A 57,671-nucleotide genomic window follows, 5' to 3' on the forward strand; every position below is an offset into this window, starting at 1 on the left:
AAGATTATGTATAAATTATACTAACACTAAAAAGCTAAATCGTAAAACCTAAAACTTTTTAGTAGAATAATCTTAATAGTTGTGCAACAGCCACTCAAGACAAAAGACTCTAGGCCCCCGCGGCTATGAGCGGCTAAAAGCCCAGTTTAACCGCATTTATGCGATTTTTAAAGTAGCTAAACCTGTCTTGAAATCAGTGTGACAACTAAAACATGCAATATTCCACCAACAAACTAGTGTAATATTAAAAAACACATAAATTAATTAGCTTTGCACAAATTTTAAATATGAAAATCAATAAAATATTTAGCCTTTGGGTATTACTATTTGTCATTGGGTTAAACTCACCTGTTTTTTCACAGGTAAATCCACAGAATTTAAGTAATGTCAAAGTAGATGAATTGAGTGATGATCAGATTCGGGCATTTATAACTCAGGCAGAATCAACAGGAATGGGTGATGCACAATTAGAGCAAATTGCACAAGCCCGCGGAATGCATCCGGAGGAAATACAAAAACTTCGACTGCGGGTTAATAAGCTAAAAACCCAGGCCAAAACCCAGACTGCTGGTGCTGCCCCTGAAAAAAGCAGTAACAACGAAAGGCAGTTGAATTATGAGCCTGAAAATTTGAATAAGGAAGTTGGGTCTGTACAGCGTTCAAAAATATTTGGTGCTGAACTGTTCAAAAACTCAAACCTGACCTTTGAGCCAAACCTAAACATGGCCACACCTCAGAATTATGTTATCGGAACAAATGATGAGATCTTAATAACAATATTTGGAAATTCTGAAGCTAATTATAATCTAAAAGTCAATCCTGAAGGTAATATTAATATAGAATATGTAGGAGTGATCCAGGTTGCCGGATTAACTGTTGAAGCTGCAACTTCGAGGATCAGATCCAGAATGAGTAAAGTTTACCCCGGATTGGCCGCTGGTAATACCAAATTAAACATTGCCATTGGAAATATCCGTAGTATTAAGGTAATACTTACAGGAGAGGTTCAAAAACCGGGCAGTTATACCCTACCATCATTGGCTACAGTTTTTAATGCTTTATACTCTTCCGGTGGTCCGACTGAAAACGGTTCATTCAGGGCTGTCGAATTAATTCGTGGAGGAAAGATTATTGCAACCCTCGACATTTATGATTTCCTGCTTAAGGGTGAAATAAGTACAAATGTACGTTTGCAGGATCAGGATATTATCCGGATACCGGTGTATAAGTCACGAATTGAAATTTCTGGTGAAGTTAAGCGGCCTGGTATCTTTGAATTATTGAAAGGAGAATCATTTAATGACCTTTTGAATTTTTCAGGTGATTTTACTGAGTCTGCATTTAAAGCCCGCGTTAAGGTTTTAAAGAACACAGAAACAGAACGTAAAATTACGGATATAAGTTCATCTCAGTTTTCAAATTATGAACCAGCAAGTGGCGATAAGTATTTTGTTGACAAGGTTTTGGATCGCTTTTTAAACCGGGTAACTATACAAGGTGCGGTTTTTCGTCCCGGAGAATATGAGCTTGAACGCGGACTTAGTCTTACTCAATTACTAACAAAAGCTGAAGGATTAAAAGAAGACGCTTTTATGCAGCGCGGATACATCACCCGCTTACTTCCGGATAATCAAACTCAGTTAATATCATTCGATCTGGCTGCAATAGTAAGTGGAAAAATTCCAGACATTCAACTTTTTAGAGAAGATATCATCAATATATCTTCCCTCTTCGATCTGAAAGAAGAGTTTAGTATTTCTATTGAAGGAGGTGTAAGAATGCCTGGCACTTTTCCTTTTTTGGAGAACGTAACTTTAGAGGAACTTGTTATGAAGGCAGGGGGGTTTTCTGAAGGTGCAAATAGTAAACGTATAGAAATTTCTCGGAGAGTGAGGAGTAGTGATGTTTTATCAGCCTCCGCCTCTATTGCAGAAGTTTTTCAGTTAAGTGTAGACAAGGATCTTAAATTTACTGGAGAACCATTTTTATTGCAGCCATTTGATTTAGTTTTTGTTCGTAATAACGCTGGTTACGAAGTTCAAAAACAAGTAAAAATTCAAGGAGAAGTAGTATATCCCGGGACATATACAATATTGAGAAAGGATGAAAGAATTTCAGATTTGGTAAAAAGAGCAGGTGGTTTAACAGCTTTAGCCTTTGCACCTGCCGCCTCGTTGAAGCGACCAAAAAATTCTGATTCAGACAATGTAAAAAAAGAGTCTTTAAGAAGACTTCAGTCTTCAATTGCTGATTCTCTTGATATTGATAACCAGATAGAAAGTGCTTTAAACAATGAAACAGTTGGAATTAGACTCGCTAAAATATTAGAATCACCTGGCTCGACTATTGACTTGGTTTTGAAAGAAGGAGATGTTGTAAATATTCCTACTCAGCTTCAAACTGTGGGTGTTATCGGTGAAGTGCTTTCTCCTGTTACAATAGTATATGAAAAAGGCAGGAACTTTAAAAACTATATTTCTCAATCTGGAGGATTTTCAGATAAATCATTGAAGCGTAAATCTTATATTATCTATGCTAATGGTTCTGTAAAAAGTACACGAAAAATCATATTTTTTAATAATTACCCTCGTGTTGAGCCGGGTTCAGAAATATTTGTACCTATGAAAGCTGAAAAGCGGCCTATTTCTGCTACGGAAATTGTAGGTATTTCCAGCGGTCTAGCTTCTCTTGCAATTATCATCCTAAATTTGGTGAAGTAGTTATGGCACATATTAATGAAGGTGGTTTTGTTGAAACGACAACTCTCAGCAACAATTTATACTCTGATGATAGTAGTGAAATGTCTTTTAAGGAGATAGTCTTTAAAATGGTTGGCTGGGTAAAATATTTGTGGACTAAATGGCTGATTATACTAATAGTAGGACTAATTGGGGGTGGAATCGGCTTCTATAAGGCTTTTGTTTTTAAACCTGTTTATATTGCTGAATATAGTTTCGTTTTGGAAGACGAAAAATCTGGAGGTTTAGGCGGTGCTTTTGGATTGGCCAGTCAGTTTGGTATTGATATTGGTGGTGGAGGTGGCGGTGCTTTTTCAGGTGATAATTTACTCGAATTGATGAGATCACGATCAATGGTTCAGAAAGCTTTGCTGAAGACAGTTAGCATCAGCGGTAAACAACAAGCTTTGGTTGATTATTACATAGATTATAAAGATTTGCGTGAAGTGTGGAAGGAAAAAGCAGGTTTAAATGAAATGCTCAAATTTCCTTTGAAATCAGACCCAAAGACTTTTACAAGGATTCAGGATAGTCTTTTAATGTCTGTACATAATGATATTGTACAAAATTTTCTTTCAGTAGCCAAGATTGACAGGAAATTGAGTATAATCAAAGTTGAAGTAAAATCCCAAAATGAAAATTTTTCTAAACATTTTGCAGAAGCTTTGGTTGATGAGGTTTCAAGATTTTATATAGAAACAAAAACATTAAAGTCAAGTCGGAATGTACAAATTTTGCAGCATAAAGTTGATTCTGTGCGTCAAAGATTGAATTCTGCAATTAGTGGAGTTGCTTTATCCAATGATATGAATCCTAATGCAAACCCTTCCAGAATGATTCTTAGGGCTCCATCTCAGCAAAAACAAATAGATGTACAGGCTAATACTGCAATACTGACACAATTGGTTACTAATCTTGAAATTTCTAAATTAACTTTGAGTAAAGAAACTCCGCTTATTCAAGTAATTGACCGGCCCACTTTTCCACTGAAAAAGGAACGCATGGGTAAATTGAAATCTTTAATTACAGGGGGAATTTTGGGCGGATTCTTCATTGTAGCATTAATTGTTGGAAGAAAAATTTTGTGGGATTTGTTGAAGTAACTTTTTGATACTTCAATTGTACGTTCTAATACTATCATTTAAATCATTTGTTTTTTTATACTTTACAATTGAACTTTTGTACATCAGTATTGATTGGAGTTTACACCAAAATATTAATAACTAGGAAATTAGCAATTCAAACTTCATATGGATTTAAATAATAAGAAAATCTTAATTACTGGTGCCGATGGTTTTATTGGAAGTCATTTGGTTGAATTATTATTGGAACAGGGAGCCTCTGTAAAAGCATTTGTATACTACAATTCATTTAATAGTTGGGGATGGTTGGACACACTTACCAATGAACAAAAAAGCAAAATAGAAATTTTTAGTGGTGATATCAGAGACCCAAATGGTGTTAGAACAGCAATGAAGGATTGTCAGGTTGTCTTTCATTTAGCAGCCCTAATTGCAATACCGTTTAGTTACCATTCTCCTGATTCCTATATTGATACAAATGTTAAGGGAACTCTTAATATCATACAGGCAGCAAAGGATTTTAATGTTGAGCGTTTAATTGTAACCTCAACTTCAGAAGTTTATGGCACTGCTAGGTATGTTCCAATTGATGAAAACCATCCTAAACAGCCTCAATCTCCCTACTCAGCCTCCAAAATTGGAGCTGATAGTATAGCCGAATCTTTTTATAGGAGTTTTAATCTGCCCTTAACGATAGTTAGGCCGTTTAATACTTATGGTCCAAGACAATCAGCACGTGCTGTAATACCCACTATCATAACACAATTGTTAAATGGAATTCAACAGATTAAATTAGGAGATATTACCCCTACAAGAGATCTATTATATGTCAGAGATACTGCTAACGGCTTTCTTGAGATCGCAAAATCTGATAAGTTAATAGGCCATGAATGTAATATTGCTACTCAAAGTGAGATTTCTGTGGGAGATTTGGCTTTAGAGTTAATTAATCAGATTAACCCAAATGCAAGAATAATTATGGACGAGCAGCGACTTAGACCTGAAAAGTCAGAAGTGTTCAGGTTATTTGGATCTAATTCAAAAATAATGGATTATACAAATTGGAAACAAGAGTTTAGCCTTGCAGATGGGATTGCTCATACAATTAGCTGGTTCAAAAAGCCAGAAAATCTTGTCAAATATAAAGCAGATATATATAACATATAGAGATGTATAAAGCAGATTTTCAGCTTGTTGTTGACTTTGTTAGGTCTTTATATGCATCTGATAATTTTATTCCACTTCATGTTCCTGTGTTCAAAGGAAACGAAAGGAAGTATGTTCTTGACACAATTGATTCAACGTTTGTATCATCTGTTGGAGCTTATGTAAATAAGTTTGAGAATTTGATGTGCGAAATTACAGGTGCTAAATATGCAGTAGCAATTGTCAGTGGAACGAATGCTTTACATTTATCATTGATATTGGCGGGTGTTGAACAGGAGGATGAAGTTATAACCCAAAGCTTGACCTTTATCGCTACCTGTAATGCAATATCATATTTAAAGGCAAGACCTGTTTTTGTGGATATAGACCGGGATACTCTTGGTTTGTCGCCGGATGCTCTTGAACAATTTCTTTCAAGTAGTACTGAGGTTAGAAATGATGGATTCTGTTACAATAAGATTTCAGGAAGAAGAATTAAAGCTTGTGTTCCAATGCACACTTTTGGATTCCCCTGCAGAATTGATAAGATAGTTGAAGTTTGTAAGCGTTATAATATTTTTCTTGTTGAAGACGCTGCTGAATCAATAGGTAGTTATTACAAAGAGAAGCATACCGGAACATATGGCTCAATCGGAGTTTTTAGTTTTAATGGGAATAAGACTGTGACCTGTGGAGGCGGAGGTGCTATTATTACCAATGATAATGAAATAGCTAAAAAAGCAAAACATTTAAGTACCCAAGCAAAAGTTTCGCACAGATGGGATTTCTATCATGATGAGGTTGGGTATAACTACAGAATGCCAAATATAAATGCTGCGCTGGCATGTGCACAATTGGAGCAATTGGATTTATTTATTGAGAGTAAGAGAGATATTGCTTCCTTGTATTCATCGTTCTTTGATCATACTAATATTGAGTATATTAAAGAGCCTGATAATACAAAAGCTAATTATTGGCTAAATGCAATTCTATTAAAGGATAGATTTGAGAGAGATTTATTCCTTGAGTTTACTAACGATCAAGGAGTAATGACCCGGCCATCATGGGAATTAATGCATCATTTACCTATGTATAAAGATTCGCAGCATGGTGACCTTACTGTAAGTGAGTGGATAGCTGAAAGGTTGGTTAATATTCCAAGTAGTGTTAAATTATGATTGGCAATAATGTTATTATTGGCTATTCTGGGCACTCTTACGTGATTCTTGAAATTTTACTGAATAGTGGAGTCATGGTTGATTTTTATTGTGACCGTGTTAAAAAGCAGAATAATCCATACAATCTTAACTTCCTTGGTAATGAAGAGAATTCGGATGTACTCCAGAAAATATTGCATTCAAAAGTATATCTTGGTATTGGTAATAATAACCAAAGAGAGAAAGTTTGTTTGCATCTTTTAAATCATAAGATTTATGTTGCCTCAGCAATTCATAATTCCTCAATTGTTGCATCTACCGTCATAATCAATGAAGGTACAGTTATTATGCCTGGTGCAGTAGTTCAGGCTATGACATTACTTGGTAAAGGTGTAATATGTAATACTGCTGCTGTAATAGAGCACGAATGTAAAATTGGTGATTTTTGTCACATTGCACCGGGAGCAGTTTTGGCAGGAAATGTCAGTTTGGGAGAAAGGGCATTTGTTGGTGCAAATTCAGTAATTAAGGAAGGCGTTAGTGTAGGTAATGATGTAATTATTGGAGCAGGATCGGTCGTGATCAGAGACATTCCAGATAATTCGGTGGTAGCTGGAAATCCATCAAAAAGTATTAGATAATGTCAAAAGTAATCATAATTGCAGAGGCGGGTGTAAATCATAATGGTGATTTTGAATTGGCAAAAGAATTGGTTAAAGCTGCTGCTGCTGCAGGTGCTGATTTTGTAAAATTTCAGACATTTAAGGCGAGTAAACTGGTGACTAAGAGTGCTCAGCAGGCAGATTATCAAAAAAAGAACATTAAAGACTCTGATAATTCTCAGTTTAAGATGCTTAAGAAACTTGAAATGCCTGAATCCTGGCATTACCAACTAAAAGAATACGCGTATGAATTGGGAATAGGTTTTCTTTCAACAGGTTTTGATGAAGAAAGTATCGATTTTCTGGACCAACTTCAAATTTCCTTGTTTAAAATTCCTTCAGGAGAAATTACTAACAAGCCCTATTTGGTTCATATAGCGTCCAAGAAAAAACCCGTCATAATATCTACAGGAATGGCTGATATCACAGATATAAGGGCTGCGATTAATGTTCTTTTAGATGAAGGCGTTTCTTTAAAAAATATAACTGTGCTTCATTGTAATACAGAGTATCCAACGCCAATGGTTGATGTTAATTTGCTTGCAATGAATGCAATTGCGTCAGAATTAGGAGTTGCCATTGGTTATTCTGACCACACTTTAGGTATTGAAGTTCCTATTGCGGCAGTTGCTTTAGGTGCTAAAGTTATTGAAAAGCACTTTACCTTAGACAGAACAATGAATGGTCCTGACCATGTAGCATCACTTGAACCTAAGGAACTTTATGACATGGTGAGGGCTATAAGGAATATTGAGCTGGCTATTCAAGGCTCTGGAATTAAAGAGCCAAGCGAGTCTGAATATAAGAATATTGTAATTGCAAGGAAGAGTATTCATATAAAAGTGCCACTTAAGGCCGGACATACTATAAAATCTGAGGATCTTGAAATGAAAAGACCAGGTGATGGGATCTCTCCAATGAAGATTGACGAAGTTATTGGAAGAAAAGTTCGAATTGATCTTCAGGTTGAACATAAATTAATTCTAACAGATCTTATTTAGTGAAAGTTTCTGTACTTACAAGTTCAAGAGCTGATTACAGTATTTATCTGCCTTTGTTAAAAGCACTTAGAAGAGATCCATACTTTGACCTTAATATTATTGCTTTTGGCACTCATCTCTCGTCAAACTATGGCAAGACAATTGACCAGATAACTAAGGACGGATTTACTGTGAGCAAACAAGTGGAATCAATGCCATCCGGGGATCATTCTGTAGATATTTCAGAAGCAATGGGCAAAACTCTTGTCAATTTTAGCAAAATTTGGGAGAATGATGATTCAGATTTGGTTTTTGCCTTAGGTGATCGTTTCGAGATGTTTGCTGCCTGCGCATCAAGTGTGCCTTTTATGAAGAGAATAGCTCATATTCATGGAGGCGAGATAACACTTGGTGCAATTGATGATACTTTCAGAAATTGCATCAGCCATATGTCTACATTCCATTTTGCAACAACAGATTTTTACCGTGATCGTCTGCGTGCTTTGATGGGTACTGATAGACATATTTATAATGTAGGTGCCCTAAGTATTGATAATTTGAGATCATTGGAATTAATGAGTCTTAGTGCATTTAAGAAAAAATTTAAAATTGATCTTGAAATTCCTTCTGTTTTGATCACGTTTCATCCTGAAACCGTCAACTATGAGATGAATGAGTTTTATATTAAAGAATTAATCCAAGCATTAAATGAGGTAAAGAATTATCAGTTTATCTTTACAATGCCTAACGCTGATACAATGGGTTCCGTAATCAGAATGCATATACATGAATTTTTGAAACAAAATTCTAATGTGATTGCTGTTGAGTCTTTTGGAACAATTGGCTATCTAACCTGTATGAAATATTGTTCATTTATGCTAGGTAATACATCTAGTGGGTTTGTTGAAGCTAGTTATTTCCCTAAATATGTAATTAACTTAGGTAAGAGGCAGGAAGGCAGGATTATTTCAGAGAATATCCAAAACTGTGAAATTAGAAAAGATGATATTCTTCATCATATTCATACATATACTCAGTTTAAAATGCCTTCTGTGATCAGCTTGTATGGTAACGGAGATACAGCAAACAAAATAGTATCAATTATTAAATCTGAAAACATTGAATAATTATAGCGAACATTTGATTTTACTGAATAATACAATTCAATCGGCCTTAATCCAGTTAAATAGTCTTGGAAAAGATGCCATTCTGATGGTAGTTGATGAGGAAAGCAAATTAGTAGGTTCTATTACAGATGGGGATGTTCGAAGAGGGTTAATTAAGGGAATCACTATTGATCAGCAGATAAGTAATATAATACAGCCTCATCCAAGATTTATCAGAAAAGAAGAATATGATATCAGGAAGATTATCGAATTCAGAGATAATAACTACAGAGTTATACCTGTTCTAGATAAAAGTGATAAGGTTATCAGGATCATAAACTTTGGGGAAATGTACTCATATTTACCTTTGGATGCAGTTATAATGGCTGGAGGTTTAGGTAAGCGTTTGCTTCCTTTAACTGCAACAATTCCAAAGCCCTTGTTAAAAGTAGGTGATAAACCTATCATTGATCATAATATCAGTAGGCTAATTATGTTTGGAGTGGATAATGTGTGGATATCAGTCAAATACTTAGGAGAACAAATCTCAGATTATTTTGGGAATGGAGATAAGTGGAAAGTAAAGATTGATTATATCTGGGAAGATCAGCCACTCGGAACTATTGGTGCAGTATCAAAAATAAAAGATTTTAAACATGATTATGTGCTTGTCAGCAATTCAGATTTGTTAACAAATTTGGATTATGAGCAGTTCTTTCTTGATTTTCTGAATCAAGATGCTGATATGTCAGTCCTGACCATTCCATATCATGTTAATGTTCCATATGCCGTCCTTGAAGTCAATAATAAGATAGTTTCAAGCTTTAAGGAAAAGCCTTTGTATACTTATTACTCAAATGGAGGAATTTATTTGATAAAGAGAAGTATTCTAGGACTTATCCCTGAAAACTCACATTTTGACGCAACAGATTTGCTTGAAAAGTTAATAAATGAGGGGTATAAAGTCACTTCATTTCCACTTTCCGGATATTGGCTCGATATTGGAAGTCCAGAAGATTTTTCAAAAGCACAGGTTGATATAAATAATATTAAATTCTAGTGAATATACTAATTACAATTTGCGGCCGCGGTGGATCCAAGGGAATACCTGGTAAAAATGTTAAGCTTATAGGAGGAAAACCTTTGATCACTTATACCATTGATATCGCAAATAAATTTGCCGCAATTCATAAGGCTAAAATTGCCTTATCTACTGATGATGCTCAAATTAAACTGACTGCTGAAAAGTTAGGCCTGTTTACGGAATATACAAGACCGGATATACTGGCAAGTGATGTTGCAGGCAAAATTGACACTATCGCAGATATTCTAAAGTACGAAGAACAATGCAATAGCCTCATTTATGATTTTATCCTGGATTTAGATATTACTTCCCCCATGAGAACTCTATCTAACCTGGAGCAATCCTTTGAAATATTAAGGCAAAATGAACAAGCACAGACTTTATTTTCAGTGAATCCGGCAGCTAGAAATCCATATTTCAATATGGTTGAAGAAGGTTCTAACGGTTTTTATACGCTGGTAAAAAAGGCTGCGAATGGTTCTGTAATGTCAAGACAGGCAGCTCCAAAAGTTTATGAACTAAATGCTTCATTTTATTGGTACAGGCGATCTTTTTTTTACACTGGGGCAAAATCTCCAATAACAGATCGGTCATTGATTTATGAGATGGATCATTTATGTTTCGACCTGGATCATATGAACGATTTTGAATATTTAGAATTTTTATTATTAAATAATAAAGTAGTTCTTTAATAGTGAATATTTTAATTATAGGTTTAGGTTCGATTGCTGGTAAGCATATTCATGTTTTAAAAGAGTTAATTGGCTCCGATCTTAGTTTTTTTGCACTTCGTTCTGATGTTAATCAAACCGAAATGCCTGGCGTGAAGAATATTTATAGTATTGATGAATTAAATGAGAAAATTGATTTTGCTATCATTTCAAATCCAACCTATAGTCATTTCGAAACAATAAATATGATGATTGAGTACTCAATTCCATTATTTATCGAAAAACCTATAGTAAGTAAAATTGAAGATGCTGAAATCTTATTGAAGCCTTTAAACGATAGTAATATTTTTACATATGTCGGATGTAACCTTCGATTTCATCCTTGTATTAAATATTTAAAAAATTACTTGTCATTTGAAAGGGTTAAAACAATAAATGAAGTGAATGTTTATTCTGGATCCTATCTCCCAGATTGGAGACCCGGTAAAGATTACAGAACGATCTATAGTGCAAGCAAAGATCTGGGAGGAGGTGTTCATCTTGACCTTTTCCATGAGTTTGATTATATAGTTTGGCTTCTAGGTCAACCAGATCAGGTCAGATCTACCCGCAAAAGTTGTTCAACTCTTAAAATTGATGCGGTAGATTATGCTAATTATTGCCTCGGATATCCCGGTTTCTCAGTGAGTATTATTTTAAACTACTATAGGAGAAAATCTAAAAGAACAATTGAAATTGTTTTCGAGAACGAAACATGGACAGTTGATCTAATCAACAATACCATTAAAGATGATCAGAATTCAATAATTTTCGAAGCAGAAGATTTTGTCATGATGAATAGCTATTATGATCAGATGAAATATTTCATTGACCATCTTACTAAAAAACAAACACCAATGAATACATTTGCAGAGTCTGCTCAGATACTTAAAATTTGCTTTGATAATGAATAATAGATTAGCCAATAAAGTAATAATAATTACCGGTGGGAGTGGTTTACTTGGCAGTTGTATCATTGAAAGAGCAAAAAAAGAAGGTGCTATCTGCATTAATTTTGATATAAATCAGGAAACCACTGATGATCTTTCAAAAGTTTATTGTGATGTCACTGATCAAGGTTCAGTAGACGCTGCAATTGAATTGGTTTATTATACTTTTGGTCGTATCGATGGACTTGTTAATAATGCCTATCCCAGAACAAAGGATTGGGGCGTGCATTTCAGAGATATCAAATTTGATTCCTGGGAAAAGAATGTCAGTTGGCAGCTGAACAGCTATTTTTATATGTCACAGAAGGCGATTTCAAAAATGGAAATCAATGGATACGGGTCTATTGTTAACATTGCATCAATTTATGGGTTAGTTGGTCCTGATTTTAGTGTTTACGATAATACAAATATGACCATGCCAGCCGCCTACTCTGCTATTAAAGGTGGATTAATTAATTTGACTCGATATTTGGCGTCCTATTTTGGTCCCCAGCAAATACGAGTGAATGCAGTATCTCCTGGTGGTATTTTTGATCAACAAGTTGATTCTTTTGTGCAACAATATTCTAATAAAGTGCCACTTAGAAGAATGGGTACTCCTGAAGATATATCCCCCTCTGTTACATTTTTGCTTTCAGAGGATTCAAAATATATAACAGGGCAAAATATAGTTGTTGATGGGGGTTGGACAAGTATTTAGAATTTTTACAAAAACATATTGTTTAAAATGGATAACAAGAAAATATTTTGGTGCCAAAATTGTTTGAATATGTCAACAAGGCCAAGAATCAGCTTCGATGAGAGAGGCTGGTGTAATGCCTGTCAGTGGATGGAAGAAAAAAAAGTCCTGAATTGGGATCCAAGGCAAAAGGAACTTGAAGAGTTATTGCAAAAAAATAAATCTAAAACAGGAAATTTTGATTGTATTGTTCCTGTGAGTGGAGGAAAGGATGGCTCCTATGTAGCTTATATGCTAAAACATAAATATGGAATGACTCCACTTGCAGTAACTGTTCGTCCTGCCTTGTCCTTAGAGATAGGAGATAAGAATTTGCATCAGTTTGTTCATTCAGGATATGATCATATTCATCTAACTCCAAATATGAAAGTGATGGACAGATTAAACAAATATGGTTTCATTGAAAAGGGTTTTCCATATTATGGCTGGCTGATAGCAATCATGACCGCAGTAATCAAGACTGCAGAAAACTTCAAAATCCCATTGCTGTTTTACGGAGAGGACGGAGAGATCGAATATGGTGGATCAACAGAAAGTAAGAACAAACCTTTATATGATATAAATTATATGAAGAGAGTATACCTGGAAGGTGGGCATGAAAAAGTATTTGACAGAATAAAGCAGGATGATGATATAAGTGATGCAGATCTTTCATTTTTTAAATTCCCGACAGAAGCAGAAATCTTTGAAGGTGGACTTTCATTTACTCACTGGTCTTATTTTGAACCTTGGGATTCTTATAGGAATTACATCATTGCTAAAGAGCATTGCGGTTTGACTGAAAAGGAAGAAGGAAATTTAGATACATTTACTAATTTCTCACAAAATGATCAGGCGTTGTATGCATTGCATGCTTATATGATGTATTTAAAGTTCGGATTTGGTAGAGCAACTCAGGATGCAGGAATTGAGATTAGAAGAGGTTCAATGACCAGAGATCAGGCTCTTAACCTGGTTAAAATGTACGATAACTCCTACCCTCTTGATCTGATCGATACTTACCTTGAATATTATCAAATGACAAAGGAAGAGTTTGATTCAGTTTTGGATAAATATGCCAATAAGGACCTTTTTGAAAAAGTTGAGGGCATATGGCAACCTAAATTTACTCCTGGAGTGGATTTCAATATATGAAGATAGTCATAGTAGATTATGGTATGGGTAATATCAAATCTATAACCAGTACTTTGCTGTTTATAGGTGTGGATGAAGTTGTATTATCATCAGACTATGAGAAACTTAGAAGTGCAGATAAACTAATATTGCCAGGTGTCGGCTCATTTGGAAAAGCAATGGCGCAGATCAAGAGCAAACAATTAGATGTCTATTTAAAGGATCTTGTTGTTGAGAATAAAAAGCCATTACTAGGAATTTGTCTGGGAATGCAGCTGTTGGGGATGTCAAGTACTGAAGATGGCGAAAATCAAGGTCTTGGTTTTATTAATGGAAGTGTTATCAAATTTGATAATTCAAACTTAAAGGTCCCTCACGTTGGCTTTAATCAATTAAAAGTTAACAGGGAGGGTAAATTGTATGATGGCTTGGCTGACGATCCTGATTTTTATTTTACGCACAGTTACAAAATGATTAGTTCCGCTTCTATTAAACAGAGTATGTGTGATTATGGCGGTGAATTTATTTCTGGATTTGAGGTTGGAAATATTGCTGGTGTTCAATTCCATCCAGAACTTAGTCAGAACAATGGAATCAAGTTATTTAAAAATTTTATCACAAATTATTAATGTTAAGAAAGCGGATAATTTTTACGCTTATATATAGTCAAGGCTTTTTCAATCAAAGCCGTAATTTTCGTTTACAGAAAGTTGGAAAGTTAAATTGGCTTGAGAAAAATTATAAGTTTCAAAAAATAGCATTTTCCTTAGATGAACTTATTGTGTTAAATGCATCGAAGGGAGAAAAGAACCTAGAGGAATTTGCATCTGAGATTAGCAAATTAGTCAATGATGTATTTATACCTATTGCAGCTGGAGGTGGAATCAGAACACTTCAAGATGCAGAGTTATTGTTCAAAAGTGGAGCAGATAAAATCGTACTTAACAGTGCACTTAAAAATGATCCTGATTTAATCCAAGAACTTGTTAAGAAGTATGGGGCACAAAGTGTCGTTGCTTCAATCGATTATAAAAATAATAATGGCATTAATGAAGTGTATATCAATGATGGTAACCTTAAAATCGATGAAACCCTTAATGAATATATCGCTTATGTAGAATCATTAGATATAGGGGAGATTTATCTGAATTCTATTGATCAGGATGGTACAGGTTTCGGGTATGATTTTGAAACTATAAAATCTGTTGGCAACAATATTCATGTTCCCCTAATTATTGCTGGTGGGGCTGGAAATGAGAGTCACCTTTTAGAAGGTTTAAAGTTAAAAGGAGTAAGTGCCGTAGCTACTGCAAATCTGTTTAATTTCGTTGGTGATGGACTATTAATTGCCAGAAGGAAAATTATATCTTCAAAAGAAAATGTAGCTAACTGGGAATGTTAATAACTGAAATAATAAATAAGGTCAGATACTCGAAAATAGCTGATCGCATTGGGCCTGACATGCCTTTTTCTCACTGGAGACTGTATTTTCGTTCAAGTATGCTTAATCTTTGCAGAAAAAAATTTCTTCGCTTTGCTGAAGGTGCAGAATTTAGGCCGGGAGCCTATGCTGTCGGTTGTTCAAGAATTGAGTTAGGTAAGAGAGTAATTATCAGACCTGGAACTATGTTGTTCGGGGAGTCAGAAGCCTTATTTAGATCCATTATAATTGAAGATGATGTGATGCTGGGATGTGGTGTTCATGTGTATATTAATAATCACAAATTTGACGATAAAAATATTTCAATTATTGATCAGGGTTATTATCCAGACGAGCCGGTTTGGTTAAAAGAGGGATGCTGGATTGGTGCAAATTCAATTCTTCTGCCCGGCGTTACGATTGGTAAGAACTCAGTAATTGGTGCAGGATCTATTGTAACTAAATCTATTCCTGACGGAGTAATTGCTGTTGGGTCACCTGCACGTGTAATTAGAAATATCTGAGAGTCGAGTTGTTGAAAAAACCATGCTTCACAAACGATCTTTTGAAAATTTTCTTTATAAATTATTGATTAGATGATTCCTGAAAATTTTATAAGATTAAAAAAATATTCTTTCAAAGATATATATATAATTGAAAACAGAGCTTGCTGGACTTCTTATAAAGACCAATGTTCAATATCAGATGATCTTGTTTTAACTATAGACTTGGGACTAAAAAAGGATCTTGAGAGACACGGTTATCATGTTACTTATCTTGATCACTTAGTTGATCAGAATATACTTGATAAGGCAAATTTTGAGATCATGGAATTTTTGGGTGGTTGGTATAAAGATCGATTGGGTAAAAATTTGCTAGAGTATAATGGATATGATATTGGAGCATCTATGCTCCTCAATATTCTTAATAAAGTTACATATTATTCACATTTTTTTTATAATATTATTGGAATTAAATCACTGAAATATAGCAAGTTATATGTTTCAGTCGTAGATGAAGTAATAGAAAGTGTGTTGAATGATCTTAGTCTTGAGATAGTAAAGACAGAAAGTCAGAATACTTCCGATCAAACTGTTTACAGCTTCCCAATCAGCAGATGGATGAACGAAAAGCTGAATAGGACCACACTTAAGGAAAGGTTAAAAGACTTTGCAGTTTCTTGTTTGGATCGCTTTAATGATTTGGCTGATCGGTTTAAATTTAGATATGAAAAAGTTATTTACATTCAGACCCATCACCCTACAAAGAGGATAATTGAGCATTTTGATAGGGATAAGGGAGTTAAGGTTCTAGTTTCTAATTATTCCAGACTTAAAAATGTTTTAAGAGAAAGAAGGGTTACTATCAATAATAAACTGAATGTTAAAAAAGACACAGCCATCCTGCTTCAGCGATATAAAAGTGGATCAAGATATGAATTGAAGTTCGAAGAGTATCAGATAAGTGACTTTTTATACAGATTGATCGATCCTTTAGTTGAGGAACAATTATCTTTGGCTTTATCTAAGATTAAGTGCATTGATTTTTTTTTTAGTAAGCAGCCCATTTCGCTGATGGTACCTATAACACATCTATGGATGGAGAATAAGTTGATTATAAACTATTGTCAGAAAAACAGTATTCCTGTTTTTACTATAATTAACGGTCTTTTAAATCTTTCATTCTGGAACGATGCTAAAGGTGGGGATTTTGTAAATTCCTACAGTACTTCTATAAAAGAAGACTATTTTGAAAATGCTCCTAATGCTATACCACTTGGGGATCCAAGAATGGATGATTATTTTGATATTACTCCTAAGAATATCAATAGAGAAAATCCGGTTATAATTATAGGTGCTGCTGGTTTTGATCTCCTTGACTTGAATTCATATCTGTCGTTTGAGTTTGATTTTCTTTATGATATTCTAAGTGTCTTGAAGTCGCTAAAGGATAGTAATAAATTTAAACTCATTCTCAAGGTAAGGCCAAATGGATATAAGCATTTATACAATGAGATGATCAGTGAATATTTCCCGGAGCTTGAACTAGAAGTCATACAGGATCTATCATTTGAGCAAGTAATCTCAAAGGCTGATCTTTACATAACTTTTTATTCGCAGACTGTTTTTGAAGCGTCCTGCATTGGCTCTCCGGTAATTTATTATAAAAAAGATACTCAAACTGTAGACAGACCCTTTGATGGAGCAAGTGAGTTGGTGACTGCTTTCGACACGAAAACACTTAAAGAAAAGATTTTAGCTTTTTACAATAGCGAGCCAATTTTTGATTTATTTCTCAATAAAAAAGTAATGGAGAAATATATAGGTCCGCTAGATGGCAAAAATACTGCAAGAAATATTGATTTTATTAATTCCTTGATTAGTAATGAACGTATTAAATAAGATTTCTTCACTTTTAAGTCAAGGGCAGAAAAAACAATTTTTGATTCTGCTGTTTTTCATGTTCATAGGTATGGGCCTTGAGGTGTTAGGAATAGGAATCATTGTTCCTGTTCTGGGAGCCATATTGGATATAGAGAATCAGGAGAATGTTTTGGTCAGAAAACTTGTTGAGTGGACTGGAGCTAATTCGGGAATAGAAATGATTGCCTATGTTCTTTTTGTAATGGTTCTTATTGCAGTTGTTAAGATTGTCTACCTGGTATCACTTTCCTATTTCAAATTCAGATACACAGCAAGGGTTACACGTGACATTTCCAATGAACTTTATAAGGGGTATTTATTCAATCCATATTCCTATCATCTAAGAACCAATACTTCTCAAATGTTAAGAAATTTGCAGATAGAGGTTACCGAATTTAATTCTGCATTTCAGGCACTGATGGGTTTGATTACAGAAATTACAGTTATTTTGGGTATGATAGCTATATTGTTCTATTATGAACCTATCGGTGCTCTAACAACAAGTTTTGTTCTGGTATCAGCATCTGTATTATTTCAAAAAATCATAAAAAAAAGTCTGGTCAAGTGGGGTTTAAAAAGACAAGTTCTGGATGGCGATTTAAATAAAGTATTGATTCAGAGTTTGAACGGCATTAAAGATGTTAAGCTTGCAGGAAAGGAACTGTTTTTTTACAGTATTTTCAAAGAGAAGATAGATGCCAAAATTGCCTTTCAAACCAAGTACGTTACAATCAAGAACGTACCCAGATTATATCTTGAGTTTCTGGCAATGGTAGGTTTGGTACTGTTGATCTATATCATGTTCCTTCAAAATGTATTACCGAAAGATATACTCTCTACACTAGCAGTTTTCGCAGCAGCATCTTTTAAGCTTATACCTTCATTTAACATCGTAATGGCTTCTGTACAGCAACTCCGTTTTTCAGAATCATCAGTTAATACTCTGTTTAACGATATTAATGAAATACAAAGCATTAAAGTTGATAATCAGGTTGAGGGGAAAGGAAATATCGAATTTAAACAAACTATTCGAATAAATCAGGCAACATTCAAATTTGAAAATACTGATAACTATTTATTCCAAAACTTAAATCTTGAAGTTAAAAAGGGTGCTATAATTGGCTTCATAGGTAAAAGTGGATCCGGAAAGAGTACCCTCGCAGACTTAATCATGGGCTTATTGACTTTGGAGGGAGGTCAAATACTGGTAGATGGGAAAAATATTCAGTCGGACATAAAAAGCTGGCAATCCAAAATTGGATACGTGCCTCAATCAATTTACCTTACTGATGATTCAATTGCGAGCAATATTGCTTTTGGTGTTGATTCGGGTCAAATAAACATGGATCGATTGAATAGTGCTGTGATCAATGCCCAGCTTAATGAATTTGTTAATTCACTTGAATTTGGGTTGATGACTGAAGTTGGCGAAGGCGGAGCCCGTCTTTCAGGCGGACAACGCCAGAGAATAGGAATAGCCCGTGCATTATATCGAAATCCTGAAATTCTGATCTTCGATGAGGCAACCAGCGCTCTGGACAACGAAACGGAAATGGCTGTAATGCAATCCATTTATGAAATAAAGGATAAAACGATATTAATTATTGCTCATCGTCTGTCAACACTTGTTAAATGCGATTATATCTATAGATTTGAACGTGGGCAAATAGTTGATCAGGGAGAACCAAGCCATTTGTTAACTAACTATTAAAATAAATATAATGTTATGATTTTTTCAAAAGAGGTTCCATTTATTATTGCTGAAGTTGGTCAAAATCACCAGGGAGATCTGGATTTAGCCAGAGAATACATCCGGATTTTTGCTTTTGAAGGAGCAGATGCTGTAAAGTTTCAAACAAGAAATAATAAGCAATTGTTCTCAAAAGATGCATATGAAGCACCTTATACAAGTGAAAATGCATTTGCTGCAACCTATGGTGCACATCGTGAAAAGCTAGAATTGAAAATTGAATGGTTGCCCATCTTAAAAGAAGATTGTATCAAACACGGAGTAAAGTTTATGTCAACTCCTTTTGATGAACCAAGTCTTGATATCCTTCAGCAAATTGATGTAGATATTTTGAAAATTGCATCCTTTGATCTTGGTAATCTTCCGTTTATTAACAGAATCGCTAAATTGGGTAAGCCTGTTGTAATGAGTGTAGGAGGTGGTAAAATAGAACAAATACGTTCAAGTGTCCAGACTTTGCTCAATCATCATAATGATATAGCAATTTTACATTGTGTTTCTGAATACCCTTGTGAGTTCAACCGTTTGGGACTTGATAATATTGAAGTTCTTATTCGTGAGTTCCCAGAATGCATTATTGGTTCTTCAGATCACTTTAATGGTACATTATCTGGACCTATAGCCTCTATGAAGGGCGCAAAAGTGTTTGAAAAACATGTAACACTTAATCGTGCCTGGAAAGGAACTGATCATAGCTTTGCATTGGAACCTGAAGGTTTCCGAAAGTTCGTACGAGATATCAAGCGCGTAAGCAAAATGATGGCGCCCAAACCTATTGAAGAAGTTGGTACCGAAAAAGTCTTTGTAAAACTGGGTAAATCTCTTGTAACCTATCATGATCTCAAAGCAGGAGATACCCTTAGCTTGAATAATTTATCCGGTAGGATTTTCAATGAACAGTATATACCCGTTCGTGAGTCTAACCGTGTAATCAGTAAGACAGTGAATCGTGATATTAAAAAGGGAGATCCTATTTTTTACGATGATATCATCGGTTTATGATCAGTAAGGAACAACTGAAACAAGTTAAGTTAGTCGCTTTTGATTTTGACGGGGTATTTACAGATAACCGTGTAATTACTGCGCAGGATGGTACTGAATCTGTAACTTGCTGGAGAAGTGATGGTATTGGCATTGCACGTATCATAAAGCTGGGTATAAAAGTAGTGATTGTATCAACAGAGACCAATCCGGTAGTCGGAGCGCGTGCAGCGAAGCTAAAAATTCCAAGTATACAATCAGTTGAAGATAAGGCTGGTGCAATACTTGAAATTTGTTTTCAACATGGTATTTTACCTGAAAATGCCATGTTTGTAGGTAATGATATTAATGATATTCCTGCCTTTCTGTCAATTGGTATTCCGATTGGTGTAGCTGATTCATATCCGGAAATTTATCCCCATATTTTATTTAAAACTGAAAAGCCGGGTGGCTTCGGGGCAGTTCGCGAAATATGCGATATATTATATAATGCCCAAACTGCTGATAAATAGTACTAATGAAGAAAGTGAATATGAAAATGTTGTTTGATGTTAGCAGGGAAATCGTTTTAATTACTGGCGTGTCTGGTCAATTAGGGAGGACATATGCACGAACATTTCTTGAGTCAGGTGCAATAGTAGTTGGACTTGATTTAGTAGCTGGTAATCATTCTGAGATTCTCGAGAGCGAATATCGCGACAAATTTTTCTTTTGTGTGGCAGATGTAACCAGTAAATCCTCTTTGGAGCTAGCTCTGGAAGAGATTTTATTAAAAATAGGTGTTCCTACTGTCTTGATCAATAATGCTGCGATAGATTCTCCTCCCGGTGCTCCAATTGAAGAGACTGGTCCATTTGAAACGTATCCTGAGGCGTCCTGGGATAAGGTTATGGATGTTAATGTAAAGGGAGTTTTTCTCGCAAGCCAAATCTTTGGGGCTGAAATGGCCAGGAATAATAAAGGCTCAATTATTAATATTTCTTCAATATATGGTGTGGTATCTCCTGACCAAAGTATCTATGAATATAGACGTTTAAGAGGCGAAACCTTTTATAAACCGGTTGCTTATTCAGCATCAAAATCAGCAATACTGAATTTGACCAAATACCTTGCTGTCTACTGGGCAAAGAACAATGTCAGGGTAAACACTCTCGTAATTGCGGGTGTGGAAAATAATCAGGATGCTGATTTCAAAAAAGCCTATTGTGGCCGTATTCCAATTGGAAGAATGGCTACAGAGCAAGAGTATAACGGTGCTCTAATTTTCCTTTCAAGCAGTGCTTCCCAGTACATGACAGGGTCGCAATTAGTTGTAGATGGAGGATGGACATCCATCTGACAAATTCTAAAGAAACCTAAAAAATATTTTGCAATTGCAAGCATTATGGAAAATATAAAGACTATTAAAGATAATTTTAAAATCTATGCCCAAAATCCCCTCGAGGAATACCGAGCCGATTCTTTTTTTACAAAAGAACCTGAGACGGTAGCGTGGATAGACAGTTTCAATTCGGATGATATCTTTTTTGATATAGGTGCTAATGTTGGTATTTACTCGTTGTATGCAACAATTAGACATTCATGTAAGACGTATAGTTTTGAGCCTTACCATAAAAATTATTTTAGACTTTTGGATAATATTTCCTTGAACAATGTTCAGGATATTTGTCTCCCTTTTTTATGTGGTTTGTACAGTCAGACAAAGATCGATACTTTTTATGTTTCCGATGACAGAACTAGTAGCTCAGGTCATCAGGTTGGAACTGACGTAGATGAACATGGTAATAAATTTATTGCTCTACAAAAGTATCCTCTTTTTGTTTTTGCATTAGATGATTTTATTAAATTATATAACATTCCATTTCCTAATCATATTAAGATCGATGTTGATGGTGTTGAAGATGAGATCATTAAAGGTATGCAAGAGATTCTTGCAAATCCGAGCTTGAAGTCAGTTTCTATTGAGATTAATAACGGATCTGGAGATCGTATTGATGTTAAGGATATTTTTAAGAATTTCGGATTTTCTACTGATAATTCTTTTAACGTACATCCGAATCATTCTCGTTTTCGCCGAGCTCAAAATAAGAGTTCCGTGTGTGAGAATATTGTATTTAGCAAAAAATAAAGTTTACCCAACTACAATTTCGCAGTTCTATGGCAGAAATATATCAAATCAGAAGAATCCCCAGTTGGATCAATGGATTAGAGTTGTTCAATGGCGATTCCATTTTAAATAAATTCAATCCGCATACAGCAGAACTGGATTCATTGATTGTTTCTTCTGACAAGGAAGTAGTAAAGCAAGCAATTAAAGCAGCTGGTAACGTATTCGATTCATGGTCAACTTGCTCTCCTGTAAAGAGAGGAAATATTTTAGGTGCTTTTGTTAGGTTGATGCGTGACAATAAAGATGAATTAAGAGATATTGTAGCTAGGGAAACAGGTAAGTCAAAAGCTAATGCTGAGGGGGAAGTATTTGGCGCTATCGCTGTTGGTGAATTCTTTGCCGGTGAGGGAATGAGGCTATATGCCAGGTCTTTAACCTCTGGAATGGAAGGTAAATATACACATAGTATACGACAGGCAATTGGCGTATGTGCTTTAATAGTTCCTGCAAATACTCCAATTGCCAATATCGCATGGAAGATTTTTCCTGCATTGATCTGTGGTAATACAGCTGTTTTGAAAGCATCTGAGGATTCTCCGGAGATTGCTGTGAAAATGGCAGCTCTGGCAAAGGAAGCAGGTGTTCCAGATGGTGTTTTTAACGTGATCCAGGGGCGAGGTGATATTTCTGGTAAGGCATTGGTCGAAGATCATGGAGTTGCTTTGATAAGTTTTACCGGATCAACAAGCGTTGGTAAATGGATTGCGGAGGTTGCAGGTAAACGATTGGCAAGAGTTTCTCTTGAGTTGGGAGGTAAAAATCCATTTATTGTTTGCGATGATGCAGATATAGATAATGCAGTTAATTGGGCAAGCCTTTCAGCATTCAGTAATGCAGGCCAGCGATGTGCCGCAGGAAGCAGGATTATCGTTTTTGAACAAGTTTATGATGAATTTGTAAACAAGCTCGTTGCAAAAGCTAAAAGCCTGAAATTGGGAATTGATGATGATTGTGATTTAGGTCCCGTTATTAATGAAAGACAATTTAATAATATATTAACTGCTATAAAAAATGCAGTATTTCAGGGAGGGAAGGTTCTTTGTGGTTCAAATGGAGAGTTGGGAAGTAGTGTTGAAAAGGGATATTATATTGAGCCAACTATTATTGAAGGATTGTCAGTTGAAGCAGACCTAAGTAAGACTGAAATCTTTGGTCCGGTTGTAAGCATTTACAAAGTTAAGGGAATAGTAGAAGCACTTGATGTTTCAAATAATACAGAATATGGTTTAACTGCCTCTATTCATACTAAGAATGTCGACAGGGCAATGTGGTTTGCACAAAAGATTCGCTCAGGTTTGATCAATGTAAATATTGGTACTTATGGGAGTGAACCTCATATGCCATTTGGAGGTGTAGGGTCTTCAGGCAATGGTACCAGAGAACCTGGGGTTGAAGCGTTAGATGTATATACTGAATTAAAGTGTATCTCCATACTAGTAAGGGAACAACATATTTAAAATCTCATAATTATTTAATGAAAGTTAATGCTTTTATTCCGGCTAGATCCGGTTCAAAAAGGTTCCCACATAAAAACATTCGTGTAATTAACGGTCATCCCTTAATTGCGTATACGATCCGGGCTGCAATAGATAGTGGTGTGTTTGACAAGGTTATTTGTGCAACAGATAATGAACTATATGCAGAATGTGCCAGGCATTATGGTGCAGAAGTTCCTTCATTAAGGTCAAAGGAAATCTCTGGAGATAAATCATCTGATATTGAATGGGTAGAGTGGTTATTAAATATTCTAGAATCTATTGGTGAGTCCTGTGATGCTTTTAGTATTCTAAGACCAACCAGTCCATTTCGGAAGCCGCAAACTATTGTCAGAGCTTGGGAACAATTTTTAAGTGCCAATGGAAGTGATTCACTCAGGGCAGTTGAATTGTGTAAACAGCATCCTGGGAAAATGTGGATAGTAAAAGATAGTGTAATGTATCCCCTTATTCCTTTTTCAGGTGAGAGTCAGCCATGGCATAGCATGCAGTATGCAGCCTTACCTCTAGTTTATGCTCAGAATGCTAGTCTTGAGATAGCATGGACAAGGGTTATAACCACTACACATACTATTGCAGGGAATATAATCACCCCATTTTTAACCAACTCCGAAGAAGGTTTGGATGTTAATGAGGAATTTGACTGGTGGAAGGCAGAGTATTTACTAAAAACCGGTGGAGCAAGTCTGCCTAAAATTAATGTAGAACCATTTATAATCAAATAATAATCATGGGTGAGCAAATCACATACAGTATTTCTGAAGCAACAGAAGAGGCAACGCAGGGAATAAGTATTTCCTATTTTGAAAAGGAAGCATTTGATATTGTATTAAATTCGAATTGTACTTCAGAGGAAAAGACTAGACTATTTGCGGAACTGGCAAGGTTTAATACTCTTTATATGGTTGCAAAGGCAGGTTCCGGTCATTTGGGGAGCAGTTTTTCCAGTCTTGATATTATATCTTGGCTGTACCTGAATGTCCTCAAGCCTGAAGATCGTTTTTTCTCTTCTAAGGGCCATGATAGTCCCGGACTATATGCTGTACAAACAGCTTTGGGAATCCTTCCTTTTGAAAAAATACATGCTTTGAGAAGATTGGGGGGACTTCCGGGACATCCGGATGTAGGAATACCAGGTGCAGTTACCAATACAGGATCATTGGGTATGGGGATATCAAAGGCAAAAGGATTTTTATACGCTGATGATTTGTTGAAGGTGAAAAAAGGTAGATTGTTCGTCCTAACCGGGGACGGGGAATTACAGGAGGGGCAACTTTGGGAATCTCTGGTTTCTGCAATAAGAAGAAAGGATAATCGCTTGTTCGTTATTGTGGATCACAATAAGGTACAGTCAGACACGTTCGTAGCCAATGTGAGTGATTTGGGTGATTTAGTATCTAAGTTCAGTTCTTTTGGATGGGATGCTTCTGAAGGCGATGGGCATAATCTGGGAGTTATCCGGGATTTTATAGATGAGCCAGGTAAATCAAAGCCTAAAATTTTGGTGGCCAATACTATCAAAGGTAAAGGCGTCTCTTTTATGGAGCACACATCAATGGGGGCAGATGTTGAGTATTACAAATACCATTCAGGAGCTCCGGGTAAAGAAGATTACAGCTTGGCCAGAAAGGAGTTATTAGAATCGATCAATCTGCTTGGTAATGAAATGCAGATTGTACTACCCAATCCGATTGAGGTAAGTGCCGATCCGATTAGAATCTCAACGGAGAGTGAAAAAATGATTCCAGCTTATGCTGAAGCGATCCTTGGATTGGCAAGATCAAATTCAAGGATTGTAGCCCTTGATGCTGATTTGGTTTTAGATACAGGTCTGATACCGTTTAAGAATGAATTTCCCAACCGATTTATTGAATGTGGAATTGCAGAGCAGGATATGGTTTCACAGGCAGGAACCATGGCACTAGGTGGGTTAGTTCCTATAGTGCATTCTTTTGCTTGTTTTTTAACGTCCAGGGCATCGGAGCAGATTTATAATAATTGCTCGCAGGGTTCAAAAGTTATTTATGTGGGATCGCTTGCCGGTTTATTACCTGCCGGACCTGGCAGTTCTCATCAATCTGTAAGGGATATTTCTGCCATGTCATGTATGTACGATATGAAATTGATTGAACCAATGAATGCAAATCAGCTTGCTGTTGCATTGGATTGGGCAGTGAATAAGAATCAGGGTAGTACCTATTTGCGATTGACTTCAGTGCCGTATATCCCCGTAAGTGCAGGTGAGGCAGATATGGATTTTACAGAAGGTCGGGGTATTGTCATGAACGAAGGCTCTCAGCTAACAATCATAACGTCAGGACCAATTATGAGTAAACAAGTGATGATTGTAGCAGCAAAATTCAAAGATGAAATGGGTATAAATGTTAAGGTGATTGTTACTCCATGGCTAAATTCATTAGATGCAGATTGGTACAGGTTAATGCTTCAGGACTCTTCTAAAATTGCAATCGTTGAGAATCATTACACTGAAAATGGATTTGGATCCTACATTATCTCACATTTAAGTCAGGCAGGAGTATTAGCCGGAAGAGCTACACGCATGATTGGTTTGAATGAGAAGCCCAAATGTGGTCAACAGGATGAGATTTTAAAATATCATAAGTTGGATACAGAAAGTATATTTAATTCTCTTGTTCAATTTTTAGACGCAAACTAGATCAATGAGTACAAAAAAGAACCTGCTCATATTCATAAGTCTTCAAACTTATTTAAGGAATTGGATAGATGCAGGTGCATTTTCAGAACTGCATAACAAGTATAATATCTTGTATGTTATCCCTGAGTACGATTGGGATCCCAGGGAAATAGAAAATTATGGAATCCAAAATTATAAGGTAATAAAGCAGGCCACCTGGAGAAAATTTTTGTTCAGAAGAATTCTACTTGTTACAATGGTTAAATATTCCAAAAGGTCAATGGCATTCAGAATCAAGATCGCCAATTTCTCCAGTGTAATGAAATTGATTCATACAGTGGTTTCCTGGGATATATTTTATCAGATTTTCCTTTCTTTGTGCAAATTCATTTTGGGAAGATGGAAAGGGTTGGATCAGGTTTTCAATGATTTCAAACCTGATTTAGTTATAGCACCATCTTTGGCTGCTGATAGCTTTACAATTGACTTTACTCATACTGCCAACAAAAACAGGATAAAATCACTAATCCTGATTAATAGTTGGGATAATTTAGTTAGTAAGGGTGTTATGCCTATACAACCTACCTATGTAGGATTGTGGGGTAAGCAGGCCTGGGACCAGGCAGTACGCGTGCAAAGAATTGCAGAAAGGAAGCTTATGATACTTGGGGTACCCCGTTTTGAGAGATATTTCTCAAAAGATACCTCTAGCATATCGATTCATGAAGTAAACAATATTCCTCCGGACAAAAAGATTATTCTATATCCTGCTACTTCTTTGCCATTTGATGATATTCAGGCATTAACAACACTCGATAATGAGATTTCAACTAACCCTATGTTTAGGGATTATGTTATTCTTTTTAGGGCACATCCTGAAATGCTTCCCCGTGTTGAAGAAAAAAACGTTCTTGATGCAGGGCTGAAAAATGTATACATCGATTCTCAGACAGCAAAATTTTATTTCTCCAGATTTGAAAATACTTCGGGTTCTTATGAATCAACGATAAACTCAACTTCTCTTGATTACTATCCTGCATTGTTGAAATCGATTGTTGGTATGGTTTGTCCGGCAACAACCTTATCACTGGAAGGCCTTATTAATGGAAAACCATGTGTCATGATTTGCTACAATGATGGTAAGAATCATTACCTATCACCCGATCAAATTGCAAAATTTGAAAATGTTCAGGAGATATTAGGTCTTGTAGGTGTTTTCCCTTGTTATGAAAAAGGTATTTTACTCGATAATTTCAGAAAAATGATGGAGCTAAGTACCGATCCGGTTATATCAGAAAAAATAAAAGAAGCAACCTTGGCAATTGTCTATGTTGATGAATTACCTTATGCTTCCAGATTAAGTCGTTTCGTTGAAAAGGTTATCTGATTCAAACCAATCTGGTTTAGATAATAAAAAATTTCACCCTTGTAGATAAGGGTAAACAAATATCAGAATGAATTTTAATACATTATTGAGCTTAATAAACTTTTCATTCCTGTTATTTTTATTATATCTGTTTGGTATTAAGGGAGAGAATGAGTTTATAAACCGTAATACAATTATTGGAGGGGCCTTACTTGCTGTTCAGATTCATCTATTTCTGGTTTATGAGAAAAAAAGAAATATTCCATTATTAACTATTCTTTGTTTTCAACTGATCTTTTATTATCTGATGAGAGTGATCAGTTTAACATTCATACCTTTCTCAGTCGTATTCAAAAGATTTACAATTACGGTTCAGGATGTAAATTTTGGATTGTTTTATATCATTTTAAGTAATCTACTCATATTCGCTGGAATATGGATGGCCACAAATTCAAACCGATTGAAGCCATATCGGGAAGTGTTGCAACACAAAGGTAACGCATATAAAATTCTTGGATTTTTTGTACTTGCATATCTCTTCGGTAAGCCGAACCTGTTGGGTATTGCAGTTTTGGATAGATTATTGGATTTTATAAAACTTTTGTTTTTTAATTCGTCAATAGTACTATTTATTGTTATTATTTTCTTTACCCATAATTACAATAGATTGACCTTTTATCAGCGAGGATTTTTTATTGCTGTTTTTATCGGATATATAGTTCTGACGACACTTAGTGGAAGCCGTTCAGCAGCTTTGGTAGTAATCATGTATGTTTTGTTTGCATCATTAGCAGGGGCAAAGCAATTGACTTTTAAAATAAGGCATTTATTACTGGGTCTGATGATGATTCCTATAGTCTTACTGGTATTTATTTTCGCTACGGATTTACGACGGTATAGTGCAACCACAGATGTTAGTAATGAACAAAAGTTGGAAGTAATAAAAAACTCTGTTTCTTCAACGGCATGGCTTGAAGATGATGGTTCAATCGGATTGATTTTTGACCGGATAGGTTTTCTAGATTATGCAACAGAAATTATTGCACATAAAGAGCAGTACTCATCTATCTTTAATATTCCTTATTATTTAAAAAGCATTGTTGATAATTTTCTTACCCCAGGGTTCACAGTATTTGATAATCCGAAAGTTTCCAATGCCTTAGTTTATAAGTATTTCAATTATGGAGTTCCATCTTTAAAAACGGTTGATGAATATTACGCTTCAGATCAATTAACTATGTATGGAGAATACTTTGCACTTTTTGGATGGGGCTCTTTACTCGCTTTCTTTTTGACTGGGTATTTGTTTCAAAAAACTTATCTCAAACTAACATATAAGTCAAGTGTTGAGCTTTTTATAAAGAGAGCCTTACTTTTGAATATTTTTTATGTCTTAATAAACAGCTTTGGTCTTGACTGGTTGCTGTTCGATTCAATTGCTATGTACCTTACATTTATTCTCTTCCGGAAGTATGTCCTAGTTTGAAATAGAGTGGTTGATTGTTTAACCGTAGTCCAAAGTGATACAAAAAATGAAAGTATTTCAGTTCGTGTGACTTATATTGATTATTTTAAAGTATCGTCTTAAATTTGCAGGTGAATTATGGTTTTATTCAAGGTTTTAATTATAATACTTCGGCGAGCTGTTTACAAGATAAGATATATGTATGCTATAGAGCTACTAAGGACCAAAAACCCAACATGTAAATTTTACCATGGGGTAAATATTCATGAAACGGAGTTTGATAAATATAATGTGCTCTATGACGATGTAGTTATTGCTTTCTCAAAATTAGGTAGTCATACTTATATCCAAAAACGATCTACTGTTTTCAATGCCCATATTGGCAAGTTTTGTTCAATTGCTTCGGGGGTAAGTATCGGACCGGGAATTCATAAAACAGATTTCGTTAGTACCCATAATGCCTTTTATCTTCATAACACACCTTTGGTAAAGAAATTCAGTACACTTGATGTTTTTTCTTCTTATTCTACCAGTAAAATTGGCAATGATGTTTGGATTGGTGAAAGAGCTATTATTTTAGATGGTGTTATTATTGGCCATGGAAGTGTAATTGCTGCAGGAGCAGTGGTAACTAAAGACGTTGAACCTTATTCGATTGTTGGAGGGGTACCTGCTAAACTTATAAGAAAAAGGTTTGATACTAAAACAATTGAGGCACTTTTGAATCTAAAATGGTGGGATAAGCCAGATGATTGGCTTGAGAAAAATTATAAATTATTTTTATCAACTCATGATTTGTTGGAATATAAGAATGATCATGGAGTTGAACACATTTCTAATATCAATTAATAAAAAACTAAATTTCAATTAACTCATTTCTAAATGAAAAAAAATCACATTTTAAGTTTTACATTAAGCGGGCACGGATTTAGTGGTGCAGTTTGTACAGATGGTATCATCACCTATGCCACGAGTCTGGAGCGTATTACTAGAATAAAAAACGATATTCTTTTTCCTATTTCAAAGGCGGATCTTGAGACCTTTGGGTGGAAAGCAGATCCCAAAACCTACATGGAGCAACTCGATTTCGAGTTTGATATGCAAAAAGATTATTCAACAGTGGATATTGCTAAGGTTGAAAAGTTCCAACTTCTATTAAACTATTTGCTTGATGTAGCTGAAATAACTTTGGAAGATGTTGATTGTGTGGTTTACAGTTATAGACATAATGAGATTGTAAGAAAATTCTTTAAGGAGAAAAATCCTAATATTAAGTTTATTGTTCCTGAGCATCATTTTTCTCATGCTTGTCAGGCCTTCCTGCCTTCACCCTTCGATGATGCAGCAATAATGGTTGTAGATGGACAAGGTGTTCCGATGGTCAGAACCGGTGGTGACCAACTCTCAGGTAGTCTTTCTTATGGAAAGGGAATTGAGATAGAAACATTATGGGAGTTTCCTGTTCGATACAGTTTAGGGGGTATGTATGCAGAGTTTACAAAGAAACTTGGATTTAAAACAAATCAAGAAGGAAAAACAATGGGACTTGCGGCTTACGGGACTTCTGCTATCTATGATGAAATTAAGAAGGAGTTGAAATTTGAAGAACTTGATTTTGACTTTAGAAAAGTTTTCAAAAAGGGTTTAGGATTTCACAATGCTCTTTATAAACTTCCAGATTATGGAAATTATTTAAAGCAATTCGAAAACAAGAAAAAGGAAGAGGAGTATACTCAAACCCACAAAGACCTGGCTTATGCAGTTCAAAAGCTTACTGAGGATGTGATGGTTTATCTTGCAAATTGGTTATATGAAAAAACCGGTTCTAAGAATCTTTGTATTTCTGGAGGTGTAGGATTGAACTGTGTTGCTAATTATCAGGTATTGTCCAGATCTAAATTTGACAATATTTTTATCCATCCTAATGCAGGCGACAATGGTCTTGTTGTGGGACAGGCGCTTTATGTTTATAACATATTGAATAAAAACCCAAGGGTTTATGTGGACACACATGATTATTTGGGCAAACAGTATTCAGAAACAGAGGTTGATGCAGCGATCGACAAATTTAAAGATAATGATTCAATTAGCATACAAAAATGCGAGAGCCTTCCAGTGCTTTATGATACTATGGCAAAGGCAATCGCTGACGGATATATAACAAGCTGGTGCCAGGGTGGAAGTGAATTCGGACCACGTGCCTTAGGTAACCGAAGCATTTTGGCAGATCCAAGACGTGCAGACATGAAAGATATCCTTAACTCCAGAGTAAAGTTTCGCGAAAGCTTCAGGCCATTCACGCCATCTGTTCTTGCAGAGCGCTCAAGTGAATTTTTTGAACTTGATATTGAATCTCCATTTATGCTTCTTGCACCTTACGTTAAACCTGGTAAAGGTGAATTAGTGCCTGCAATTACTCATGCTGATAATACCGCCAGAGTTCAAACTGTTACAAGGGATGTAAATGAACGATATTATGATTTGATTAAAGCATTCGAAAAATTGACAGGCATTCCTATGGTTCTTGACACTTCATACAATGTTGCAGATGAGCCTATCGTTGAAACTCCTGAAGATGCAATTAGATGCTTTTTATCTACAGATATAGACATTCTTGGAATTGACCGTTATATTCTCAGAAAGAAGGCAAAGTTTAACGTATAACAAATATTCAACTGATTGATTTAAGTATTAGGTCGAGAAACATGAGAATTTTAACAGTATTATAAATGAAAAAGGTATTAATTACCGGTGGGGCTGGTTTTATTGGGTCAAATGTTACAAGAAAACTGCTAGAACAAGATTATTCTGTAACTATTCTTGATAATTTTCATCCACAGATCCATGGTGGGAAAAGAGAATTAGCAGCTGATATTAAGGACAGAGTAAAACTTATTATTGGCGACGTTACTGATAAGGCAGCGTTTTATGATGCTTTGAAAGGTCAACAGGCAGTTATACATTATGCTGCAGAAACAGGTACAGGACAATCTATGTATGACGTTTCTGGGTATACTCTTGTCAATATACAGGCTACTTCTATGCTCTGTGATTATATTATTAATGGGAGTCATGAACTTGATACTGTAATTGTGGCATCATCAAGGTCTATTTACGGAGAAGGAAAGTATAACTCACCAGAATTCGGTGATATTTATCCGGAAGCCAGAACCAGAGATACGGTTAATAAATCATTTGAAGTGGTATGTCCAATCTCAGGTTTAGATAATCTGGAGATCAGGGCTACAGATGAATCTTCTAAAATTCATCCATCTTCTTTTTATGGAATTACCAAACAGGTGCAGGAGCAGATGATTATTTTGGCTACCAGCCTAAAAAAGATCAATGGCTTTGCACTTCGATATCAGAATGTTTATGGCCCTGGACAGTCCTTAAAAAATCCATATACAGGTATACTCTCTATCTTCTCCAGAATTGCATTGAAAAATGAAAAGATAAATGTATTTGAAGATGGTTTGGAAAGCAGAGACTTCGTTTATATTGATGATGTTGTGAATGCAACTGTAAAATGTCTTAGTCCTCAGCTTTCTGGCCAGCATATATTAAATGTAGGAAGTGGTATTCCAACTTCCGTACTTAGCGTGGCTAAGGAAATTATTTCTTATTTGGGAAGTAAGTCTGAGATTGAAATTTCAGGTGCCTTTCGTGAAGGAGATATACGGCATAATTTTGCTGATCTAACATTGTTGAATAAGGTACTTGATTTCAAACCCGAATGGCTATTTCGAGATGGATTGCATCGATTTCTTGATTGGGTTGTTGCCCAGACTGATATTCCGGCAACTATGGATGACTACAGAAAATCATTACGAGAATTAAAATCAAGGGGATTGCTTAATGATTAAAAAAGATCAGACACCTCTTGTTAGTATTATTTTTACAAGCTATAATCATGCTGAGTTTTTACAGCAAGCTCTGGAAAGTATTCTTAATCAGTCGTATAGAAATTTTGAGTTAATAGTCGTTGATGATTGTTCAACTGACGGAAGCCGCGAGATTCTTCTCAAATATAAAAATCATGAGAATATTAAACTTCATTTACTTGAAAAGAACACTGGAAGTTATGTAAAATCAAGTAATTATGGAGCACAAAAAGCATTGGGAGAATTTCTTATGTTTGCCCAATGCGATGATTTTGCCGATCCTCGGCAGGTTGAATTGCTTTTAAAAGCACTAAAGGAAAATGAAACTGTAGGAGTAGCCTACTCCCGTAGTAATATGGTTGATAAAGACAATAACATATTTGCTGATGATTATAGAGGAAGAGAGAGAAAATTTCGATTGAAATGTAAAACTGATACAATTATTTCTTCTTTAGAAATGAGAAGATTTCTTTCTTTTTCATGTGTTTTGCCAAATCTTAGCGCCGCTTTATTAAGAAGAGAACTTTACGTGAAGGTTGGAGGTCTTCCTGAAAAGTACTTGGTTGCTGCCGACTGGGCTTTCTGGCTAAGTCTTTCAGAATTGACTAATTTTTATTACCTCATTGAACCGCTGAATAATTTTCGACAACATGAAACTACAATTCGGAATAAAGTAAAAATTCAGAAACAGATCTTAGAGATCTCTACAATCTTTTATGAGCACATAAGAATGCATCGACTTTCGGGCAAAAATGCCCAGAATATGAAATTCGGTGCCGGTTTTGTTTGGTTCTCTTTCTTGTTCCTTGGTTTTAATGCGTGGCTTGATTGTTTTTTATCTGTTTATAGGGAAACATTTAAGTTAGATAAATTTAATATTGTGTACTTGATTGGAGGCTTTTTGATTTACTTTAAAGAGGCAATTCTAAGTAAGTCAGGATATTAATATTCATGAATATTCTATCGTTTAAATAACATAAATCAGATTAATGTAAAATATATGGAAGTTGTAATATTGTGTGGAGGCAAAGGGACTCGTTTGAGTGAGGAAACGGTTTCAAGACCGAAACCAATGGTTGAGATTGGAGGGATGCCAATCCTTTGGCATATAATGAAATCTTATAGTGACCACGGGTATAAAAAATTCGTGTTGGCTCTCGGTTACAAGGCAAGTTTTATTAAGGAATATTTCTACAACCTACGGATTTCAGGAAGTGATTTTACCTTGCAGATGACTCCTGACCATACTCCTACTTTTTATAATGCATTGCCGGAGAGTGACTGGGAAATTACATTCGTTGATACCGGAGAAGATACCCTTAAGGGTGCGAGAGTAAAGAAGCTGGAAAGTTTTATTAAATCTGACAAGTTCTCCCTTACATATGGAGATGGTGTTAGTGATGTGAATATCAAAGAACTGTTGAAATTCCATGAATCAACTGGTAAATTAGCTACTGTAACTGCTGTACATCCGCCTTCCCGTTTTGGTGAACTTGATTTGGATGGGACAAAGGTTACAAGTTTTGAAGAAAAACCCCAGATGGCTACAGGATACATTAACGGAGGATTTTTCGTTTTTGATAAGAGGATCATGACTTATCTTACAGAAGATGAGGATTGTGATCTTGAGTTTGGTGCTCTACAAAAGATCTCAGAAGAAGGCCAATTGGAAGCCTTTATTCATAATGGATTCTGGCAATGTATGGATAACGTCAGGGAGAGGGATTATCTGGATAAGCTGGTCAAGACAAAAAAGGCACCCTGGATTGGAAATGGAAAATAGAAATTATGTTCAAAAATATATATAAAGACAAAAAAGTTATTGTTACTGGACATACCGGATTTAAAGGTGCATGGATGACGTCATGGCTTTTAAAACTTGGAGCTAAAGTGGTGGGTATTTCAGTGGATATTCCAACAAGTCCATCTCTTTTCGAAGAACTTGGATTATCAGAAAAAATTATTGATCATCGATTTAATGTTCTTGAACTTGAAAAAGTAAAAGACATATTTATTGAAGAGAAGCCTGATTTTGTTTTTCATCTCGCAGCTCAGGCGATAGTTTCTGTTTCTTACTTAAACCCTGTAAGTACTTTTGCAACAAATGTAATGGGTACTGTTCATGTTCTTGAGGCACTGAGATGTCTTGATAACGACTGCTCAGCGGTAATCATAACTAGTGATAAATGCTATGATAATGTGGAATGGGTGTGGGGTTATAAGGAAACAGATGCATTGGGAGGTAGAGATATTTATAGTGGCTCAAAAGGAGCTGCTGAGATAGCATTCAAATCCTATTACTATTCCTTCTTCAAAAATCATCCAACTGTTAGAATTGCCTCGGCCAGAGCAGGAAACGTAATTGGGGGGGGCGATTGGGCAAAAGATAGAATTGTTCCTGATTGCATGAGTGCATGGTTCAAGGGTAAGCCCGTTGAGATCAGGAGTCCTAAAGCCACCCGTCCCTGGCAGCATGTACTTGAGCCTATTAGCGGATATTTAAATCTGGGTCAGAAACTTGCGGAAGATAACTCACTACATGGCGAGAGTTTTAATTTTGGGCCGAAGTCTGAAAGTAATTATTCTGTTGTTCAACTACTCGAAGATCTGAGTACTCATTGGAATATGAAAGGTATAGAAAACGTTTATTCAATTACAGGTGATATACCTTTTCATGAAGCGGGTCTACTTAAACTGAATTGTGATAAAGCACTATTCTATTTAAAATGGCTTCCAACACTTGATTATAATGAATTAATTGCTTTTACAAGTAAGTGGTACTTTGAATTCTATCATGCGAAACCGAATATGTGGAATTATACTATTAGCCAATTGGAGAATTATGAGCAAATAGCGAAGCGAAAAGAATTGCCATGGACATACTAGATGGGGTAAGTATTTCTGAGCTCAAAATTATTCCTCACCCGAAGGGAAAAATCATGCATGCTTTAAAGAAATCAGATATTAATTTTGAAGGTTTCGGAGAAGCCTATTTCTCTGAGATCTTGCATGGAGAGATAAAAGGGTGGAAGAAACATCAGCAAATGGTGTTGAATATTGTTGTTCCTCAGGGCGAAATAAAATTCGTGCTGTTTGATTCCCGTGAAAAAAGTTCTACAAATGGAAAATTCTTTTCGGTTCTACTAGGAAATAATAATTATTGCAGACTTACAGTTCCTCCAGGAATATGGATGGCTTTTCAGGGAGTGGGTAATTCCATAAATCTTTTACTTAATCTGGCCAGCATTGAACATCATCCACAGGAAGCTGAAAACCGGGATTTAGATTTCTTTAAATATAAATGGTAAAATGAATTCCGTATTGATAACAGGAGCTTCAGGCTATATTGGGGCCACTCTCTCAATTTATTTAAAAAGTAAGGGATTTAAGGTCTACGCACTTTGTAGAACAATTTCAGATGATTTGGTTGAGAAATTTAAAGATATAGAAATTATCATTGGGGATATTGCATCCGATGAGACAATTTCAAAACTAATTTCACTTGATGTAAGGTGTGTTATTCATACTGTTTCTCTTGATCATAAGCAGTCTGAAATATCTTCTGTTGAAACTGTAAATAATATCAATGTATTGCCTGTTTGGAGACTTGCAGATCAATTCTTAAGAAAGGGCATTGAAAAATTTCTTTATCTTTCTACAATTCAGGTTCTGGGAAGTTTAACCAAAGGGGTTCTCAATGAGGATGCTATAAAGGCCCCCTCGAATAGCTATGGCCTTACACACTCAATAGGTGAGGAGTTAATTAGTTTCTATAACGAAAAATCAGTTGCACATTTTTGCTCAGTAAGGCTATCAAACGGCTATGGAGCACCAGTTTTTAAAGACAATAACTGTTGGTGGTTGGTCATCAATGATTTATGTAGAATGGCATTCCGTGAGAAGAAGATTGTATTGCAATCAGATGGAACTGCAGTTCGTGATTTTATCCATATAAATGATATTGCAAAAGCTATCCATTGTATTCTAGAAAATAACTCTTTGACGGACACATTGTATCATGTTTCATCTTCCAGAACAGTTTCTTTACTTGAAGTTGCTCACCAAATTAAGAAGGTCTATTTTAATAAATATAACGAAATACTGCCTATTTTTATTTCGGGGACTATTATCTCAGATTCCGTCTCAGCCTCTAAGGCTTCCTATGTGATTGACAATACCCGCTTGCTTAAAACAGGGTATTCAGCAGAAATAGACCTGGAACAAGGGATACCAGATATTTTTAACTATCTGGAACATGAGTACTAGTATTGCGCCAAAAATTTCGGTTATTGTTATTACTTACAATCGACCAGAATTTTTAAAGGAAACAATTCAATCTATTTTAAATCAGACATTTACGAATTTTGAGTTGATAATTGTCGATAATTGTTCGGATTATGATTTCTTAGCATTGGCACATGACTTTAACGATATCAGAATCAAGGCATTTCAAAATCAGAATGGAGGTATAATTGCTGTAAACAGGAATTTTGGTATTTTAAAAGCAAGTGGAGAATACATTGCATTGTGCGATGACGATGACCTTTGGTTTCCTGAAAAGTTGGAAAAGCAATTATACATTATGGAGAATTGCCATGAAATCGGATTTTGTTGTACTGCCTCTCTTTATATTAACCAAACCATTAATAGATCATTTTTTAGAAAATTTCTTTCTTATCTTAATTTTATTCTTATTTCATCAAATTTAATTCCAGGAAGATATCTCTTATTGCTGATAACCTACATTACGAATTCTTCCGTGATGCTAAGGAGGTCTGTTTTGAATGTGATAGGATTGCTTGATGAGGATCCGGACTTTAAGGCTGTAGAAGATTATGATCTATGGCTGCGTATAAGTCTCAAATACAGAGTTTTCTATTTGAAAGATAAACTGGTCAATTACAGGCTTCATTCACACCAGATATCCGGAGCGGATCAACATAGTTTGAAACGCAAGAAGAGTAAGGTCTTGGCAAAAAATTTTAATCAGTTGAATAATTTTCAGCGACTGATAGTGAGGCTTAGCGGAGCTGTGGTTTCCTAAGGGTGATAGTCTATTTAAGTAAATGTTCCGTTGAAAAATGACATAGTTCATAAAGAAAATAGATTTAATCTAAAAAATCAATATCATTGCAGATTACTTGCAGATGTTTGTGCTATTTCATATTCTGGTTTATGCATTTTGTATATCTTCGGTCGTAAGGCCGGTTTCGATAATGTTATTAATAAAATTCTGAGAAAAACTGGTCATTAGTTAAGATGAAAATACTTTTTATTGCCCCCCTTCCTCCACCTTTAGGTGGGCATTCTTTGGTTTCTCAGGTATTACTTGATGGGATAAAAACTAAGCATAATGTTGAGGTTGTTAATTTTAACAAAACCAGTTTTGTGCAGGGGGTCAATAGTTTTAAAAGAATTTTTCAAATCCTTGGAGTTCTAAAAGACGTCTGGATTAAAAAGAAAAATGTTGAAGTAGTGTATCTGACTATTTCTCAGTCTCTTGCAGGAAATCTGAAGGATATATTTATGTATGTAATTTGCGGTAAAAAAATCTCAGATTTCTATATTCATCTTCATGGGGGAAGTATAAAAAGAGAACTTTGGGATTCGTTTCCCTTGCTTTGGAAAATTAATAAGTACTTTATCAGTAGGATGGCTGGGGCAATAGTTTCTGGTAAATCTCATATAAGTGTATTTGAGGATATTCTGCCTAAAAGCAAAATTCATATTGTGCCAAACTTTGCTTTAGATTATCTATTCGTTGAAGAGCAAAGTATTTATAAAAACTTTACCAACTCAGGAATAATCCGTATCCTTTATATGAGTAATATGATTGAAAAAAAGGGGTACAATGAATTGGCGGATGCTTACATCAAGCTAGATCACAGCCACCAGCAGAGATTTGAACTGAATTTTGCTGGAAGATTTGAACTTGAAAGTCAAAAAGATGCATTTTTAAGTAAAATTAGTGGTTATTCCAACATTCATTACCATGGTGTGGTAAATGACGATCAAAAGAAGCGCCTTTTTGAGGAGGCCCATTTGCTTTGCCTGCCAACGGCTTTTTTTGAGGGACAGCCGGTGGCTATTCTGGAGGCTTATGCTTCGGGTTGTGCTGTAATTGTAACCGGCCAGTCGGGTATTTTAGATATCTTTGAGGATAAAAAAAATGGATTTCAGGTGCAAGAAAGGTCTTCAGATTCAATTAAGGCTGTCATAGAAAATCAACTGAATGACATTGAAGAGCTGAAGTATATGGCTCTTGAAAACAGAAAGCTTGCAATTGATAAATATAGGGTTAGTAATTATGTGAGTTCTTTGAATTACATCATGGAATCTCATAAGAAGAGTTAGTTTTTTGGTAAAATTTGTTAAGATCACAAAATAATTATGGCCAAAGTTCTTGTCACAGGTGCAACGGGATTTATTGGAAAACATTTGCTTCCTGTGCTCATTAATGCTGGTTATGAGGTTTTTGGAGCTGGTAGCAAAGATGGAGATATTACCCAGTTGGAGACTTGGTCTGGTTTTCCTAAATGTGATTTTGTTATTCATCTTGCCGGAAGATCATTTGTTCCCCTGAGTTGGTCGGATCCTTCAGGGTTTATTCAGGTTAATTTAATGGGAACAATTGCAGCGCTGGACTATTGCAGGAAGTATAATGCAAAATTAATATTTCTGAGTTCTTATTTATACGGTAACCCACCAAGTTTGCCTATTGCAGAAGCATGTCCTACTATTGCCTCTAATCCCTACGGCTTATCAAAAAAATTAGCCGAAGATGCTTGTGGCTTTTATTCCGCAAGTTATGGGGTCCCTGCTACAATTTTGCGTCCATTTAATGTTTATGGTCCTGGCCAAAATGAGAATTTTTTGATTCCATCAATTATCCAGCAGGTTCTCAATGCAGATAAAGTTACCGTCAAGGATTTAGAGCCCAAAAGAGATTATATTTATATCGATGACCTCATATCCGCGATTCTTAAATCCTTAAACAATATTAACGGTCTTAATATTTTTAATGTTGGTTCAGGAATTAGTTATTCTGTTGCCGACCTGATCAGGACTGTGCAACAAATAAAGCAGTCTAACTTGCCGGTAGTTTCAGGTAATGAAAGACGAAAGGACGAAATCATGGACACAATTGCCGATATTTCGAAGGCAAAGCGCGAACTTGGATGGGAACCACAATGGTCCTTGGAACAAGGAATCAAAAAAATGTTGAAAAACTATGAATAGCAGTTTTGCAAATTAAGTAAAGGTAAATTAAAGTATAAGTTTAGAATTCATTAACAGACTAATGTTCAAAGATAAAATATTACTCATTACAGGTGGTACAGGCTCATTCGGGAATGCTGTTTTAAAACGCTTTTTAAATACTGATATTAAGGAAATCCGAATATTTAGCAGAGACGAAAAGAAGCAAGATGATATGCGTAATGCGCTTAAAAGTGATAAAGTAAAATATTACATAGGAGATGTGCGCGACCGAGGTAGTCTTGATTATGCAATGGCTGGGGCAGATTATGTGTTTCACGCAGCAGCTTTAAAACAGGTTCCTTCTTGTGAGTTTTATCCAATGGAGGCTGTTAAAACTAATATACTCGGCACTGATAATGTTTTGGATAAAGCCATACAACATAAGATCAAGAAAGTAATCTGCCTGAGTACTGACAAAGCAGTCTATCCCATTAATGCTATGGGAATTTCAAAATCGATGATGGAAAAGCTTGCAGTCGCAAAATCCAGAATAAGTAAAGAAACTGTTATTACCTGTACTCGTTATGGGAATGTGATGGCTAGCCGTGGATCAGTGATTCCCTTGTTTGTTGCTCAGATGAAACAGAATAAAGATCTGACTGTTACCGATCGTCATATGACCCGATTTATGATGACTTTAGATGATGCTGTTGAATTAGTGCTTTTTGCCTTTAAAAACGGTTCATCCGGAGATATTTTTGTTCAAAAGGCTCCTGCTTCTACAATTGGTCAGTTGGCAGAGGTTCTTCTTAAGATGTTCCGTAGCTCAAGTACAATCAAAAGTATAGGAACACGACACGGAGAGAAATTATATGAAACCCTATTGACAAGAGAAGAATTTAGAAAAGCAGATGACTTGGGGAATTATTACAGAATAAAGCCTGATGACAGGGATTTGAACTATAGTCAATATTTTTCTGAGGGAGATGAATCTATTGCTAAAATGGAGGATTACCATTCGCACAATACCCACCGCTTAAATGATGAGGAACTTGTATCGCTCTTGTTGAAGCTTGATTATATAAACGATGAGCTTGCGAACCATGAAAAAAATTAAGGTAGCCACTGTAATCGGTACCCGTCCGGAGATTATTCGTCTAGCAGAGTGTATAAAAAAATGCGATAATTTTTTCGAACATATTTTAATACATACCGGACAGAATTATGATTATAATCTTAATGAGGTATTTTTTAACGATTTGGATTTAAGAAAGCCTGATTATTTTCTTAATGTTGCTGGTAGCCATTTGGGCGAAACTATTGGAAATGTGATTGCAAAATCATATGAGATATTTGTAAAAGAGATGCCAGATGCAATTTTAGTTTTGGGAGATACCAATAGCGTACTTTGCACTATAGCAGCGAAAAGACTGAAGATTCCTATCTTTCATATGGAAGCTGGTAATCGTTGTTTTGATCAAAATGTTCCTGAAGAGATTAACCGTAAGATTTCTGACCATATAAGTGATATTAACCTGACCTATACAGAGCATAGTCGTAGGTATTTATTGAGTGAGGGTTTCAGAAAGGACCATGTATTTGTTACCGGATCACCTTTACGTGAAGTGATAAATAAATACATTTCACAGATTGATAATAGTAAGATAATTCAAAGTTTAGGTCTCGAGAAAGATAAATATATTGTAGTGAGTGCCCATAGGGAAGAGAATATTGATATTAAGGACCATTTTGAGCAGTTAGTTTTCTCATTGAACGCAGTTGCCGAAAAGTATGGCATGCCTATTATATTTTCAACTCATCCACGAACTGAGAAGAAAATTCTTGCAAATAATGTGATATTTCACCCACTCATTAAGAATGTTAAACCTTTAGGGTTCTTTGATTATGTTCATTTACAGCAGAATGCATATGTAGTTCTGTCTGATAGCGGGACAATTAGTGAAGAGTCTGCCATGCTTAGATTTCCTGCAGTTAGTATCCGTACAAGTACCGAAAGGCCAGAGGCTATTGATTCAGGCACTATTGTTCTAGGCGGAATATCCCGGGATGATATCTTAAATGCAATTGAAATAGTTAAGGGCACTCCTATGACGGATGCAACTCAGCTCCCATGGGAATATACTGTTCAAAACACTTCAGACCGTGTAATCAGGTTGATTATTAGTTATATTCCAATTGTTAACCGTGTAATATGGAACAAGTAAGAAAGGTTCTAATTTTAGGGTCAAAGGGAATGGCGGGTCATGTGATTAGACAAGTCCTTTTGGAATCAGGAAAATTTGAGGTAATTGATATTGCCCGTGATGAGACATTTTTTAAGCCAAGCTTTCTTTTTGACCTTTCTGATCTCAATAAATTAGAAAATATTCTAAAATCTGAAGCTCCTGATGTCGTAATAAATTGTATTGGTATTTTGAATGAAGCTGCGGAATCGAATGTTGAGGAAAGTATTTTTTTTAACTCTTATTTGCCTCATTTTGTAGCCGCCAGATGCAAAAAATTGATCCATATAAGTACTGATTGTGTTTTTAATGGTAAAAGAGGAGGGTATACTGAATCAGATTTCAAGGATGGGAATGGATTTTATGCACAGACTAAAGCTTTAGGTGAGGTAACTTATCGGGATCATCTAACCATCAGGACTTCCATTGTAGGACCGGAGTTGAAACAGGATGGTATTGGTTTATTTCATTGGTTTATGCGGCAGAATGGTGAGATAAAAGGATACACCAAGGCATTCTGGAGCGGGGTAACTACTTTGCAATTGGCTAAATCTATCTTAGAAATTTTAAGTCTCGGAAAATCTTATGCTGGCCTTTTGCATTTAACGAACAATCAAAAAATAAGTAAATTTGAATTATTAAGTATATTTTCCAAAGTCATGGAAAGACCCGTTATTATACAGGAATATGATCAATATTTTGTTGATAAATCATTGCTCAACACGCGTAATGATTTTCCTGCTGTCAATCTTTCGTTCGAGGATATGGTAAGCGAGCAGAAAGAGTTTATTGAGAATCATCCAGATTTTTATGCTCAATATATAAATTAGCCTGGGTTCGATATAATATTATATAAGCTTTAAAACTTTCTAAAACTGCCCCAATAGGCAGGTTCCTTACTTGTTAACCCCTATTTTAACACGCGTCCCCTCCCCATTCAAAGCCAAATTACCTAATCCAAATTAAAAGTTATAGAAGCAATTAGCATTGAAAGTTCAATTTTTTATATTGAACGGTTCGAAAAATAGTCAGGTAGGCCTCCTTGCTGCATTTCATTCACATTTATTTCTGGTTGTTTAACAATTGGTTGAACATTGTTATGCCGGTTGAATGATACAGTTTCATCTATTTGTGAACCTAAATCAATCCTCTTTTAATTTCTTCTAAAAAATATTCTATCCTTCTGGCTAGAATATTCTCGACTCTTGCTCAAATCCGTATCAAATAAATCAGCGTTGAAGATCAGGAGGACAATCTTTAATAGTGATCATTTTTGCTGAAATGGTGTTTGGAAGATATCTAAAAAATTGGCTTGATAATCAATAGCTTCAGTTTTAAGAATATACCTGGGATGTATAAGTTGTCTAAGCCTATCTTGAATATTTTCTGCCTTAATTTCATAAATATTAACCAATACGCTCTTCAAAGGTTTGTTAGCATCAAAATTCTGCACATTATAGTTTGCTATGATTAGCTTTTCCGGCTTTGTTGTTTTTAGCAAATTGGTATCCTGAATCGAAAGCCCAATACGGCTGTCGTCATTTAGGGAGTACTTCAATTGGCCTGACCACTCATAAAAAGCGTAATTTCTTTCAAAGGCATTTTTATTTATTGTGTTGTCCTTGAAAAGTATGAGTTTCGATTTTTTGATAAGAGGTTCATTTTTATAGAGAGCAATGAGTTCTTTTTGTTTCATCCAATCAATATAAAGCTGGTAATAGTAACTCAGATTCATGCTCAATGAAATAGATATTATGATTAACAAAAGCTTCCTCTTTTGCGAATTCATTAACGAAGCAAGCCCGATTATGATAATACTGGTTCCTAGTGGAAGCAGTAACTGATGTCTGGAAGCCCAGTTAATAAATGCAGGATAATTACCTAAAAGCCAATATGGAAAAACACCCAGGAGAGATATGATTGCTCCATATTTAAGATATATTGTGGCAACAGGAATATTAAATTTAAGTTTATTTCTTAGCAAATAAACCGTTACAAGAAAGAGTATCACAAAGAGAACAATGTTAATATGAATGCTCTCGTCTAATAGATTTAATGTTTGTAAAACAGGCATTTTCCAGATCCCTTTTAAATTTAAATTCTCATTGTAGCCACTATATATACCATGGGGTCTAAAGTATAGGATTTTAATAAGGAAGAATGCAAAAGGTAAAATAATAAAATCAATTTTTTGGATAGCAAACTTAAAAACTGAGCGCAAATTTATCCTAGAGAACCCCGATCGCATATACAGATCAGCAATCGGGATGGAATAAAACATTAAAAGTGAAGCGATATTAAAGCTGAAAAAGAATAGAATTAATGATAGAATTCGACGATTATTTACTAACAGATACCAGGCCAGAAAGAACATGAAGTAACCTAATATTGACGGAAAGTTAATTAGGCATACTCTTGCATTATTGAGTGGCAGTATTAAAAATAGAAGGGTGGTGGTGAACCGGACTTCATTTGTAATCCAGGATTTAGTTTTTAATATTTCATTTAACAAGATGCCTGAAGCAAACATCAAAAAGAATGTCAGGTATTTATAAAACCATAATCCCACCGAAAGCATAACTAAATGTAAATATCCGGAGAAATTAAAGACTGCTCCAACCTGCCGGCAGGTTTCAAGTATGACTCTCGGATCTTGATTAAAAAAGACCCAGTCGTCCCAGTAAACAGCATCCGGAATAAAAAATATTCCGCCATGCGAAATCAGGTAGAACAAACTAAGCAGGAAGAGTTCAGAACTAAATCTATTTTGAAGTGATTTGCCGATCAAGGGATGCATAGGGAATTTAGTCTGCTAATATATACATTGATTATCGTTTATTAGAGTTTTTTGTTATAATCTACCAATGAGTTTATGAAGAGCATTGATTATTAATTGGGACCAAATTAGTCAATAAATCTTTCTGATTAAATTTCCTCGGTAATTCTAAACAAATATCTTTGACCAGAAAATTCAATGTTGAATTTTAAATAGACAGACGGAATTAACAGACTGCAACTCACTCTTCAATTGTATTGATATAGATCATCTTTAGTAAGATTATCCAATTATTTTTAAACTTCTAGTTATTGAAATTGAGGTAATCAAATAATTGAAACCTACACTCAACATAATGCATATACTTGTTATTACTCAATATTTCTGGCCCGAGCAATTTAGAATAAACGATCTTGTATTGGGTTTAAAAGAGAAAGGTCATCAGGTAACAGTGCTGACGGGGAAACCAAATTATCCGAAAGGTAAGTTTTACGAAGGGTATAATTTTTGGAACAAGAAGTTTGAAATTTGGAATGATGTTAACATTTATCGTTCTGCTATTATTCCAAGAGGCAAAGGTGGTAGTTTACGATTAGCATTGAATTATTTATCCTTTTCATTTTTATCTTTAATTACGGCGTTTATTATTAAAAAAAGGCCGGATGTTATTTTTGTGTATGAGCCATCACCGGTGACTGTTGGTTTTCCTGCAATATTATCTAAATGGAGGTTTAAGTCCCCAATTTATTTTTGGGTTCAGGATATTTGGCCAGACAGCATTGCCTCTGCAGGTAATGTAAACAGTCCTGCCATATTGAATGTTTTAGAGAAAGTCACCAGATGGATTTATTCTAAGTGTGATAAGGTATTAATTCAATCTAGAGGGTTTGAAGAACGGATTTTATCTCAAAATGTTCCTAAGTCAAAAATTGTTTATTTCCCAAACTGGACTGAGAGCTATTATGTTCCCGTAATCAAAGATGAAAAATACAGTCAATATTTTGGGAAGGGATTCAATTTGGTTTTTGCTGGTAATATCGGAGAATCGCAGGATTTTGAGACACTTGTTGAATGCGCGGCTATTGTTTATCGTATGAATCAAGAGATATTCTGGACTATAATTGGTGACGGAAGAATGAAAGAAGCGGTTCAAGCCAGAGTTTCAGAACAAGGTCTGGATAAAGTATTCAAAATGATTGGGTCTTTTCCTTCGGAGGAAATGCCGGCATTCTTCAGCCATGCAGATGCTTTAGTTGTATCCTTAAAAAAGGATCCTCTTTTCGCTATAACTATTCCATCAAAAATTCAGTCGTACCTGGCTTGTGGACGTCCAATTATTACTTCTCTCGATGGAGAAGGGAGCAGGATTGTTGCTGAGGCTGAGGCGGGTTTGGTGTCTGAAGCGGGTAACCCTGAGTCTTTGGCCAGAGTTATCGTAGACTTTGTTAATCTTGATTCACAAATTAGGCAGCAAATGGGTAAAAAGGCTTACAATTACTATCAGGAGAAATTTGAACGCAATATGTTGATCGAGAAACTTATTGAATTATTTAAAAATCATCCAAATGGGTAATATTTTAGTTTCTGGATTATCGGGATTTGTTGGTATAAACCTTAAGTCATATTTTGCGAATTTTGGGAAACAAGTACGAGGATATTCATTAAAATCAGCCGTTCTACCAGATTTAAAGGATATAGATTCAATAGTCCACCTTGCAGGAAAGGCTCACGATTTAAAAAATGTATCAAATCCAAAAGAGTATTATCAGGTAAACTTTGAACTCACTCGCGATCTATATACTGCATTTTTAAAATCGAATGTCAAAAAATTTATTTTTATCAGTTCGGTCAAGGCTAGTGCAGATATAGTTGAAGGGGTTTTACTGGAGTCAGATCAGCCAAATCCCCAAACCCATTATGGGAAGTCAAAATTGATGGCAGAGCAATTCATTCAATCACAAACTTTGCCGGATGGGAAGTCTTATTATATTCTCCGTCCCTGTATGATTCATGGCCCTGGTAATAAAGGAAATCTGAACCTGCTTTTTCAATTTGTATCTAAAGGAATACCTTACCCTCTGGCCGCCTTTGAAAATAAACGATCCTTTTTAAGTGTGGAAAATCTTTGCTTTGTGATTCGCGAGATCATAGAGAGAGAGGATATACCTTCAGGTGTGTATCAGGTTGCAGATGATGAGGCACTTTCTACTAATGAATTGGTTCGTTTAATTGGGAAAGAATCAAAACGCACCGCCCGATTGTGGAAAATAAGTCCCAGCTTGATTAAAACTTTGGCACTTTTAGGGGATAAATTTAAACTTCCTTTGACTACAGAGAGGCTTAATAAACTGGTAGAAAACTACTTGGTTAGTAATCAAAAATTGAGGGATGTGATACAAAAGGATTTACCTGTAGCAGCAAGAGAGGGGATTATAAATACAATCAGATCATTCCGAACTAATTCAAGTTAAAATATTACCTATATCTTGTTTAATTCCCCGATTTGATTAACCTTTGCAGCTATGCTGTATTTGATCTATTTACCAGTTTTGACATCCTTGCTCCTGTTGTATTTCAAACTTGCAGACAGGTATGGTATAATTGATAAACCTAATCATCGCAGTTCGCACCAAAGGGTTACAATAAGAGGCGGTGGAATAATTTTACCCATTGCTCTTCTTATTCAATCACTTATCTCTGGTTTCGAGTATCCACTATTTACTTCTGGATTGGCTCTCATAAGCCTCGTCAGTTTTTATGATGATATTCGTCCACTTTCCAATAAAATTCGGCTTCTTGTGCATTTGATTTCTGTTTCCTTATTGTTCATGGAAACAGGTTTAACAGGATTCGCACCCTGGATTTTGTTGTTTTCCTATGTTTTAGTTATCGGTACAATAAATGCCTATAATTTTATGGATGGCATCAACGGTATTACCGGAACTTATAGTTTGCTCATAATTAGTACCCTGTATTTTATTAATGAAAATATTATTTCATTTGGTTCCTCCAATTGGCTAATAGTAACTGTGCTTTCCTTAATGGTATTTAATTATTTTAATTTCAGAAAATCTGCCAGATGCTTCGCCGGGGATGTAGGAAGTATAAGTTTAGCCTTTATTATTATCTTTTTTCTTTTGCAATTGATACTGCAATCTATGAACCTTAAGTATATAGGGTTTTTACTTTTTTATGGATTGGATTCAGTAAGCACGATTGTTTTCAGGCTGATAAGAAAGGAGAATATCTTTGAAGCACATCGCAGCCATTTTTATCAATACCTTGCCAATGTGAAAGGCTGGCCACATTTATGGGTTTCAGCTTTGTATATGTTTGTTCAACTTGTGTACAATTTGATTATTATATATAGTGAATGGACAGGGTTGGAGTTTTTAATTTTTATTGTGATTTCAGGAATTGTTTTTGTAAGCATAAGGTTGGGGCTCGAGGGGAGGGTAAATTTGATGGGAACAAAATTGGATAATGAACAAATTAGCAATTAGCAGGGCGATTTATCTACCTTGCAATTGATGTAATATTTGAGTTGGTAAGAGTGAAAATGGTGCAACGAGTAATAAAAATTTTATTCACGATGAATACCATTTTATCTTAACTGATGAGTATCAACTGCCTTAGGTTTAGGGCTACCAGCAGGGTCAATGAGTTATCAATTGATCAAAATACTCAAACAGTTGTTTCCTTAAGCTAGTATATGTTGAAAAGGTCAACAAGAGTATTATAAGAGTAAAGGCTATTGAAGTCTTGTAACTATTGTTTTTTGACCTAGCAAATCAATAATTTCGAAAACTTAGATAACATGTCATATTACAAAGTGTTCTAGATGATAAAAGTATTTATAATTGGTGCGGGTACATTAGGCAAACTGATTGTTGAAATAATCGAATCTACTGGCTACTTTCAAGTTGGGGGTTTTTACGATGATAATTTTCCGCAGCTTAAATCAGTGATGAATTATCCTGTTTTAGGTAAGCTTGAGGATGTAGCCAAATCAAATCATCTTTCTCTGGCAATTGGAATTGGTGAGCCAAAATATCGTCAGTCAATCTTTGAAGAACTATTAGAAAAAGGACATCATTTTCCGGCGCTTGTACATTCAAGTGCAGTATTGTCAAAATACAGCCAAATTGAGGATGGGGTACTGATCGGGCCAAACTCATCAGTACTAACAGGTAGCCGGGTTCAAAAAGGAACTTGTATTTTAAGTCATGTTAATATTAATCAGGATGTTCAAATTGAGCCCTATTGTTTGATAGCAGCAGGGGTAATTATTGGTAATAATGCTAAACTGGGAGAAGCTTGCCATATTGGTTTAGGCCAGAGGGTATACCTGAATGAAGAGATAGCTGCCGGCACTTTTCGTAAATAAACATTAGTTATGAAAAAAAGCATTGATTATCCTTATCTGATTTCAGCAAAAGAGCTGCTTGAGAATAAAGTTGTTCCCCGGTGTGACTTTCATATTCATACCAATTATACCGATGGTAAAGCAACAGTGGGGCAGGTTTTTGAAAAGGCTATAGCGTTCGGTTTGGAAGCTATAGCTTTCACTGAGCATACGGAACCCTGGCACAATCTGAATCCTGAATGGTTTTCTGAATATTGTAAAGAGATAAGGGAGAACAGAGAAATTTACAAAGATAAAATCAAAGCTTATATAGGAATTGAAGCACCCGCAATTTCATTTGAAGGAGAATTGGGCGCAACAAAGGAAATGTTTGATGGTGCCGAGTTTATATTGGGAGCAGCACATCGCTATCCCGGTATTGAAGGTAGGAAGGTTTCAGAACTTAAGAACAATGAAGCTATTGATTTGGAATTCAAAACATTGATAGGACTTGCAACAAGTCCTCTAATCAATTCAATAGCCCATATAGGCGGAACTTGTTCAAAATATTGTACCCCTTTTCCGACTCATTTAATAAGAGAAGTTGTCCAACTGGCTGTCAAGAATAATGTAGCTATTGAAGTAAATCCGGTCTATCACATGCCGCTCCGTAACTTTATTGAACTATGTGCCGAAGAAAATGCAAACATTACCCTGGGCTCCAACGCTCATGGCTTCAATGACATTGGTTTAATTGTTAAAAGGATAGGGGAAGAGATTTAAAATGATGAATATTTTAGTAACAGCGGTTGGTTCAGAGCTTTCCTTTTCAGTGATTAAGGCACTGAAGCTGGTCAAATTCCCTTTTAAATTGTACGGATCTGATATCCACAAGGAAGTAGTAGGAAAATATTGGTGTGATAAATTCTATCAGGTACCTTTGGCTGCGAATGAAGCTGCTTACATTAACAGATTAAAAGAAATTGTTCAATCTGAAGGTATTACTGCCATAATTCCCACAAATGATATTGAAATCCTGACGCTTTCACGATATACAGAAGATTTTCTCAATACCTGCAATTGCTTGATTATTGCAAACGCGGCAAAGGAGGTTGAAAGGTTCAATGATAAATGGTTATCCTATAAATGGTTTCATGAACATGGGATCCCTTGTCCTCTTACCTACCAGTTGACAGATTTGATGGATCCGGAAGGTCATTTGCCTGACTTAAGTTTTCCAATGATACTTAAACCAAGAATTGGTGGTGGATCGAGGTCAATTTTTAGGATTAACAGTGCTGAGGACTTACTTAAATACAGCCAAATAATGCCTGATCATCTTTTGCAAGAGTATTTGTATCCCGATAATGAAGAATACACCGCAGGGGTTTACCGTACTAAAATAGATGAAGTATTTGTAATCATACTTAAACGGACACTAAAATTTGGAATGACTAATACAGCTGAAACTGTGTTTGATTCTGATCTGGAAAATTTTGTCAAGCTAAGTATTTTAAAAACAAATTTATCAGGTTCGGTAAATGTGCAATTTCGTTTAACAGATCAGGGCCCGATGGTGCTTGAGATTAATCCCAGATTTTCGGGTACAACGGGTATTCGCGCAAATTTTGGTTTTAATGATGTGGAAATGTCAATCAATGAATTGATTTTAAATCATAAATTAGCCCAGCCAGATATTAAAAAGGGTTTTGTACTTCGCTATTTTGAGGAGCAGTATCATTTTGATACTTAAATAAAGTAGAACATGGAAGGTACCTTTGATAAACAGTGGGATAAATCTTAATGTTTAGTTTTTAAATAAAATTCTGACCGTCATTTGTAATTTTATAGAAGATGACATTTACATCTAAGGTCAAAGGCAAAATTATTAGAGTGGAAAATTTACAATCGCAATGAAGGTTTCTTTAGCATCTCCAGTATATAACGAAAGTGAAAAAATAACTGAATTTGTTCATAGAGCAGTTCAATCATTAAAAAATATCAGTGAGAATATTGAACTTGTTCTTGTCGATGATTGTAGTTCTGATGATACAGTTGATAAAGTAAAGAGTCTTTTGAAACAATATCCATTCATTAAATTAATAAGGCTAACAAAAAATTCAGGACAACATATTGCGACCTCAATAGCACTTCAGCATACAAGCGGTGATTTGATTTTTATGATGGATTCTGATTTACAGATAAATCCTGAATCTATGAAAGATATGTTTGATTTTAGTAATCTCAAAGAGAGTTGGGACATTATAAGTGCAAATAGATTGACACGATCGAGTAGTTTAAGAAGGCAAGTAGGCTCAAAAATCATTTCATTTTTGTTACAGAGAATTGGCAAAAATAAATTTAAAGATATAGGGTCTACCTTTAAGCTTATTAAAAGGAAAGCATTAGATAAAATGCTTGCAAATGATATTCTGATACAAAATTTACCGATACTAATAATGAATCTGAATTTTAAGATTATTGAATTTCCTATCGATTATAATCAAATTCAAAATAGAAAAAGCCATTATAGGGTCACTGATTTGTTATCTGTAATAACTTTGGCTCTTCTTAATTTTAGTACGGGTGGGTCTACACTTATCATACTAATTATTACTGGTGTTCTTTTCTTTTTCATTGGTTCTACTACTATTGTTGGGCTAATATTGTGGGGGATAATTAATGTTTCGGAACTTCCTACAAACATGTTGCTTTTTTCAACGATGCTTGCTATAATTGGTCTTCAGCTCATTCTTTTGAGCATGGTAGTATTTAAACTGGAAAGACTAAATAAAAATCTTGATTTTCGAAAAGCAATCAATCAGAGGATTGAATATGAAAATGATTGATTTAGCAGAAATGATTTATACCGGAAGAGGCTCATCGGCACTATATGCTATTCTTAATTCCATCACAGTAACAAAAAAAAAAATCCTGCTTCCAGTAAATATTTGTGAGATCGTTATTCCGCTTATCCAAATGGCAGGATTTATTCCCGTTTTTTATGATGTAAATCCCGCCACAGGAAATTCAGATTTAGAAAATATAAAAGCTAAATATACTGGGGAGGAGTCTGTTTTACTGGCTGTTCATAATTTCGGTGCAGCGCTGGAGATTGATCTGATTTCTGATTGGGCTAAAGAGAATGTTATCTTCCTTATTGAAGATGTTTGCAATGCTTTGGGTGCCACATACAAGAACGTTCCTGCAGGTAATTGGGGAGATGCTGCTATCTATAGTTTTGGGTATTCTAAAATTGTGGAGTTGGGATTTGGGGGTGGATTAACAGTCAGAGATTCTGGCTTAAGACAAAAGGTCATAGAATTAATTTCCACCTTCGACCTGTATTCAGCGCTTCACAAAGAGGCAGATCATGATTTTCAATCAAAATTAAGAAACCTGAGAAACGATCCCGGCAATCAAAAGCCTGAAATTTATCGCCCGTTGTATGATGATTATGCTAAATTTTTGATTTATCGACTGGATAATCAAAATGTGACTTTGATAAAGGATGCTATTGTAGATCTTGATCATATTCTCCTGCCGAGATATCAGAAAGCAATGATGTACAAAAATGGAATCAGTTCCTCGAAGATTTCGCATATTAAGGAAGTTCCGGGACAGATATTCTGGAGATATAATATTCTGGTAGAACCTCAATGGAGAGATGAATTATTAAAACTGCTGATCGATAATACTATTTGGGCTAGTAAGTGGTATCCCCCGGTAAATCAGTTGTTTTTTGAGGGGAGTGAATCTGGAGGCTATTCAGGTGCAGATCTGTTTTCTAAAAGAGTGATCAATCTATTTGTAGACGAGCGTTTTTCAATCGCAGAAGTTAAAAGAACAATTAGCTTAATAAATCAATTTTAATGGTCATCTCAATTATTCAACCCTGCTTTGTACCCTGGCTCGGATATTTTGAACAGATTGCCCTGGCAGATGTGTTCGTGTATATGGATGATGTTGATTATACCAAAAAGGACTGGAGGAATGGAAATCAGTTAAAGAGTCCTTATGGGATAAAAAATATTGGATTTCCTGTGAAGAAATGTTCAAGACATACCCCACTGAAAGATGTTGAAATTTCATATAATTCACTATGGGAGGATCATTTATTTAATCAGATACATAATTGGTATTCCCAATCAACTTATTATCAGGAAATTATAGATATGATCAAGCCTGTTGTTTACAGTAAATTTCTCGGTCTTGTAGAGTTAAACTTTCATTTGAATAATGCTGTGTTAAATTATTTAAAGATTAAAACTCCTATTTACTTTTCATCTGATATTGAAAGAAATACCAGTGGTAAAGTTGACAGGATTGTTGAGCTTTGTAAGCATTTTAAAGGAGTTGATATGTTATTTGATGGGAAAAAAGCACAGGATTTTTTAGAAGAGGATTATTTACTTCAGCATGATATAAAAGTGGTTTTTCAGGATTACCATCATAAACCATATAAGCAATTATGGGGTGATTTTGTACCCTATATGTCTGTTCTAGATCTGTTAATGAACCAGGGGCCAAACTCAATTGAATATATAGTTACGAGTAAAATTAGTCTATAAATTATGTTGCAAAGAATTTGTCCGGTATCAGGTAGTTCAAGCTGGATACCTGTATTTGAATCGGCTACAGGAAGAATAATTACCGGTGACCAGAGGATCTGTGATGGAAATTTAGAGAAAGTAATTTGCCCGGAAAGTGGGGTGGTTGCAAATAAAAACAGATTTTCTGATTCTGACCTTGAAATACTTTATGGCGAAGAGTATGAATTAAATGTTTTGGGCAAAGAAGAACATTTTTTTTATACTGAAAATGGACCTAAAGCTAGATCTGAAGTATTTTTTGATTGGATTGATCCTCATTTACCGGAAAACTTCAGTTCTTTAATTGAAATTGGATGTGGTGAGGGTAATCTGCTTGATCGTATATCCGGTAAATTTCCTGAAAGATCTGTAAGCGGAATAGATGGAAGTTTTAAGGCAGTGGAACTGGCTGCAAATAAGGGGCTGGATGTTCAGCGTAAACTGATTCTTGGAAATGAAGATTTACCTGTTGCAGATGTTTATCTTCTTGTTAATGTAATAGAGCATATTGAAGATCTCGGTTTGTTTATCAATAATCTTAAAAAATCCCTTGCAGTCGGCGGAAGGATAATTTTTTGTTTGCCGGTTCAGGATTATGGAGGTTATGATATCTTCTTTTACGAGCACGTATGGCATTTTACTTCAAAGCATTTTGAAAGGGTCCTATCTAATAACGGACTAAAATTAGTTTATTCGGATATTAATCATCCGGTGAATCATGGAATTGGATTGTTTGTTTGCGAAATCTCACCAGCTTCAACTGAAAATTCAGAGGGGGTTTATTCAGATATGATTCAAAAGAATCTTGACTTTTGGCTTGCTAATTTTAAAGGATTAAATAATTTAATTAAGCAAAAAAGTTTTGAACGCATCGCTATTTTTGGAGCCGGTGAAGTTTCAACTTTGTTTCTTGCTTTCTCTGATCTTTTTAAACAAAATATTATTGCCTGTATTGATGATACCAAGCCAGAGGGAATGTTTAAACATGGTATTCCGGTTTACCCTTCCTACTGGCTCGAACAAAATCAACCAGACCTTTTATTGCTTGCTGTAAATAAAAAGTATTATCCCATGATTGAAGAAAAGTTTAAGCATCTTAATCTTAATATTCAGCCTATTTATTAATTGAAATTGGACAAAAAGAATAAAATAGCTTTTAATGTGCCATATCTTACTGGTATGGAACTGCATTATATGCAGGATGCGGTAGGCACAGGTAAGATTTCAGGTAATGGTAAATACACCCAGCTATGCCAGAATTATTTTGAGAATCGTTATGGCTTTGGGAAATGTTTTTTGACTTCCTCCTGTACCGATGCGCTGGAAATGGCGGCTATTTTACTCGATATCAAAGCCGGAGATGAGATAATTATTCCTTCTTATACCTTCGTTTCAACGGCAAATGCCTTTGTACTTCGGGGAGCAAAAATAATCTTCGCTGATTCCATGAATGGGAATCCAAATATTGACGCAGATCAGATCGAAGCCCTGATTACTCCCAGAACCAGGGTAATAGTGCCTGTTCATTACGCAGGTATTGCCTGTGACATGGACAAGCTCATGGAGCTTGCTGAGAGATATAAATTATATGTTGTTGAAGATGCCGCTCAGGCTATAGATAGTTTTTATACCGGAAAAGACGGTCGCAGGAGGGCATTGGGGAGTATCGGGCATATGGCGGCATTCTCTTTTCATGAAACCAAAAATATCATTTCGGGCGAAGGTGGAATGCTGGCAGTAAACGACCCTCAGTTTGCCCAGAGGGCTGAAATTATCTGGGAAAAAGGAACAAATCGCAGTGCATTTTTCAGGGGCGAAGTTGATAAATACAATTGGGTGGACATTGGCAGTTCTTTTTTACCATCTGAAATCACAGCAGCTTTTTTATGGGCTCAGGTCGAATGTTTAGATCAGATTCAAGCTGCCAGAAAAGATATCTGGAATTCTTATCATGAAAGATTGAAGGAATTGGAATCATCAGGTAAATTTAAATTGCAGGATATTCCACCCTATTCAACCAATAATGCACATATGTTTTATCTGCTTTGTCCCTCCGGAGATTGCCGAAATCAATTGATTGAGACTTTTGTTAAACAAGAAATTTATGCAATTTTTCATTATTTGAGCCTTCATTCAAGCCCTTATTACAGCAAAGAGCATGATGGTCGCATACTTAAAAACAGTGATGCATTTTCTGATACACTGATCAGGCTTCCTATGTTCAACACTTTAGGGCTATCTGAAATTGAAAGAGTAGTTGATATTATTAAAAGGGAATTTAATTAATGGCAGAATTCGAAATTATAGATGGGTTTAAATGTTACAGCCCTAAACTCGCAATTTCCAATAATGGGTTTTCTGCAGATTCTTTCTCCTTTTTAAGACAGGTAGAAGAAAATAATTTTTGGTTTAAAGTCAGGAATAGAGTATTGATCGGATTAATTAAAAAATATTCAGGACGATCCGGTAAAAAAAAGCTGTTGGAGATTGGTTGTGGGACGGGTTATGTATTATCCGGATTAAGTGCTTCAACTGATTTTCAGCTAAGCGGCTCAGATATTCATGTGGAAGGTTTAAAATATGCGAAGGAACGTGTTCCCTCTGCTGAATTTATCCAGATGGATGCTACGGTAATGCCTTTCGAGAACGAATTTGATGCAATCGGAGCATTTGACGTAATAGAACACATTTCGGAAGATGAACTGGCTCTAAAAAACATCCATCATTCGCTTCGTAAAAATGGAGTTTTATACATCAGTGTACCTCAATATATGTTTATGTGGTCGTCGATTGATGAAATCTCTTTTCATAAACGCCGGTATTCCAAAGCAGAACTGATTCAGAAAGTTTCAGCAGCCGGATTTAAAATTGAATATTATGGGAGCTTTGTATTTAGTTTGTTTCCCGTAATGGTAATTTCCAGGTTTTTATTGCAAAACAAGAAAGGGGTTGCATCAGGAAACGAAGAGTTTAAAATCAATAAATATTTAAATGTTTTACTGGAATCTGTTTTAAGTATAGATGAATTTTTAATAAAATCAGGAATCAGACTTCCCTTTGGGGGCAGTTTACTCTGTGTGGCAAGAAAGATTGATTAAACATCCGGATAAAAATGATATTTTCGAAGGGATTTTCTTCCAGGACTGTCAATCTCAGAGGAGTTATATCGGTTTATTTTATTATTTTTTGAACTATCTGAATCAGAACCCCGATCTGATGCTTACCCCCATTTATCACGACATGTAGACATAAAGGGGTTAAAATGCCAGTGTTTAGATCGGGCTGTAGTTCCAAATTTATTTAGAATGTAACAAAACCTAATCTGTGTGGTATATTCATGGATAATTATCATTGTGGTATATTTATCAATATAAGATACATGATAAAGAATAACTAGATGTTATTTAATACAGCTCATTATAAAATGAGTGTATGGT

General features: G+C 35.4%; 53 protein-coding genes and 1 pseudogene (1 of these 54 running past the window's edge). 52 read left to right on the forward strand and 2 right to left on the reverse strand.

The genetic code is table 11. The features are described from left to right. Positions 1-287 precede the first annotated feature (287 nt). The 40 genes and pseudogenes from BLR27_RS14945 to BLR27_RS15140 all read left to right on the forward strand — a co-directional run bounded on the left by BLR27_RS14945 (position 288) and on the right by BLR27_RS15140 (position 43,351). On the forward strand, positions 288-2,720 hold the full coding sequence (locus tag BLR27_RS14945) for an SLBB domain-containing protein (protein WP_090706220.1): 2,433 nt from the start codon (positions 288-290) through the stop codon (positions 2,718-2,720). Between the two features lie 2 nt (positions 2,721-2,722). Then, complete coding sequence (locus BLR27_RS14950) at positions 2,723-3,841, forward strand: lipopolysaccharide biosynthesis protein (protein ID WP_245704533.1); 1,119 nt, start codon at positions 2,723-2,725, stop codon at positions 3,839-3,841. A gap of 147 nt (positions 3,842-3,988) precedes the next feature. Further along, on the forward strand, positions 3,989-4,987 hold the full coding sequence (locus BLR27_RS14955; protein WP_090706221.1) for an NAD-dependent 4,6-dehydratase LegB: 999 nt from the start codon (positions 3,989-3,991) through the stop codon (positions 4,985-4,987). Between the two features lie 2 nt (positions 4,988-4,989). Further along, positions 4,990-6,144, forward strand: coding sequence for a LegC family aminotransferase (locus BLR27_RS14960; RefSeq protein ID WP_090706223.1), 1,155 nt, complete (start codon positions 4,990-4,992; stop codon positions 6,142-6,144). Continuing rightward, entirely contained in the window at positions 6,141-6,764 is a 624-nt protein-coding gene (locus BLR27_RS14965) for an acetyltransferase (RefSeq protein WP_090706225.1), read from the forward strand. Before BLR27_RS14960 ends, BLR27_RS14965 begins: the two co-directional genes overlap by 4 nt. Then, on the forward strand, positions 6,764-7,786 hold the full coding sequence (neuB, locus tag BLR27_RS14970; protein WP_090706228.1) for an N-acetylneuraminate synthase: 1,023 nt from the start codon (positions 6,764-6,766) through the stop codon (positions 7,784-7,786). The genes BLR27_RS14965 and neuB overlap by 1 nt, the downstream gene beginning before the upstream one ends. Then, entirely contained in the window at positions 7,786-8,892 is a 1,107-nt protein-coding gene (gene neuC / locus BLR27_RS14975; protein WP_221406355.1) for a UDP-N-acetylglucosamine 2-epimerase, read from the forward strand. Before neuB ends, neuC begins: the two co-directional genes overlap by 1 nt. Beyond that, positions 8,885-9,931, forward strand: coding sequence for a nucleotidyltransferase family protein (locus BLR27_RS14980; RefSeq protein WP_090706232.1), 1,047 nt, complete (start codon positions 8,885-8,887; stop codon positions 9,929-9,931). The genes neuC and BLR27_RS14980 overlap by 8 nt, the downstream gene beginning before the upstream one ends. Continuing rightward, positions 9,931-10,647, forward strand: coding sequence for an acylneuraminate cytidylyltransferase family protein (locus BLR27_RS14985; protein ID WP_090706233.1), 717 nt, complete (start codon positions 9,931-9,933; stop codon positions 10,645-10,647). The genes BLR27_RS14980 and BLR27_RS14985 overlap by 1 nt, the downstream gene beginning before the upstream one ends. Positions 10,648-10,649: 2 nt before the next feature. Beyond that, positions 10,650-11,579: a Gfo/Idh/MocA family protein gene (locus BLR27_RS14990; protein WP_090706235.1), complete on the forward strand. Its 930-nt coding sequence runs from the start codon at positions 10,650-10,652 to the stop codon at positions 11,577-11,579. Next, a complete protein-coding gene (locus BLR27_RS14995; protein ID WP_090706236.1) occupies positions 11,572-12,315 on the forward strand; it encodes an oxidoreductase in 744 nt (247 codons plus the stop codon). Before BLR27_RS14990 ends, BLR27_RS14995 begins: the two co-directional genes overlap by 8 nt. Positions 12,316-12,342: 27 nt before the next feature. Continuing rightward, entirely contained in the window at positions 12,343-13,488 is a 1,146-nt protein-coding gene (locus tag BLR27_RS15000; RefSeq protein WP_090706238.1) for an N-acetyl sugar amidotransferase, read from the forward strand. Further along, positions 13,485-14,096, forward strand: a complete 612-nt coding sequence (gene hisH, locus BLR27_RS15005) for an imidazole glycerol phosphate synthase subunit HisH (RefSeq protein WP_090706239.1) — start codon at positions 13,485-13,487, stop codon at positions 14,094-14,096. The genes BLR27_RS15000 and hisH overlap by 4 nt, the downstream gene beginning before the upstream one ends. Continuing rightward, complete coding sequence (locus tag BLR27_RS15010) at positions 14,096-14,869, forward strand: HisA/HisF-related TIM barrel protein (RefSeq protein WP_090706241.1); 774 nt, start codon at positions 14,096-14,098, stop codon at positions 14,867-14,869. Before hisH ends, BLR27_RS15010 begins: the two co-directional genes overlap by 1 nt. Then, entirely contained in the window at positions 14,863-15,411 is a 549-nt protein-coding gene (locus BLR27_RS15015; RefSeq protein WP_090706243.1) for an acyltransferase, read from the forward strand. The genes BLR27_RS15010 and BLR27_RS15015 overlap by 7 nt, the downstream gene beginning before the upstream one ends. Positions 15,412-15,483: 72 nt before the next feature. Further along, a complete protein-coding gene (locus BLR27_RS15020) occupies positions 15,484-17,289 on the forward strand; it encodes a hypothetical protein (RefSeq protein ID WP_090706244.1) in 1,806 nt (601 codons plus the stop codon). After that, positions 17,273-19,021, forward strand: a complete 1,749-nt coding sequence (locus BLR27_RS15025; RefSeq protein WP_090706246.1) for an ABC transporter ATP-binding protein — start codon at positions 17,273-17,275, stop codon at positions 19,019-19,021. Before BLR27_RS15020 ends, BLR27_RS15025 begins: the two co-directional genes overlap by 17 nt. Positions 19,022-19,036: 15 nt before the next feature. Then, positions 19,037-20,062, forward strand: a complete 1,026-nt coding sequence (locus BLR27_RS15030; RefSeq protein ID WP_221406356.1) for an N-acetylneuraminate synthase family protein — start codon at positions 19,037-19,039, stop codon at positions 20,060-20,062. Beyond that, complete coding sequence (locus tag BLR27_RS15035) at positions 20,059-20,553, forward strand: KdsC family phosphatase (RefSeq protein WP_090706248.1); 495 nt, start codon at positions 20,059-20,061, stop codon at positions 20,551-20,553. Before BLR27_RS15030 ends, BLR27_RS15035 begins: the two co-directional genes overlap by 4 nt. 5 nt (positions 20,554-20,558) lie before the next feature. Continuing rightward, complete coding sequence (locus tag BLR27_RS15040; protein ID WP_221406357.1) at positions 20,559-21,380, forward strand: SDR family oxidoreductase; 822 nt, start codon at positions 20,559-20,561, stop codon at positions 21,378-21,380. Between the two features lie 45 nt (positions 21,381-21,425). Next, entirely contained in the window at positions 21,426-22,169 is a 744-nt protein-coding gene (locus BLR27_RS15045; protein ID WP_090706249.1) for an FkbM family methyltransferase, read from the forward strand. A 29-nt stretch (positions 22,170-22,198) separates the two neighbouring features. Further along, positions 22,199-23,668: an aldehyde dehydrogenase family protein gene (locus BLR27_RS15050; protein ID WP_090706251.1), complete on the forward strand. Its 1,470-nt coding sequence runs from the start codon at positions 22,199-22,201 to the stop codon at positions 23,666-23,668. Positions 23,669-23,685: 17 nt separating this feature from the next. Continuing rightward, positions 23,686-24,432 carry an acylneuraminate cytidylyltransferase family protein gene (locus tag BLR27_RS15055; protein WP_090706253.1) on the forward strand — a complete coding sequence of 249 codons (747 nt, stop codon included), beginning with the start codon at positions 23,686-23,688 and terminating at the stop codon, positions 24,430-24,432. 5 nt (positions 24,433-24,437) lie between these two features. Next, positions 24,438-26,384, forward strand: a complete 1,947-nt coding sequence (locus tag BLR27_RS15060) for a transketolase C-terminal domain-containing protein (RefSeq protein WP_090706254.1) — start codon at positions 24,438-24,440, stop codon at positions 26,382-26,384. Between the two features lie 4 nt (positions 26,385-26,388). After that, the gene (locus BLR27_RS15065) at positions 26,389-27,750 is read left to right on the forward strand and encodes a CDP-glycerol glycerophosphotransferase family protein (protein ID WP_090706256.1); all 1,362 of its coding nucleotides are present in this window, start codon (positions 26,389-26,391) and stop codon (positions 27,748-27,750) included. Between the two features lie 418 nt (positions 27,751-28,168). Then, entirely contained in the window at positions 28,169-29,215 is a 1,047-nt protein-coding gene (locus BLR27_RS15070; RefSeq protein WP_176767716.1) for a hypothetical protein, read from the forward strand. Between the two features lie 513 nt (positions 29,216-29,728). Continuing rightward, a pseudogene (locus BLR27_RS18915) lies at positions 29,729-30,043 on the forward strand (CatB-related O-acetyltransferase); the annotation flags it as partial. A gap of 33 nt (positions 30,044-30,076) precedes the next feature. Beyond that, entirely contained in the window at positions 30,077-31,858 is a 1,782-nt protein-coding gene (locus tag BLR27_RS15080) for a carbamoyltransferase family protein (RefSeq protein WP_090706259.1), read from the forward strand. A gap of 65 nt (positions 31,859-31,923) precedes the next feature. Then, complete coding sequence (locus BLR27_RS15085; protein ID WP_090706261.1) at positions 31,924-33,060, forward strand: NAD-dependent epimerase/dehydratase family protein; 1,137 nt, start codon at positions 31,924-31,926, stop codon at positions 33,058-33,060. Continuing rightward, complete coding sequence (locus BLR27_RS15090; RefSeq protein ID WP_090706262.1) at positions 33,053-34,024, forward strand: glycosyltransferase; 972 nt, start codon at positions 33,053-33,055, stop codon at positions 34,022-34,024. The genes BLR27_RS15085 and BLR27_RS15090 overlap by 8 nt, the downstream gene beginning before the upstream one ends. 54 nt (positions 34,025-34,078) lie before the next feature. Continuing rightward, complete coding sequence (rfbF, locus tag BLR27_RS15095) at positions 34,079-34,861, forward strand: glucose-1-phosphate cytidylyltransferase (protein WP_090706264.1); 783 nt, start codon at positions 34,079-34,081, stop codon at positions 34,859-34,861. A gap of 5 nt (positions 34,862-34,866) precedes the next feature. Then, on the forward strand, positions 34,867-35,964 hold the full coding sequence (rfbG, locus tag BLR27_RS15100; RefSeq protein WP_090706265.1) for a CDP-glucose 4,6-dehydratase: 1,098 nt from the start codon (positions 34,867-34,869) through the stop codon (positions 35,962-35,964). After that, positions 35,952-36,386, forward strand: a complete 435-nt coding sequence (locus BLR27_RS15105) for a dTDP-4-dehydrorhamnose 3,5-epimerase family protein (protein ID WP_221406358.1) — start codon at positions 35,952-35,954, stop codon at positions 36,384-36,386. The genes rfbG and BLR27_RS15105 overlap by 13 nt, the downstream gene beginning before the upstream one ends. A 13-nt stretch (positions 36,387-36,399) precedes the next feature. Continuing rightward, positions 36,400-37,344, forward strand: coding sequence for an NAD-dependent epimerase/dehydratase family protein (locus BLR27_RS15110; RefSeq protein ID WP_176767717.1), 945 nt, complete (start codon positions 36,400-36,402; stop codon positions 37,342-37,344). Then, on the forward strand, positions 37,334-38,122 hold the full coding sequence (locus tag BLR27_RS15115; protein WP_090706270.1) for a glycosyltransferase family 2 protein: 789 nt from the start codon (positions 37,334-37,336) through the stop codon (positions 38,120-38,122). Before BLR27_RS15110 ends, BLR27_RS15115 begins: the two co-directional genes overlap by 11 nt. 215 nt (positions 38,123-38,337) lie before the next feature. Further along, the gene (locus tag BLR27_RS15120) at positions 38,338-39,432 is read left to right on the forward strand and encodes a glycosyltransferase family 4 protein (protein ID WP_090706272.1); all 1,095 of its coding nucleotides are present in this window, start codon (positions 38,338-38,340) and stop codon (positions 39,430-39,432) included. Between the two features lie 36 nt (positions 39,433-39,468). Further along, entirely contained in the window at positions 39,469-40,317 is an 849-nt protein-coding gene (locus tag BLR27_RS15125; RefSeq protein WP_090706273.1) for an NAD-dependent epimerase/dehydratase family protein, read from the forward strand. Between the two features lie 61 nt (positions 40,318-40,378). Further along, positions 40,379-41,395 (forward strand): polysaccharide biosynthesis protein, encoded by a 1,017-nt coding sequence (locus BLR27_RS15130; protein ID WP_090706275.1) that lies wholly within the window; start codon positions 40,379-40,381, stop codon positions 41,393-41,395. Beyond that, positions 41,382-42,503, forward strand: coding sequence for a non-hydrolyzing UDP-N-acetylglucosamine 2-epimerase (wecB, locus tag BLR27_RS15135; protein WP_090706276.1), 1,122 nt, complete (start codon positions 41,382-41,384; stop codon positions 42,501-42,503). The genes BLR27_RS15130 and wecB overlap by 14 nt, the downstream gene beginning before the upstream one ends. After that, positions 42,491-43,351, forward strand: a complete 861-nt coding sequence (locus BLR27_RS15140) for a dTDP-4-dehydrorhamnose reductase family protein (RefSeq protein WP_090706278.1) — start codon at positions 42,491-42,493, stop codon at positions 43,349-43,351. Before wecB ends, BLR27_RS15140 begins: the two co-directional genes overlap by 13 nt. 437 nt (positions 43,352-43,788) lie before the next feature. On the opposite strand, the gene BLR27_RS18420 is transcribed toward BLR27_RS15140, so the two are convergent. Continuing rightward, a complete protein-coding gene (locus BLR27_RS18420; RefSeq protein WP_143007758.1) occupies positions 43,789-44,595 on the reverse strand; it encodes a hypothetical protein in 807 nt (268 codons plus the stop codon). 1,057 nt (positions 44,596-45,652) lie between these two features. On the opposite strand from BLR27_RS18420, the gene BLR27_RS15150 reads away from it, so the two are divergent. The 12 genes from BLR27_RS15150 (at position 45,653) to BLR27_RS15205 (ending at position 57,332) form a co-directional block, all read left to right on the forward strand. Next, the gene (locus BLR27_RS15150; protein WP_090706282.1) at positions 45,653-46,870 is read left to right on the forward strand and encodes a glycosyltransferase family 4 protein; all 1,218 of its coding nucleotides are present in this window, start codon (positions 45,653-45,655) and stop codon (positions 46,868-46,870) included. Next, entirely contained in the window at positions 46,863-47,768 is a 906-nt protein-coding gene (locus BLR27_RS15155; RefSeq protein ID WP_090706309.1) for an NAD-dependent epimerase/dehydratase family protein, read from the forward strand. Before BLR27_RS15150 ends, BLR27_RS15155 begins: the two co-directional genes overlap by 8 nt. 51 nt (positions 47,769-47,819) lie before the next feature. Next, complete coding sequence (locus BLR27_RS15160) at positions 47,820-48,800, forward strand: MraY family glycosyltransferase (RefSeq protein WP_090706284.1); 981 nt, start codon at positions 47,820-47,822, stop codon at positions 48,798-48,800. Positions 48,801-49,138: 338 nt separating this feature from the next. Then, complete coding sequence (locus BLR27_RS15165; protein ID WP_090706285.1) at positions 49,139-49,684, forward strand: PglD-related sugar-binding protein; 546 nt, start codon at positions 49,139-49,141, stop codon at positions 49,682-49,684. 9 nt (positions 49,685-49,693) lie between these two features. After that, positions 49,694-50,425, forward strand: a complete 732-nt coding sequence (locus BLR27_RS15170) for a PHP domain-containing protein (protein ID WP_090706287.1) — start codon at positions 49,694-49,696, stop codon at positions 50,423-50,425. Between the two features lies 1 nt (position 50,426). After that, the gene (locus BLR27_RS15175) at positions 50,427-51,395 is read left to right on the forward strand and encodes an ATP-grasp domain-containing protein (RefSeq protein WP_090706289.1); all 969 of its coding nucleotides are present in this window, start codon (positions 50,427-50,429) and stop codon (positions 51,393-51,395) included. 160 nt (positions 51,396-51,555) lie between these two features. Continuing rightward, the gene (locus BLR27_RS15180) at positions 51,556-52,491 is read left to right on the forward strand and encodes a glycosyltransferase (protein ID WP_090706291.1); all 936 of its coding nucleotides are present in this window, start codon (positions 51,556-51,558) and stop codon (positions 52,489-52,491) included. After that, on the forward strand, positions 52,484-53,515 hold the full coding sequence (locus BLR27_RS15185) for a DegT/DnrJ/EryC1/StrS family aminotransferase (protein WP_176767719.1): 1,032 nt from the start codon (positions 52,484-52,486) through the stop codon (positions 53,513-53,515). Before BLR27_RS15180 ends, BLR27_RS15185 begins: the two co-directional genes overlap by 8 nt. Further along, positions 53,515-54,213, forward strand: coding sequence for a WbqC family protein (locus tag BLR27_RS15190; RefSeq protein ID WP_090706293.1), 699 nt, complete (start codon positions 53,515-53,517; stop codon positions 54,211-54,213). The genes BLR27_RS15185 and BLR27_RS15190 overlap by 1 nt, the downstream gene beginning before the upstream one ends. Before the next feature lie 3 nt (positions 54,214-54,216). Continuing rightward, the gene (locus BLR27_RS15195) at positions 54,217-55,359 is read left to right on the forward strand and encodes a class I SAM-dependent methyltransferase (protein WP_090706295.1); all 1,143 of its coding nucleotides are present in this window, start codon (positions 54,217-54,219) and stop codon (positions 55,357-55,359) included. A 6-nt stretch (positions 55,360-55,365) separates the two neighbouring features. Continuing rightward, positions 55,366-56,520 (forward strand): dTDP-4-amino-4,6-dideoxygalactose transaminase, encoded by a 1,155-nt coding sequence (rffA, locus tag BLR27_RS15200; protein ID WP_090706310.1) that lies wholly within the window; start codon positions 55,366-55,368, stop codon positions 56,518-56,520. Continuing rightward, positions 56,520-57,332 (forward strand): class I SAM-dependent methyltransferase, encoded by an 813-nt coding sequence (locus BLR27_RS15205; RefSeq protein WP_090706297.1) that lies wholly within the window; start codon positions 56,520-56,522, stop codon positions 57,330-57,332. Before rffA ends, BLR27_RS15205 begins: the two co-directional genes overlap by 1 nt. A 302-nt stretch (positions 57,333-57,634) precedes the next feature. On the opposite strand, the gene BLR27_RS15210 is transcribed toward BLR27_RS15205, so the two are convergent. After that, positions 57,635-57,671: the 3' end of a class I SAM-dependent methyltransferase gene (locus tag BLR27_RS15210; RefSeq protein ID WP_090706299.1), read on the reverse strand. 578 nt of this gene lie beyond the right edge of the window; only the last 37 of its 615 coding nucleotides appear in the window; its start codon lies off the right edge, out of view; it ends in the stop codon at positions 57,635-57,637.

It is taken from the genome of Daejeonella rubra, assembly GCF_900103545.1.
In the GTDB taxonomy this organism is placed as follows: domain Bacteria; phylum Bacteroidota; class Bacteroidia; order Sphingobacteriales; family Sphingobacteriaceae; genus Daejeonella; species Daejeonella rubra.

Excerpts from the sequence above, each read along its gene's own strand:
- BLR27_RS14945 (WP_090706220.1), top strand. The coding sequence starts at position 288 with ATGAAAATCAATAAAATATTTAGCCTTTGGGTATTACTATTTGTCATT.
- BLR27_RS14950 (WP_245704533.1), top strand. The coding sequence starts at position 2,723 with ATGGCACATATTAATGAAGGTGGTTTTGTTGAAACGACAACTCTCAGC.
- BLR27_RS14955 (WP_090706221.1), top strand. The coding sequence starts at position 3,989 with ATGGATTTAAATAATAAGAAAATCTTAATTACTGGTGCCGATGGTTTT.
- BLR27_RS14960 (WP_090706223.1), top strand. The coding sequence starts at position 4,990 with ATGTATAAAGCAGATTTTCAGCTTGTTGTTGACTTTGTTAGGTCTTTA.
- BLR27_RS14965 (WP_090706225.1), top strand. The coding sequence starts at position 6,141 with ATGATTGGCAATAATGTTATTATTGGCTATTCTGGGCACTCTTACGTG.
- neuB (WP_090706228.1), top strand. The coding sequence starts at position 6,764 with ATGTCAAAAGTAATCATAATTGCAGAGGCGGGTGTAAATCATAATGGT.
- BLR27_RS14995 (WP_090706236.1), top strand. The coding sequence starts at position 11,572 with ATGAATAATAGATTAGCCAATAAAGTAATAATAATTACCGGTGGGAGT.
- BLR27_RS15000 (WP_090706238.1), top strand. The coding sequence starts at position 12,343 with ATGGATAACAAGAAAATATTTTGGTGCCAAAATTGTTTGAATATGTCA.
- hisH (WP_090706239.1), top strand. The coding sequence starts at position 13,485 with ATGAAGATAGTCATAGTAGATTATGGTATGGGTAATATCAAATCTATA.
- BLR27_RS15010 (WP_090706241.1), top strand. The coding sequence starts at position 14,096 with ATGTTAAGAAAGCGGATAATTTTTACGCTTATATATAGTCAAGGCTTT.
- BLR27_RS15015 (WP_090706243.1), top strand. The coding sequence starts at position 14,863 with ATGTTAATAACTGAAATAATAAATAAGGTCAGATACTCGAAAATAGCT.
- BLR27_RS15020 (WP_090706244.1), top strand. The coding sequence starts at position 15,484 with ATGATTCCTGAAAATTTTATAAGATTAAAAAAATATTCTTTCAAAGAT.
- BLR27_RS15025 (WP_090706246.1), top strand. The coding sequence starts at position 17,273 with ATGAACGTATTAAATAAGATTTCTTCACTTTTAAGTCAAGGGCAGAAA.
- BLR27_RS15030 (WP_221406356.1), top strand. The coding sequence starts at position 19,037 with ATGATTTTTTCAAAAGAGGTTCCATTTATTATTGCTGAAGTTGGTCAA.
- BLR27_RS15035 (WP_090706248.1), top strand. The coding sequence starts at position 20,059 with ATGATCAGTAAGGAACAACTGAAACAAGTTAAGTTAGTCGCTTTTGAT.
- BLR27_RS15040 (WP_221406357.1), top strand. The coding sequence starts at position 20,559 with ATGAAGAAAGTGAATATGAAAATGTTGTTTGATGTTAGCAGGGAAATC.
- BLR27_RS15045 (WP_090706249.1), top strand. The coding sequence starts at position 21,426 with ATGGAAAATATAAAGACTATTAAAGATAATTTTAAAATCTATGCCCAA.
- BLR27_RS15050 (WP_090706251.1), top strand. The coding sequence starts at position 22,199 with ATGGCAGAAATATATCAAATCAGAAGAATCCCCAGTTGGATCAATGGA.
- BLR27_RS15055 (WP_090706253.1), top strand. The coding sequence starts at position 23,686 with ATGAAAGTTAATGCTTTTATTCCGGCTAGATCCGGTTCAAAAAGGTTC.
- BLR27_RS15060 (WP_090706254.1), top strand. The coding sequence starts at position 24,438 with ATGGGTGAGCAAATCACATACAGTATTTCTGAAGCAACAGAAGAGGCA.
- BLR27_RS15065 (WP_090706256.1), top strand. The coding sequence starts at position 26,389 with ATGAGTACAAAAAAGAACCTGCTCATATTCATAAGTCTTCAAACTTAT.
- BLR27_RS15070 (WP_176767716.1), top strand. The coding sequence starts at position 28,169 with ATGGCCACAAATTCAAACCGATTGAAGCCATATCGGGAAGTGTTGCAA.
- BLR27_RS15080 (WP_090706259.1), top strand. The coding sequence starts at position 30,077 with ATGAAAAAAAATCACATTTTAAGTTTTACATTAAGCGGGCACGGATTT.
- BLR27_RS15085 (WP_090706261.1), top strand. The coding sequence starts at position 31,924 with ATGAAAAAGGTATTAATTACCGGTGGGGCTGGTTTTATTGGGTCAAAT.
- BLR27_RS15090 (WP_090706262.1), top strand. The coding sequence starts at position 33,053 with ATGATTAAAAAAGATCAGACACCTCTTGTTAGTATTATTTTTACAAGC.
- rfbF (WP_090706264.1), top strand. The coding sequence starts at position 34,079 with ATGGAAGTTGTAATATTGTGTGGAGGCAAAGGGACTCGTTTGAGTGAG.
- rfbG (WP_090706265.1), top strand. The coding sequence starts at position 34,867 with ATGTTCAAAAATATATATAAAGACAAAAAAGTTATTGTTACTGGACAT.
- BLR27_RS15105 (WP_221406358.1), top strand. The coding sequence starts at position 35,952 with ATGGACATACTAGATGGGGTAAGTATTTCTGAGCTCAAAATTATTCCT.
- BLR27_RS15115 (WP_090706270.1), top strand. The coding sequence starts at position 37,334 with ATGAGTACTAGTATTGCGCCAAAAATTTCGGTTATTGTTATTACTTAC.
- BLR27_RS15120 (WP_090706272.1), top strand. The coding sequence starts at position 38,338 with ATGAAAATACTTTTTATTGCCCCCCTTCCTCCACCTTTAGGTGGGCAT.
- BLR27_RS15125 (WP_090706273.1), top strand. The coding sequence starts at position 39,469 with ATGGCCAAAGTTCTTGTCACAGGTGCAACGGGATTTATTGGAAAACAT.
- BLR27_RS15130 (WP_090706275.1), top strand. The coding sequence starts at position 40,379 with ATGTTCAAAGATAAAATATTACTCATTACAGGTGGTACAGGCTCATTC.
- wecB (WP_090706276.1), top strand. The coding sequence starts at position 41,382 with ATGAAAAAAATTAAGGTAGCCACTGTAATCGGTACCCGTCCGGAGATT.
- BLR27_RS15140 (WP_090706278.1), top strand. The coding sequence starts at position 42,491 with ATGGAACAAGTAAGAAAGGTTCTAATTTTAGGGTCAAAGGGAATGGCG.
- BLR27_RS18420 (WP_143007758.1), bottom strand. The coding sequence starts at position 44,595 with ATGCCTGTTTTACAAACATTAAATCTATTAGACGAGAGCATTCATATT.
- BLR27_RS15150 (WP_090706282.1), top strand. The coding sequence starts at position 45,653 with ATGCATATACTTGTTATTACTCAATATTTCTGGCCCGAGCAATTTAGA.
- BLR27_RS15155 (WP_090706309.1), top strand. The coding sequence starts at position 46,863 with ATGGGTAATATTTTAGTTTCTGGATTATCGGGATTTGTTGGTATAAAC.
- BLR27_RS15160 (WP_090706284.1), top strand. The coding sequence starts at position 47,820 with ATGCTGTATTTGATCTATTTACCAGTTTTGACATCCTTGCTCCTGTTG.
- BLR27_RS15165 (WP_090706285.1), top strand. The coding sequence starts at position 49,139 with ATGATAAAAGTATTTATAATTGGTGCGGGTACATTAGGCAAACTGATT.
- BLR27_RS15170 (WP_090706287.1), top strand. The coding sequence starts at position 49,694 with ATGAAAAAAAGCATTGATTATCCTTATCTGATTTCAGCAAAAGAGCTG.
- BLR27_RS15175 (WP_090706289.1), top strand. The coding sequence starts at position 50,427 with ATGATGAATATTTTAGTAACAGCGGTTGGTTCAGAGCTTTCCTTTTCA.
- BLR27_RS15180 (WP_090706291.1), top strand. The coding sequence starts at position 51,556 with ATGAAGGTTTCTTTAGCATCTCCAGTATATAACGAAAGTGAAAAAATA.
- BLR27_RS15185 (WP_176767719.1), top strand. The coding sequence starts at position 52,484 with ATGATTGATTTAGCAGAAATGATTTATACCGGAAGAGGCTCATCGGCA.
- BLR27_RS15190 (WP_090706293.1), top strand. The coding sequence starts at position 53,515 with ATGGTCATCTCAATTATTCAACCCTGCTTTGTACCCTGGCTCGGATAT.
- BLR27_RS15195 (WP_090706295.1), top strand. The coding sequence starts at position 54,217 with ATGTTGCAAAGAATTTGTCCGGTATCAGGTAGTTCAAGCTGGATACCT.
- BLR27_RS15205 (WP_090706297.1), top strand. The coding sequence starts at position 56,520 with ATGGCAGAATTCGAAATTATAGATGGGTTTAAATGTTACAGCCCTAAA.